Annotated in this window: 43 protein-coding genes, 1 tRNA gene, 1 pseudogene and 1 riboswitch (1 of these 46 only partly in view); of the genes and pseudogenes, 25 read left to right on the plus strand and 20 right to left on the minus strand. The window is 47.5% G+C overall.

Going from position 1 to position 57,671, the window contains the following annotated elements; genetic code table 11:
* Positions 1-268: 268 nt before the first annotated feature.
* Positions 269-4,855: a glutamate synthase large subunit gene (gene gltB, locus QUA88_RS14430; protein ID WP_333055106.1), complete on the minus strand. Its 4,587-nt coding sequence runs from the start codon at positions 4,853-4,855 to the stop codon at positions 269-271.
* 202 nt (positions 4,856-5,057) lie between these two features.
* On the opposite strand from gltB, the gene QUA88_RS14435 reads away from it, so the two are divergent.
* The 7 genes from QUA88_RS14435 to QUA88_RS14465 all read left to right on the plus strand — a co-directional run bounded on the left by QUA88_RS14435 (position 5,058) and on the right by QUA88_RS14465 (position 9,297).
* Positions 5,058-5,270: a DUF433 domain-containing protein gene (locus tag QUA88_RS14435; RefSeq protein WP_333246930.1), complete on the plus strand. Its 213-nt coding sequence runs from the start codon at positions 5,058-5,060 to the stop codon at positions 5,268-5,270.
* A gap of 100 nt (positions 5,271-5,370) precedes the next feature.
* A complete protein-coding gene (locus tag QUA88_RS14440) occupies positions 5,371-5,697 on the plus strand; it encodes a DUF433 domain-containing protein (RefSeq protein ID WP_333146890.1) in 327 nt (108 codons plus the stop codon).
* Between the two features lie 3 nt (positions 5,698-5,700).
* Positions 5,701-6,042 carry a DUF5615 family PIN-like protein gene (locus tag QUA88_RS14445; protein WP_333263056.1) on the plus strand — a complete coding sequence of 114 codons (342 nt, stop codon included), beginning with the start codon at positions 5,701-5,703 and terminating at the stop codon, positions 6,040-6,042.
* A gap of 117 nt (positions 6,043-6,159) precedes the next feature.
* A complete protein-coding gene (locus QUA88_RS14450; RefSeq protein ID WP_333263053.1) occupies positions 6,160-7,128 on the plus strand; it encodes a Fic family protein in 969 nt (322 codons plus the stop codon).
* A 383-nt stretch (positions 7,129-7,511) separates the two neighbouring features.
* Entirely contained in the window at positions 7,512-7,931 is a 420-nt protein-coding gene (locus QUA88_RS14455; RefSeq protein WP_333263050.1) for a phosphomannose isomerase type II C-terminal cupin domain, read from the plus strand.
* A gap of 145 nt (positions 7,932-8,076) precedes the next feature.
* The gene (locus QUA88_RS14460; protein ID WP_333263047.1) at positions 8,077-8,406 is read left to right on the plus strand and encodes an iron-sulfur cluster assembly accessory protein; all 330 of its coding nucleotides are present in this window, start codon (positions 8,077-8,079) and stop codon (positions 8,404-8,406) included.
* A gap of 318 nt (positions 8,407-8,724) precedes the next feature.
* Entirely contained in the window at positions 8,725-9,297 is a 573-nt protein-coding gene (locus QUA88_RS14465) for a Uma2 family endonuclease (protein WP_333272373.1), read from the plus strand.
* 136 nt (positions 9,298-9,433) lie between these two features.
* Here QUA88_RS14465 and QUA88_RS14470 read toward each other — a convergent pair whose 3' ends face one another.
* The 7 genes from QUA88_RS14470 to QUA88_RS14500 all read right to left on the minus strand — a co-directional run bounded on the left by QUA88_RS14470 (position 9,434) and on the right by QUA88_RS14500 (position 16,481).
* Positions 9,434-10,432: a glycosyltransferase gene (locus QUA88_RS14470; RefSeq protein ID WP_333055109.1), complete on the minus strand. Its 999-nt coding sequence runs from the start codon at positions 10,430-10,432 to the stop codon at positions 9,434-9,436.
* Between the two features lie 105 nt (positions 10,433-10,537).
* Positions 10,538-11,752: a response regulator gene (locus QUA88_RS14475; protein WP_333272307.1), complete on the minus strand. Its 1,215-nt coding sequence runs from the start codon at positions 11,750-11,752 to the stop codon at positions 10,538-10,540.
* A 216-nt stretch (positions 11,753-11,968) separates the two neighbouring features.
* Positions 11,969-12,199: a membrane protein insertion efficiency factor YidD gene (gene yidD / locus QUA88_RS14480; RefSeq protein ID WP_333272310.1), complete on the minus strand. Its 231-nt coding sequence runs from the start codon at positions 12,197-12,199 to the stop codon at positions 11,969-11,971.
* Positions 12,200-12,348: 149 nt separating this feature from the next.
* Positions 12,349-13,275 (minus strand): tRNA pseudouridine(55) synthase TruB, encoded by a 927-nt coding sequence (truB, locus tag QUA88_RS14485; RefSeq protein WP_333272313.1) that lies wholly within the window; start codon positions 13,273-13,275, stop codon positions 12,349-12,351.
* A 258-nt stretch (positions 13,276-13,533) separates the two neighbouring features.
* Positions 13,534-14,280 carry a calcium-binding protein gene (locus tag QUA88_RS14490; RefSeq protein ID WP_333272316.1) on the minus strand — a complete coding sequence of 249 codons (747 nt, stop codon included), beginning with the start codon at positions 14,278-14,280 and terminating at the stop codon, positions 13,534-13,536.
* A 40-nt stretch (positions 14,281-14,320) separates the two neighbouring features.
* Positions 14,321-16,135: an allophanate hydrolase gene (gene atzF / locus QUA88_RS14495; RefSeq protein ID WP_333272319.1), complete on the minus strand. Its 1,815-nt coding sequence runs from the start codon at positions 16,133-16,135 to the stop codon at positions 14,321-14,323.
* 208 nt (positions 16,136-16,343) lie between these two features.
* Positions 16,344-16,481: a hypothetical protein gene (locus QUA88_RS14500; protein ID WP_333055115.1), complete on the minus strand. Its 138-nt coding sequence runs from the start codon at positions 16,479-16,481 to the stop codon at positions 16,344-16,346.
* A gap of 432 nt (positions 16,482-16,913) precedes the next feature.
* Positions 16,914-17,065: riboswitch (guanidine-I (ykkC/yxkD leader) on the plus strand.
* A 144-nt stretch (positions 17,066-17,209) separates the two neighbouring features.
* Here QUA88_RS14500 and QUA88_RS14505 point away from each other — a divergent pair.
* The 9 genes and pseudogenes from QUA88_RS14505 (at position 17,210) to QUA88_RS14545 (ending at position 28,206) form a co-directional block, all read left to right on the plus strand.
* Entirely contained in the window at positions 17,210-18,277 is a 1,068-nt protein-coding gene (locus tag QUA88_RS14505; protein ID WP_333234023.1) for an ABC transporter substrate-binding protein, read from the plus strand.
* A gap of 102 nt (positions 18,278-18,379) precedes the next feature.
* Positions 18,380-19,231, plus strand: coding sequence for an ABC transporter permease (locus tag QUA88_RS14510; protein WP_333055117.1), 852 nt, complete (start codon positions 18,380-18,382; stop codon positions 19,229-19,231).
* Positions 19,232-19,407: 176 nt separating this feature from the next.
* Positions 19,408-20,184, plus strand: coding sequence for an ABC transporter ATP-binding protein (locus QUA88_RS14515; protein ID WP_333055118.1), 777 nt, complete (start codon positions 19,408-19,410; stop codon positions 20,182-20,184).
* 215 nt (positions 20,185-20,399) lie between these two features.
* Entirely contained in the window at positions 20,400-21,131 is a 732-nt protein-coding gene (locus QUA88_RS14520) for an urea amidolyase associated protein UAAP1 (protein ID WP_333210675.1), read from the plus strand.
* A 77-nt stretch (positions 21,132-21,208) separates the two neighbouring features.
* Positions 21,209-21,850 (plus strand): urea amidolyase associated protein UAAP2, encoded by a 642-nt coding sequence (locus tag QUA88_RS14525; protein ID WP_333055120.1) that lies wholly within the window; start codon positions 21,209-21,211, stop codon positions 21,848-21,850.
* A 313-nt stretch (positions 21,851-22,163) separates the two neighbouring features.
* Entirely contained in the window at positions 22,164-25,781 is a 3,618-nt protein-coding gene (gene uca / locus QUA88_RS14530; RefSeq protein ID WP_333263034.1) for an urea carboxylase, read from the plus strand.
* A 335-nt stretch (positions 25,782-26,116) separates the two neighbouring features.
* Positions 26,117-26,342, plus strand: a pseudogene (locus QUA88_RS14535) (IS66 family transposase); the annotation flags it as partial.
* A gap of 476 nt (positions 26,343-26,818) precedes the next feature.
* Entirely contained in the window at positions 26,819-27,550 is a 732-nt protein-coding gene (radC, locus tag QUA88_RS14540) for a RadC family protein (RefSeq protein WP_333055122.1), read from the plus strand.
* Between the two features lie 317 nt (positions 27,551-27,867).
* The gene (locus QUA88_RS14545) at positions 27,868-28,206 is read left to right on the plus strand and encodes a DUF1815 family protein (RefSeq protein ID WP_015176985.1); all 339 of its coding nucleotides are present in this window, start codon (positions 27,868-27,870) and stop codon (positions 28,204-28,206) included.
* A gap of 96 nt (positions 28,207-28,302) precedes the next feature.
* Here the strand turns inward: QUA88_RS14545 and QUA88_RS14550 are convergent, their stop codons facing one another.
* Positions 28,303-28,536, minus strand: coding sequence for a hypothetical protein (locus QUA88_RS14550; protein ID WP_333055123.1), 234 nt, complete (start codon positions 28,534-28,536; stop codon positions 28,303-28,305).
* A 373-nt stretch (positions 28,537-28,909) separates the two neighbouring features.
* On the opposite strand from QUA88_RS14550, the gene QUA88_RS14555 reads away from it, so the two are divergent.
* The 4 genes from QUA88_RS14555 to QUA88_RS14570 all read left to right on the plus strand — a co-directional run bounded on the left by QUA88_RS14555 (position 28,910) and on the right by QUA88_RS14570 (position 34,295).
* Positions 28,910-29,389 (plus strand): DUF4079 domain-containing protein, encoded by a 480-nt coding sequence (locus tag QUA88_RS14555; protein WP_333055125.1) that lies wholly within the window; start codon positions 28,910-28,912, stop codon positions 29,387-29,389.
* Positions 29,390-29,627: 238 nt separating this feature from the next.
* Positions 29,628-32,258: a ComEC/Rec2 family competence protein gene (locus QUA88_RS14560; protein WP_333055126.1), complete on the plus strand. Its 2,631-nt coding sequence runs from the start codon at positions 29,628-29,630 to the stop codon at positions 32,256-32,258.
* 60 nt (positions 32,259-32,318) lie between these two features.
* Positions 32,319-32,405 (plus strand) — tRNA-Ser (locus QUA88_RS14565).
* Positions 32,406-32,861: 456 nt separating this feature from the next.
* Positions 32,862-34,295 carry a transposase gene (locus tag QUA88_RS14570; RefSeq protein ID WP_333055127.1) on the plus strand — a complete coding sequence of 478 codons (1,434 nt, stop codon included), beginning with the start codon at positions 32,862-32,864 and terminating at the stop codon, positions 34,293-34,295.
* A 355-nt stretch (positions 34,296-34,650) separates the two neighbouring features.
* On the opposite strand, the gene QUA88_RS14575 is transcribed toward QUA88_RS14570, so the two are convergent.
* Positions 34,651-40,119 (minus strand): AAA family ATPase, encoded by a 5,469-nt coding sequence (locus QUA88_RS14575; protein WP_333263031.1) that lies wholly within the window; start codon positions 40,117-40,119, stop codon positions 34,651-34,653.
* 428 nt (positions 40,120-40,547) lie between these two features.
* Here QUA88_RS14575 and QUA88_RS14580 point away from each other — a divergent pair, with 428 nt between their 5' ends.
* Complete coding sequence (locus QUA88_RS14580; protein WP_333055130.1) at positions 40,548-40,676, plus strand: hypothetical protein; 129 nt, start codon at positions 40,548-40,550, stop codon at positions 40,674-40,676.
* Positions 40,677-41,043: 367 nt separating this feature from the next.
* Complete coding sequence (locus tag QUA88_RS14585; RefSeq protein WP_445243055.1) at positions 41,044-42,309, plus strand: FAD/NAD(P)-binding protein; 1,266 nt, start codon at positions 41,044-41,046, stop codon at positions 42,307-42,309.
* A gap of 218 nt (positions 42,310-42,527) precedes the next feature.
* Here QUA88_RS14585 and QUA88_RS14590 read toward each other — a convergent pair whose 3' ends face one another.
* The 7 genes from QUA88_RS14590 to pilM form a co-directional block, all read right to left on the minus strand.
* Positions 42,528-44,021: an NAD(P)/FAD-dependent oxidoreductase gene (locus QUA88_RS14590; protein WP_333272328.1), complete on the minus strand. Its 1,494-nt coding sequence runs from the start codon at positions 44,019-44,021 to the stop codon at positions 42,528-42,530.
* A gap of 341 nt (positions 44,022-44,362) precedes the next feature.
* A complete protein-coding gene (locus tag QUA88_RS14595; protein ID WP_333272330.1) occupies positions 44,363-45,631 on the minus strand; it encodes an aminotransferase class I/II-fold pyridoxal phosphate-dependent enzyme in 1,269 nt (422 codons plus the stop codon).
* Between the two features lie 15 nt (positions 45,632-45,646).
* Positions 45,647-45,937 carry an HU family DNA-binding protein gene (locus QUA88_RS14600; RefSeq protein ID WP_006634837.1) on the minus strand — a complete coding sequence of 97 codons (291 nt, stop codon included), beginning with the start codon at positions 45,935-45,937 and terminating at the stop codon, positions 45,647-45,649.
* Between the two features lie 944 nt (positions 45,938-46,881).
* A complete protein-coding gene (locus tag QUA88_RS14605; RefSeq protein ID WP_333272333.1) occupies positions 46,882-49,281 on the minus strand; it encodes an AMIN domain-containing protein in 2,400 nt (799 codons plus the stop codon).
* A gap of 475 nt (positions 49,282-49,756) precedes the next feature.
* Positions 49,757-50,551 (minus strand): pilus assembly protein PilO, encoded by a 795-nt coding sequence (locus QUA88_RS14610; protein ID WP_333055137.1) that lies wholly within the window; start codon positions 50,549-50,551, stop codon positions 49,757-49,759.
* Positions 50,548-51,447, minus strand: a complete 900-nt coding sequence (locus QUA88_RS14615) for a PilN domain-containing protein (protein ID WP_333055138.1) — start codon at positions 51,445-51,447, stop codon at positions 50,548-50,550. The genes QUA88_RS14610 and QUA88_RS14615 overlap by 4 nt, the downstream gene beginning before the upstream one ends.
* 469 nt (positions 51,448-51,916) lie before the next feature.
* Positions 51,917-53,011 (minus strand): type IV pilus assembly protein PilM, encoded by a 1,095-nt coding sequence (gene pilM, locus QUA88_RS14620; RefSeq protein ID WP_333055140.1) that lies wholly within the window; start codon positions 53,009-53,011, stop codon positions 51,917-51,919.
* A 174-nt stretch (positions 53,012-53,185) separates the two neighbouring features.
* Between pilM and QUA88_RS14625 the strand changes: the two genes are divergently transcribed.
* A complete protein-coding gene (locus QUA88_RS14625) occupies positions 53,186-53,422 on the plus strand; it encodes a hypothetical protein (RefSeq protein ID WP_333055142.1) in 237 nt (78 codons plus the stop codon).
* Between the two features lie 145 nt (positions 53,423-53,567).
* Entirely contained in the window at positions 53,568-54,851 is a 1,284-nt protein-coding gene (locus tag QUA88_RS14630; RefSeq protein WP_333055143.1) for a sugar ABC transporter substrate-binding protein, read from the plus strand.
* A gap of 209 nt (positions 54,852-55,060) precedes the next feature.
* Here QUA88_RS14630 and QUA88_RS14635 read toward each other — a convergent pair whose 3' ends face one another.
* Complete coding sequence (locus QUA88_RS14635; protein ID WP_333055147.1) at positions 55,061-55,492, minus strand: type II toxin-antitoxin system VapC family toxin; 432 nt, start codon at positions 55,490-55,492, stop codon at positions 55,061-55,063.
* On the minus strand, positions 55,489-56,214 hold the full coding sequence (locus QUA88_RS14640; protein WP_333055150.1) for a hypothetical protein: 726 nt from the start codon (positions 56,212-56,214) through the stop codon (positions 55,489-55,491). The genes QUA88_RS14635 and QUA88_RS14640 overlap by 4 nt, the downstream gene beginning before the upstream one ends.
* Positions 56,215-56,663: 449 nt before the next feature.
* On the opposite strand from QUA88_RS14640, the gene QUA88_RS14645 reads away from it, so the two are divergent.
* Entirely contained in the window at positions 56,664-57,239 is a 576-nt protein-coding gene (locus QUA88_RS14645; protein WP_333055154.1) for a Uma2 family endonuclease, read from the plus strand.
* Between the two features lie 5 nt (positions 57,240-57,244).
* Here the strand turns inward: QUA88_RS14645 and QUA88_RS14650 are convergent, their stop codons facing one another.
* A protein-coding gene (locus QUA88_RS14650) for a folylpolyglutamate synthase/dihydrofolate synthase family protein (RefSeq protein WP_333272338.1) crosses the window boundary here: on the minus strand, positions 57,245-57,671 show its end. It continues 839 nt past the right edge of the window; the window shows 427 of its 1,266 coding nt (coding positions 840-1,266); its start codon lies off the right edge, out of view; its stop codon occupies positions 57,245-57,247.

Here is a 57,671-nt window from a genome sequence, read left to right on the forward strand (position 1 = left end):
TGCGCGGGAGTCAGAAACCGGGTTTCTTCCTAAAATCTCGGCGATGATGCAGAAATTATCGCAAAAACCCGGTTTCTGGGATTTGGGCTCTGTGCGCGGGAGTCAGAAACCGGGTTTCTTCCTAAATCGGGCGTGAGATACCAAAATTATCGCAAAAACCCGGTTTCTGGGATTTGGGCTCTGTGCGCGGGAGTCAGAAACCGGGTTTCTTCCTAAAATCTCGGCGATGATGCAGAAATTATCGCAAAAACCCGGTTTCTTGGATTTACTAGCTGCCGCCAATCCGGGCGACATCGCGAGCATTTTCTTCAAACGCAGCCGTCAGCGCATCATCACCGCTTAAACCCGATGCGATCGCCCTTTCAATAGCCTGCAACACCCGCTTGTAATCCCTCGGCATCACCTTCACAAACACCGGCACCATCGAATCCCAATTTGCCAAAACCTTCGATGCTTTCGCACTTCCAGTTAAATCAAAGTGAGTCTGAATTAACTGCCGCAAATCGCTAATTTCCTCAACATCCTCCAATTTTTCCAAATCCACCATCGACATATTGCAGCGAGTAGCAAAATCCCCCGCTTCATCCAAAATGTAAGCGACGCCGCCACTCATACCCGCTGCAAAATTGCGCCCGGTTTCGCCCAAAACTACAACTTTGCCACCAGTCATGTACTCGCAACCGTGATCGCCCACACCTTCAACTACTGCGTTAACGCCGGAGTTACGCACCGCAAAACGTTCGCCCGCCATCCCTCGGATGAAAACCTCACCAGCAGTCGCGCCGTAAAGCACTACGTTACCGACAATCACGTTTTCTTCCGCGACAAAGGTAGAAGCTGGCGACGGATACAAGATGATTTTGCCGCCGCTGAGCCCTTTGCCCAAATAGTCGTTAGCTTCGCCTTCGAGCTCCAGGGTGACTCCCTTGGGCACGAATGCGCCAAAGCTTTGCCCAGCGCTGCCTTGGAAGTGCAGGTGCACCGTGTCATCCGGCAAACCTTCCCAGTTGCGTTTGGTGATTTCGTTGCCGAGAATTGTGCCGACAACGCGGTTGACATTGGTAATCGGTAGTTTGGCGTGGACTTTTTCGCCATTTTCGATCGCACCTTTGCACAAATCCAACAACACAGTCATGTCGAGGGACTTTTCCAAACCGTGATCCTGCGCCATCTGACAATAGCGCCCGACATCCGCGCCAACTTCCGGCTGATAAAGGATTTTCGAGAAATCCAAACCCTTAGCCTTCCAGTGTTCCACCGCTTGCTGAGGTTCTAAAACATCAGTCCGCCCAACCATTTCATTCAGCGTGCGGAAGCCCAACTGTGCCATAATTTCCCGGACTTCCTGCGCGATGAAAGTCATAAAGTTTACCGTGTGATCGGGGTCGCCGGTAAAGTTTTTCCGCAGCAGCGGGTCTTGCGTCGCCACGCCCACCGGGCAAGTGTTCAGGTGGCAAACGCGCATCATGATGCAGCCCAATGTCACCAGCGGCGCGGTCGCAAAACCGAATTCCTCAGCGCCCAGCAAGGCAGCAATTACTACATCGCGGCCGGTTTTCATTTGACCGTCAGTTTCCACGACAATCCGGCTGCGGAGATTGTTGAGTACCAAAGTTTGGTGAGTTTCCGCCAATCCCAATTCCCAAGGTAATCCCGCGTGTTTGATCGAAGTTTGTGGCGAAGCGCCGGTACCGCCGTCGTAGCCGGAAATCAACACGACATCGGCGTGGGCTTTCGCAACACCCGCCGCGATCGTCCCGACTCCCACTTCCGACACGAGTTTCACGCTAATCCGCGCTTCCCGGTTGGAATTTTTCAAGTCGTGAATCAATTCGGCCAAATCTTCGATCGAATAAATGTCGTGGTGAGGAGGAGGCGAAATCAAACCCACACCCGGAGTCGAGTTTCGCACCTTCGCAATCCACGGGTATACTTTTTTACCGGGCAACTGTCCGCCTTCACCGGGTTTCGCACCTTGCGCCATCTTGATTTGCAGTTCCCGCGCTTGGGAAAGGTACAAGCTGGTAACGCCGAAACGCCCGGAAGCAACTTGTTTGATCGCGCTGTTTTTCGAGTCGCCGCGATCGTTCGTCCAAGTGTAGCGATCGGGATCTTCGCCGCCTTCACCGGTGTTCGATTTGCCACCAATGCGGTTCATCGCTACTGCTAGCGATTCGTGGGCTTCTTTAGAAATCGAACCATAACTCATCGCCCCAGTTTTAAAGCGTTTGAGAATAGATTCGATCGGCTCAACTTCCTCAATGGGTATCGATTCCCGCTGTTTGAATTGCAACAAACCGCGCAAGGTAAAATGCTGCTGGTTTTGTTCGTTTACCAGCCCAGAATACTGTTTGAAAAGCGTATAACTGCCCTCGCGCACCGACTTTTGCAGCGCGTGAATTGTCTGCGGACTAAACAAGTGCGCCTCGCCTTCTTTCCGCCACTGATATTCGCCGCCGACATCGAGAGTATGTCCGCTGGCTGGGCGGTCTGGGAATGCGTGGGTATGGCGCAAAATAGCTTCTTGGGCGATGACTTCGAGGTCTACGCCTTCAATCCGGGAGGCTGTCCAAGCAAAGTATTTATCGACTACGGATTTGTTTAAGCCGATCGCCTCAAAAATCTGCGCGCCGCGATAACTTTGAATTGTAGAAATCCCAATTTTCGAGGCAACTTTCGTCACACCTTTTGTTGCCGCTTTGATGTAGTTTTTGCAAGCTGTTTTGTACTCGACATTTAGCAGCAATCCTTCGCGGATCGAATCGGCGATCGTCTCAAAGGCCAAATACGGATTAATCGCGCCGCAACCATATCCAATAAGTGTCGCAAAGTGGTGCACTTCGCGCGGTTCGCCGGATTCGAGCACGAGTCCCGCCCGCGTGCGCGTACCTTTACGGATCAAGTGGTGGTGCAGGCCCGCAACTGCCAGCAGCGCCGGAATTGGGGCTTTGTCTGGACTGATACCCCGATCGCTCAAAATGAGGATATTCACCCCGGAGGCGATCGCGCTGTCTGCTGCTGCAAAAACCTCTTCTAAGGCTTGTTCTAGACCTTTTACGCCGCTTTTGGGGTCAAACAAAATCGGCACGGTGACGGACTTGAAATTGCCCTCATTTACGTGTTGGAGCTTAGCTAATTCTTCATTGCTGAGAATTGGCGTTTTCAGTTCAATTAAATGACAGCTTTCCGGTTCTGGTTTGAGCAAGTTGCGTTCAGCGCCGATCGTAGTTTCGGCAGAAGTTACAATTTCTTCGCGGATAGAATCGATCGGCGGATTGGTAACTTGAGCAAACAACTGCTGGAAGTATTCGTAAAGCAATTTTGGCCGATTGGAAAGCACCGCCAGCGGCGTATCCGCACCCATCGCGCCGACAGCTTCCACGCCATCTTTTGCCATCGGTGCTAACAGCAACCGCAGTTCTTCAAAGGTGTAGCCAAAGGCCATTTGGCGCTGCAATAATGTTTCGGGATGAGATTCTGCCAATGCCGGCGCATCTTTCAGTTTGGCGATTTCGACCATGTGCTGGTCGATCCACTGGCGGTACGGGTGTTCTGTGGCGATTTTGGTTTTAATTTCCTCGTCAGAGACGATGCGGCCTTCCTCGGTATTTACCAGGAACATCCGCCCCGGTTGCAAGCGACCTTTTGATACAATTCGTTCAGGGGCGATCGGCAAAACTCCGGCTTCCGATGCCATAATTACCAAGTCGTCTTTGGTAACGCAGTAGCGGGAAGGGCGCAAACCGTTGCGATCGAGCACGGCCCCGATCGATGTACCATCGGTAAATGCGATCGAAGCTGGGCCGTCCCAAGGTTCCATCAAGCAAGAATGGTATTCGTAGAAAGCTTTTTTCTCGTCACTCATGGACTCGTGGGCTGTCCAAGGTTCGGGAATCATCATCATGACAGCGTGCGGCAAAGAACGCCCGGCCAAAGTCAGCAATTCCAAAGCATTGTCAAAAATCGTCGAGTCGCTGCCTTCGATATTGATTAAATTGGGGATTTTCTTTAAGTCATCGCCGAATAGTTCCGACTCGAACAGCGATTGCCGCGCGTGCATCCAGTTAATGTTGCCGCGCATTGTGTTAATTTCGCCGTTGTGGGCGATGTAGCGGTAAGGGTGCGATCGTTCCCAACTCGGAAAAGTATTGGTGCTGAAGCGCGAGTGAACTAGGGCTAGAGCGCTTTCCATGTCTGGGTCGTGCAGTTCGGGATAGTAATCGCCGACTTGCACCGGCATTAACATACCCTTGTAGACGATCGTCCGGCACGAGAGAGTGGAATTGTACCAGTAGGGGTCTGTGTTAGTTCTGCGGATGGCGTTGTGAGCCCGTTTGCGGATGACGTACAGTTTCCGCTCGAAAGCCGCCTCGTCAATACCTGCGGCGCGCCGGAGGAACACTTGCTGCATGAAGGGTTCGCTAGATTTGGCGGTGTCGCCGAGGGACGAGTTGTCCGTGGGCACATCGCGCCAGCCCAGCACTTCCTGGCCTTCTTCTGCGGCGATTTCCTCAAAAATGCGTTTGCCGTTTTCCCGTTCAGTTCGATTTGGCGACGAGTAAATCGCGCCAACGCCGTACTCGCCGGCTTCGGGAAGTTCGATGTTTAGGGCCGCCGTTACTTTCTTGAGAAACTTGTGGGGCACCTGCATCAAAATCCCCGCCCCGTCTCCGGTGTTGGGTTCGCAGCCGCACGCGCCTCGGTGGTCGAGGTTCAGCAGGATTGTTAGTGCCTGCTCGACTATTTCGTGGGATTTGTTACCCTTCATGTGTACGATGAATCCGACTCCGCAAGCGTCGTGCTCGAACTGCGGATCGTACAAGCCTTGTTTTTGTGGCAGTCCGTTGCTGTTCATTTTGATGTGTCTCTCAAAGTGGTGAAAAGATGTTGATCTAGAGTAGATGGTGGGATGCCGATCGATCTAGTATCATTTATTATAGGTGGATCTACTGCATTGGGTAGATGCACGAAAAAATCAAAGCTGAGGCGATCGAGCTAGCGTGAAAAAATAGTTACAGCCGATGAGTTAACTATGGAACCCGAAAATCTAAATATTTATGCTTAAACACTCTTCAATTATTAGCGCGTCTCCTGAGATTATGGGCGGCACCCCAGTCTTTGCTTTTACTAGAGTTCCAGTACAAACACTTCTGGATTATCTGAAAGCAGGAGAATCAATTGATGATTTTTTGGATGGATTTCCAACTGTGACTAAAGGGCAAGCTATTGGGTTGCTGGAAGAGGCTGAAAGACAGTTTGTTGGTAATTAGATGATAAATTGATATTGGCATTTTTTTTTACCGCAGAGAGCGCAGAGAGCGCAGAGGAAGAGAAGAGAGAGATGAGTAATAATGATTGAGATTGTAAAAAATGACACTGAAAGAATTAGAAAAACAACTCTTAGCCTTAACTCCCAGTGAAAAAACTCAGGCCATACAGCTATTAGCTCAAAGTTTAAGCAATACCTGGCAAGGAATTGAAAAAACTCCCGGCGTGTGTGGGGGCGATGCTAGAATTGCGAAGACTCGCATACCTATTTGGTCGATGGTAAATTATCGCCTTCTGGGTGCAAGTGATGTGCGAATTTTGCAAGACTTTCCTCATTTGAGTGCAGCAGATTTGGCAAATGCTTGGGCTTATGCTGAGGCACACCCAGAGGAAATTGAAGCAGCCATCGCTAGAAATGAGGAAGATTAACAAATGGTGCGTCTTTATGCAGATGAAAATTTTCCACTGGTAATCGTGGAATTACTGCGAATTTGTGGTCACGATGTTTTGACAGTGCAGGAAACTGGAAATGCTGGACTGGGGATTCCTGATGAAGATGTGTTAGCTTTTGCTATTAACCACAATCGAGCTGTTTTGACGCGCAATTGGGATGATTTTAGACACCTACACCGTTTGCAACCCGATCGTAAAGGTATCATTATTTGCAAAGAAGATTTGAATATTGAGAGACAAGCTACACTGATTAATGAAGCTATTTCTACTGTCGAAAATCTCACAGGTAAATTGATTCGGGTAATTCGTCCGCCACAGTGAAAACAAGCTGATTGCTCAACAACTACCCCAGCAGATTATAATCGACCTTAGAGAAGTATTAGCATTAGCCACAAAAGTCGAGTCGCCATAATCTCCCGACAAATATACCGATTCCCTATGCAATTTTTCTCAACCGCTCAATCCTCGATCGCCCATCAACCCTATAATAACTTTATGGCGTTGTTAGTGCGAGTTTATCCTCAGCGCTTGGGTGACATTCTCCACCAGCATTTTGCCTTCTCATCCACGATGAACCTTTCTGAAAAATTGCAAAAAGTCGATCGACTCAAAGCCTGGTTGGATAGCTTTCGTCCGCTTTCTCCCACTGTGGTTGCAGAATTGAAAAAACTCTACGACGTTCGGTTCACTTATCATTCTAATGCGATTGAGGGAAACACCTTAACGCAACGCGAAACCGAATTAGTCCTAGAAACCGGCATCACTGTCGGTGGCAAAACTTTGCGAGAACACCTAGAAGTCATCGGACATCGAGATGCGATCGACTATATTGAAATGCTAACGCGATCGGACACGGAGATCGGTGAATGGGAGATTAAACAAATTCACAACTTAATTATAAGGGCGATCACCCCGGAGGAAGCTGGACGCTATCGGCAGTTAGATGTCAAAGCCGCCGGTACCGAATACCTCTATCCGCCTCATTATTTGCTTTCGGGTTTGATGCCGGAATTTATCGAATGGCTCAACAGTGATAAAATCAAATCGTTACATCCGTTAGAGTATGCAGCCGAAGCACATCTTCGCTTTGTGTCGATTCATCCATTTCGGGATGGTAACGGACGGACGGGACGGCTATTGATGAATCTGCTGCTGTTGCGGGCTGGATATCCCATTGTCATTATCTCTAACCAGGTGCGTGCTGCCTACATCGATGCGATCGCAGAAGCACAGCAGCAGGGTTCTGGGATTGAGCCCCTCCTCGATCTTATTGTAGATGCGGCCCGATACTCGCTGATCGAAACCTTGCAAATCCTAGCAACCGCTAGCGATAGCCTGGGTCAAGGGCTGCCTTTCTATCAAGAGATGCTAGCCGTTTTGCAACAGCAGTCTCAAAAGCTGGATTAGAATTCACCAAAAATCCGCTGCTATCAAAATTATTCATCTCTCTCTTCTCTTTCTCTGCGCCCTCTGCGGCCTCTGCGGTTAAATCATTCCGAAACCACCGTAAATCGTGCAAGATGTCCCATTAAATAAAGAACCAGCCGCCACAGATAAAGATTTGATGTAGATTGGGGCGATCGAACCCATAACAGGTGACAACAGCTATGTTGGTTTTGCTATGGTTGTTAAGGCAGGTCGATCGGGCTGAGCGCAACTCTTGCAAAACTCTACAGTCGGCTAACCAGTGCCCGCAGGTGGGCTTCGGTTTTAACTATAGATTAGTTAATCTCAAAAAACAACGTCGTTTACCAAAGGATTCAGCAAGCAATCCTCAAGGAGTGAAAATCATGGTTCAGATTCAAGAAATTTCTCAAGTATCTACCCTGCACGCACCTGCAGCACCCAACGGAGTAGCCGCTACAGAATTGCGGCCTTGGGGCTCATTTACGACTCTAGAAGAAGGCCCAGGATATAAAATTAAGCGGATCGAAGTTAAGTCTGGACACCGCCTCAGCCTGCAAATGCACCACCACCGCAGCGAACACTGGATTGTGGTTTCAGGTACTGCAAAAGTTACTTGTGGCGAAACTGAACAAGTTCTGTTTACCAATCAGTCTACCTACGTTCCTCAGTGCATTTCTCACCGCCTGGAAAATCCGGGAGTTATCCCTCTGGTTTTAATTGAGGTGCAGAATGGCGAATATCTCGGAGAAGATGATATTGTACGCTTTCAAGACGATTATGCCCGTACAGAAAAGGCTAAGTAACTCAAGTTGCTAAAAATATAGGGGTAAGGTGCGCTGCGGCGCACTTTACATTCTCTGGGTAAGGTGCAAGGCTAGGCGCACTCTACATTTTCAAAACTCAACATTACTTCCCAAATTACCAATTACAAATTACCAATTACTCATAATGATTCATCTGAGCAAAACAGCAGCAACAGAAGTAACGCGCCTCAAGTCGAAGCATCCGAACCCCAATGCTTTATTTCGTCTGGGCGTGGAATCGAGCGGCTGCTCCGGTTTGTCTTATACAATGGCATTTGACGATGGGCCAGCCCCAGAAGACGCTGTATGCGAGTCGGAGGGGATTGAAGTTGCGATCGACCCCCAGCACTTAAAATATCTCAATGAGCTCACCTTGGATTATTCAGAAGACTTGATGGGCGGAGGTTTCCGATTTCACAATCCCAATGCCGCCCAAAGCTGTAGCTGCGGCAACTCCTTTTCTGCCAAGGAATAACCAACCTGTAGGGTGCGTCAATCGATTTTAGATTTTAGATTTTAGATTTTAGATTGACTTGCGCGAGATAAATGCGGGGGCTTGAGGATTTGCGATTTGCGATTTGGGATTGATTCCACGGATAAATCACGTGGCGGGTACCATCAAGAAATTCTTGGTCAGTTGCAGAGAATCCTTCAATTCTAAAATCTAAAATAGATTGACGCACCTGACCAAATAAGCAATAACCAATATGATTTAGAGTGCGTCAGTTGCAGATAATTATAAAATCTAAAATCTAAAATCTAAAATCTAAAATCTAAAATCTAAAATCGTATGATGACACTCAAAGACTTAGAAAAAGTCCAAAAAACCTTCAAAGAAGCCGGTCAAGACTACCAAGTTGAACTAGAAAGCGGGAGGATTATCATTGTGGGCCCGTCAGACATTGTATCTAGCGAAATAGGTGTAATTTTCAGTTGGCTGCTCGCCAATTGGGTTTATCCCCGCCGTTTGGGTCGAGTTTTTGACTCCGCAGGGGGCTTTATTTTACCTGATGCTAACCTTACAGCACCTGATGTTTCTTTTGTCCGAGCCGCACGTCTCAGGCAAAGTCCCCGTTATTTCGGAGAATTAGTCCCAGATTTAGTAGTAGAAATTAAATCACAGAGCGATCGCATTAAACCGCTAGAAAAAAAGATTCATAATCTCCTAGAACTCGGAGCGCAAGTAGGAATTTTGATCGATCCAGATGAAGAAACTGTAACAGTTTATCGTCAGGAAGGTGAACCAATTGTGTTAGGAAATCAAGATATTTTGACTGTTACCGAACTTTTTCCGGGTTGGGAATTGCCAATTGCTGAACTGTGGCCGCCAATTTTTACTGAAGCAGAAACTCAAACTGAAGCCTAATAAAGTTTATGCAGATTTTACATAGCCAGAAATGCGAAAAACCTCTCTTCTCTTCCTCTGTGTCCTCTGCGCTCTCTGCGGTTAAATAATTCCTATGCAACCGTAAACGATATCAGTGCAATGGAAAAGCTTTCAATCAAGCTGGCGTACCGAGAATAATCCACTGCATTAACTGCTCCCACTCTGGAGATTGAGCTAACAAATCTGCATCGAATTCATTTCCCGCATCCTGCGAAAACTCGGCGAAAGCTTCCGCCCAATTAATTACCGTTTCCACAGGCAAATAAGGCGTATAATTCCAAGAACGCTGCAAAAACTCTACCATCTCAACAGAATGACCGGTGCGGTACAAATACCAAGCAATCCAAACTAAGGTACTGTACTTGATTTGCTTTTCCAACAAACGTATTTTATCCGGCAATTCGGGGCGGGCAAAAAAATTGTCCATGACTGCGGCGAGGGATTTAGCCTGCGGTAAACCTTTGTACATGGCGCTTTGTTCGTGCTGGCGGTAGCAAACAGTTACTTGCTGCAACCACTCTGCTTCGCATCCCATTAAGGCTAAACGCAGCACTAAATCTGTATCTTCCGCCGGGGGAAATCGAGGATCAAATCCGCCGGCGCGCTCTAACCAGTGACGGCGAAATACCATCGCGCTGGGTAATACTGGTTTCCACCGCAGCCACATTTCTAAGTCTAATTTAGGGACATTTTGCCAGGGTTTGACATCTTTTAGCGGTTCGCCTATACTATTAACTAGACGCCAGCCGCTGTGAACTATTCCTAGATGTGGTTTCGCTGCAAATACAGCCATTTGTGCTGCTAATTTGTCGGGAAAAAAGTAGTCGTCAGCATCGAGAAAGGCGATAAATTCTCCTCGCGCTAGCTCGATGCCGTGATTTCTGGCAATCGAAACTCCTCGATTTTGTTGGTAAATGTAGCGAATTCGATCGCCATATTTCTCTAAAACTAATCTAGTGTCATCTTTGGAACCGTCGTCTATGACAATAATTTCCCAGTTAGTATAGGTTTGGTGCAGAACGCTATCTACGGCTTGGCCGACGTAAGCAGCACAGTTGTAAGCCGGAATTACTACGCTTACCTGCGGGGTGCGATCGATCGTAACATTACTCATAATTAATTATCTTAAATTCGATTGCGTCTTTATTTTACAATGAGTGTAGGGTGCGTCAGTTCCTGACGCACCCAGCAAGGGGTTATTGTGTTCATTAATTTTGGTTCAAGAATTTGCCAAGGTAAGTTGGTGCGAGTTCAGTAAATCATGGGGGCGAATAGCTGAATGGTAGCGATCGCCTTTTACCTTCAAATACTTGTCAACTATTTGCAAAACCTGTTCGGGATTGGCTGGCTTCCTCAAAAAATCGGAAGCACCTGTCAATTTCGCTCGCGTGCGGTCAATTATACTGTCTTGACTGGTCAAAAACACGATCGGAGTTTCCCGAAAAGCGGGTGTCTTTCGCAAAAAATTGCACAAAGCAAAGCCACTTGTCTTCGGCATCACCACGTCCATAAAAATTAAAGCAGGCTTTTGTTTGGCGAGGAGGCCCACTCCCTGCATGGGATCTTGAATTTTTAGGACTCGATACCCTTCCGGCAATAAAATTTGCTCTAAAAATTCGCATACTGTCGGACTGTCATCGATACAGGCAATCAAAGGGCGACCCGGCCCTGCGATCGCCGCCGCCAGGCGCCACTGTTCTATAGGCGACGGCAAGTCTGGTACTGTTCGGAAATTTACTAAACCCTGCTTGATGTAATTAACTAAAGCGCGAGTTGCCACTGTCACGCACTGCTTTTTCTTAAATGCAATATCCCAAAGAGTATTCTCGCCGTTGAATACGTTACCCAAAGCGATCAAAGAATTAGAACTAAATCGATTTTGCTGCAACTGGGCCGACGGTTTTAAAAGCGGTGCTTGTTCTGGATCTACAAGCCACAAACCCATTGCTTTCCACTTTTGCCAAATTTCTTCTGTACAACACAGAATTTTTTCTACTTCTGTTAAAGACAGCAGCAAAGAAGAGGTAATGGTAGAAAAATATTTCTGGGACGGACGCCACTCCCGGCGCAAACCCGATTGACCTATCAGAGCAAATAACACTTCGGAAAGGCTGGTGTGGACGATCGCCCTAGCTTGTTCCAGACTCATTTCGCTGGCTGCTATCCCTCGCTGAAGCAGTTGATATTCCCATAGTTCTCCAGCATCGAGGTTTCTGAGATCCACTTGAAAGTTTCGACAGTGTTGCCCGATAGCCCTGTACCAGCGTCTCGCTCTGTGCGCTCCTCCTGTGGCATAAACCAAACTACCCTGAAAAAAGTAAAGTTGCCACTGTTGCTCCCCTTGCTCTAACAGCAGTTTCCCCGTTGCTTGTTTCTGGCTGAGTACAGCCAGAGTATGGGACAACATTTTGTATCCGATTGCGGTAGCAGACATATCAACTCGCATCCCCTGTACTCTGTTTGTACCATTATAGAGCTGCTGAGTTTTGAAAGATAACAGTAATATTACTGAAGTTGGGTTAAGAAATACCACTAATTGTGAGAATTTAACCCTCTTAGGGAGTGATTCCCCTCGGTAGTTTTAGCCATGAGGATGCAACGCCTATTTGCACTATTAACTAATAACTAAACTACTGTTTGTGACTAATAACTAATTGCCATCGCTATCTTTGGGAGGTACTGGATCGTAACCCCCTGGATGAAAAGGATGACAGCGTAAAATTCGCTTAACTGCCATTGAACTGCCGCGGGCCGGCCCAAATCTTTCTATTGCTTCGATCGCGTATTGCGAACAAGTTGGCTGAAATCTACAGGCGTTAGGCAGATAAGGAGAAATCCCCATTTTGTAGCCTCGGATTAATCCGATCAGCAATATTTTCACAATTTTTACCTCAGCGATTGATTAGATTAATAGGCCAATCTTGTCCAACACCGCTGTAAGCTAGGTGCATCGAGAGCATTCACAGCGGTTAGAGTTCGGCCAACTTTTCTCGTACCAATTATACCTATTTTCATTTTTATTTTAGATACTTAAAGCACAATTTGAGGAGATAATATGGTACTTGTTTCTGAGTTCGCTACTTGACCGATACCTAAAAAATTACCGTCTCGATCGTAAACCTGCAAGGGATAGGGAGGTTCGGGTATTGGGTTGCTACTTTCCTCCTCTGGCCCGATCGGCGTTTCGGGAATCGGGAGGCGCTGTCCTTGAAACCAGCGTTTGGTATATTCAGGGGAAAGGACGATCGCACCTAAATGTCCCAAAACCGCCGATGGCAAAATCGGGCAGAATTTATTCTCCTGCAATTGCAGTTCCAATTCTTCAAAACTGAGACTTTCCTCGATCAAAAAACCGCTACTTTCGGTGCGAGTCAAACAAGCCAAAGTACCGCCTGCATTCAACAGTGCGCCCAAATCCCGCGCGATCGCCCGAATGTAAGTACCCGCCCCGCAGGCGATCGACAAATCCAATTCAGGAAAATCCCCCGGCCGCCAATCCAATATTTCCAGCCGAAAAACTTCAACATTTCTAGCAGCAACTTCCACTATTTCGCCTTTTCTAGCTAACTCATAAAGCCGTTTTCCTCCCACCTGAACCGCACTAAAACTTGGCGGAAATTGCTCGATTTTTCCTAGAAATTTTGGCAGTGCAGCTTGCACTTTTTCTAAACTCAACTCCGGCACCGGTCGAGAATGGAGAATTTCTCCTTCTAAATCGTCAGTAGCAGTAGTTAAGCCAAATCGAATCGTGCCTCGGTAAGCTTTATTGTGTTGGAGATATTGCAGCAGTCTGGTTGCTTTGCCCAGGGCGATCGGCAAAACGCCAGTCACCGCAGGATCGAGGGTTCCTCCGTGTCCGACTCGCTTGAGTTTCAATAGTCGACGCACTCGCCCCACGCAGTCGTGAGAGGTCATGCCCGCAGGTTTGTTGAGATTGAGAAAACCGTCAGTAGTCATTAGTCAGTAGTCAGTAGTCAGTAGTCAGTAGTCAGTAGTCAGTAGTTATTTATTATTTGTTATTTGTCATACCAAATCCTGCTTAAATAACTTTCTCTATCTTAGTCTGCGAAGGCAGACTTTGTTTGTGTAGTTTGAGGTCAAAAGCGGTTTCAAGCACCGAGTCTCATAAAATGGTTAGCCAACCCGGATTTTGTATCAGTCAACAGTCAACAGTCAACAGTCAACTGTCCACAGTCAACTGTCCACAATTCCCAATTAAAGAATAAAGTCTGCCTGACTGATAGAAGCGCGGGCAACTCCGAATAAAGTAGCCAGAGTTTCCTTGGTACTTGTAAGCTGAATAATTGTACTGGGCGAAGTTCCTGCCCCAGCGGCAATGGTGAGTTCGCCAAAAGTAAGGCCGGCAGCCAAGCGAATTTGATCCGTACCATCAGTAAAATCTGTAATCACATCCCCGTCTGCTAAACGCCCGATCGCAAAAGTATCATTTCCGGCGCCGCCAGTTAAACTATCTCGGCCGCGATCGCCCGATAAACAGTCATTGCCGATGCCACCAAACAGCGAGTCATCGCCGGCACCCCCAAAAAGCGTGTCATCGCCCGCGCCTCCCAACAAAGTATCGGTGTCTTGGTTGCCAAACAGCAAATCATTGCCAACGTCGCCCAGCATAGAGTCAGAACCTTTGCCGCCGTAGAAAGTATCGTCGCCGGCGCCGCCCAAAACGCTGTCACGGCCAGCACCGCCGAACAGTCTGTCATCGCCAACGTCGCCCAGCAGTGAGTCGTCGCCGTCGCCACCGTAGAGGGAATCGTCTCCGCCTAAGCCGAAAATGCTGTCAGGGCCACCCAAACCAAATATCAAGTTAGCGCCCGCACTACCTCTGAGGGAGTCGGGGCCGCTGGTGCCGCGAGTGCCGCCAGCGGCCCCTCCGGGACGGGTACCGCCGCCGGTGGGGGTTGGGGTTGTGATGGGAATTGGTACAAGTGGCACTGCTGATGGCATGATTCTGAAGATGGGTAGAAATTTGCAATTCTAACTTAACTTAAAAGCGGAAGTTATAAGCACGCCAACCGCCCAGATCAGAAATATCGATCGCATCCGCCACAGCATAAGGTTCGCACAAAAAGCCCTGCACTGTCGAGCCGTCCTCCAACACCAGCGTACCAATTCCCAAGGGCGAGGGAATTTTAGCGACAAATTCGCCGAAAGCTGCGATCGACAACTCCCAAACTTCCACCTCGATCGCGCTACCGCCCTCTATCTGACGCACCAATCCCGGCTTGCCCAGAGCAGTACCCGTCAAAGCGTACAGCTTGTAAATCGGGCTGGTACGGCAGGCGCGAACCAAAATTCCTCCGAGTTCGATTAGTTGATAATTCAGCGGTTCACCGCTCAAATGAGCGCCAACTACGGCTATTTTGACTCGTCCTTCTGAGTCAGGTTTGGCTGCGATGGCGGGATCTGGGAGGGTTGGCAGCGGCCGACCGGTTGCGCCCAAAGTTCCCCCCAAGCTAGCGTGGAAAGCAGATCCCAGGCGGCAGAGCGATAAATCGTGCCACGCAGGAGCCATCAGTGTCAATCCTGCGGGCAATCCGCTGCTTTGAAACCCGCTGGGAACTGCGATCGCGCACAAATCGAGCAAATTCGCAAAGTTCGTGTAGCGCCCGAGATTGGTGTTGAGCGCGATCGGCTCGGCTGCAACTTCTGCCACAGTATAAATCGTACCTGTTGTGGGAACCGCCAACACATCCATTGACTGCCACTGAATTTCTGCCTGCTTGCGGAGCTCGGCCAACCGGTACGACGCGCGGTAGGCTGCGACGGCATCGTAGCGTTTGCCGCCGCTGATAATTTGGTAGACGATCGGATCGATCGCATCTGGGTGCGCGTCGAGGAAATCGCCGATCGCGGCCAACCTTTCTGCTACCCAAGGCCCGCCGTAGAGCAGTTCGGCAGCATCCGCAAAGGGTTTGAAGTCTATAGGTGCGATCGTGCAGCCCAATGATTGCAAGCGCGCGATCGACTCTCGGTAGCGCTGTTCGGCTTCTGCATTCCCGAAAAATTCGAGTTCGCCGTCTGCGGGAATTCCCACCCGCAAGCGGGATAAATCCGGCAAAACTTTCGTTTCAGGGTGGCGAGAAAACGCATCCTCAGCGTCAAAACCGCTGGCTGCTTGCAGCACGGAGGCCGCATCCGCACAGGTGAGAGCGAACACAGAAACGCAATCGAGCGATCGCACTGCCGGTAGCAAGCCGCGAGTGCCGATCGATCCGCAACTTGGCTTCAGCCCGACAATGTTGGTAAAAGCAGCGGGAACCCGCCCCGATCCTGCGGTATCGGTACCCAGAGCAAAACTCACCAATCCGGCGGAGACTGCTGCTGCGGAACCGGAACTCGATCCGCCCGGAATGTAGCGCCGATCGAAGGGATTGCGACAAACTCCATAAGGTGTGCGGGTTCCGACTAATCCTGTGGCAAATTGATCCATGTTTGTTTTGCCGATCGCGATCGCACCTGCCGCGCACAGGCGCTCTACGACTGCGGACGATCGCGCTGGAGTGCGAGCAAACGCAGGACATCCCGCCGTAGTCGGAACGCCCGCCCAATCGAGATTATCTTTGATCGCAAAAGGTATTCCGTAGAGCGGCAACTGCTGCGGGTCTAGGTTTTCCAAGGCTTTGGCGCGTTCGAGGGTTTCCGCCTCCGGTGCTAAATAAATCCATACTGCCGGATCTGCATAGCGTTCGATCCGATCGTACACGCTGGCGATCGCATCTGCAGGCGCGATCGAGCCGGTGCGGTAGCGATCGAGCAGCGAATGAATGTCGAGACTGTTGCTGTAGTTAAATTTTTCCATAGTGCACGGTCAGTCGATTTTAGATTTTAGATTTTAGATTTTAGATTGAAGATTTGACTTCATATCATTTCTGGTTATATGAGGATGATTTAACCGCAGAGAACGCAGAGAACGCAGAGGGAGATCCCAGAGAGATGAATAATTCCAATGCTAACGGATTTGACTTCACAGGCTGTGTTAGGCGATCGTTATTACAACAAATAGAATGTTAGTTTACCGCATTGTCGATCGTACTCGCATCCAGTCTAGGACTCGAAGTATTTCTCAAGAAATCTTCAACCATGACCTTGCTGGTTTCGTCTTTTTGTGCAGATAAACTTCGCGATCGACAATCGCCCCATCTCATTGCCCGGTTTAATCTTCCAAAAATTTTAATTTTACTTCGAGAAAAACGGTTTTTTGTAACATTTTACACATTTTCGCATCAAGTTTGCTGTTAGGGTTTGAAACGTAGCAATCTAGTAAGATTGCACGCTACAGTATGCTTATCTTTAAAAAAAGTAAGTGAATTGCAGCAATCAACAGTCTAGGATAAATCCCTGAGTCCGCCAGGGAATGAATTCCCTGTCTAATAGTTAAAGTCCTCTGAAGAGGACTAATGAGTTTAAAATTTTTATTAGTCCTCTTCAGAGGACTTTAGCTTTGAGACAGGGGTTTCAACCCCTGTCGGACTAGGGGTTTAACGTGGAAAGTTGAAATCAATTGGCTTTTGGAGTGTCCCTACAAGGGCTAGGTACCTTACCTGAAAAGTGCTGTATACAGACAAAAACCGAAAAAATTTAACCGCTTCTAGGGTTCCGATTTGAATCAGTTTCTAACTCTGTTTAGAAAGTTCAAGTGCTGGTCCGAGAGAAGCAGACTGGTTGCCCCAATATTTTAATTTTAGGGAAACACTAGCCAGTTACACGGCGGGATAAAAGCCCGGGAGAAACGCGATCGGTCAGCAAGACTCGGTTCGTTAGCTCTCGGGCTTTATCCTTGTATATCAGGGGGGTTTGCGGCAGCTAAGGAAGCCAAAGAAGGTGCAAAAGCTCGATCGACATATTCACCTCTAACCAGCAACCAGAATATGCTATGAATATCCGATATTGCTCCCCAAAAATAACGCGATCGCCCTTGTCCTACTGCGCCCTATTTTTCATCACCTTGTTTTTTGCTGTCGGCTGCGTCAACCCGGCAATTTATATCAAAACAACCACAGAAAGCGAAGCAGCTTCTTCAGTAAGTGCTAACGCAGTTCGCCTCGGATTCAGCGCGTGGCCCGGCTGGTTTCCTTGGCAAATTGCCAAAGAACAAAAGATATTTGAAGCTAACAATGTTGCTGTAGACTTAAAATGGTTTGACGGCTACTTAGAATCGATCAGCACCCTCACAGCAGGACAGATAGATGCTAACAGCCAAACCCTCGGCGATACAGTAAACTCTATATCAGGCGGCGCCGACCAAGTAATTGTTTTAGTCAACGACAACTCGACAGGAAATGACAAAGTGATTGTCGCCGAAGGCATCAATTCCGTTGCCGATTTAAAAGGCAAAAAAGTTGCCGCAGAGGAGGGTACTGTCGATCACTTTCTATTGCTGTTAGGGCTGAGAAAAGCAGGTTTATCAGTGCAAGATATTCAATTTGTACCGCTGGAAACCGGCAAAGCTGCGGCGGCTTTCGTCGGAGGACAAGTCGATGCGGTGGCAGTATTTGCGCCGTTTACCACGCAAGCCTTAAAGCGAAAAAACAGCAAGGAACTGTTTAGTTCCAAAGATTTTCCGGGGGCGATTTCTGACCACTTGGTATTCACGCGAAAGTTTATCGGCGAACACCCCGATCGAGTGCAAGCCCTGGTCAATTCATGGTTTGCAACATTGGAATACATGAAAGCCAATCAAGAGAAATCTTACGAGATTCTCGCCAACCGCGCCGGAGTTAGCGTTGAGGAATATAAAGAATATGAAAACGGCACTCAGATATTTACGATAGAGGAAAACTTGAAAGCCTTTCAACCGGGAAATGACATGACATCATTGCAGTTTGCGGCGGCCGAAATGACTAAATTTCTTGTAGATGTAAATTTAGCAAAAACCCAACCAGATATCAGTACATTATTTGACGATCGCTTTATCAAAGCTTATGCCGAAGGTAAAAGCTAGGAGGCAAAATTTACGATTTTGCAGACACAACAAAGTTTCCACCTTATTATTTATACCAAAAAGCTACTAAAATTACTCGCTCAATCATTCCGCAATTAAATCATGCCACCAAATCCCGATCCTCGATCGATCCAATCCCACCTCAAGCAAAAAAGCCTAAATCCCACCGTTTTCTGGCGGATTGCGGAAGAGATACCACAACCCCTCAATATTGGGTTAACGGTGACATCGATCGCACTGCCGCTGCTGCTGTGGTGGCTAGTAACAACCTTCGCCGATGTAGACCCCAAATTTTTGCCTTCCCCCGGCAAAGTTTTAGAGGCATTTGGTAGGCTGTGGAACACTCGCGAACTTTTGAAAGACACGGTAGCGAGTTTGTGGCGGGTGGGAGTGGGCTTTCTGTTCGCCTTGGTTTTTTCCATACCAATTGGTGTGCTGATGGGCAGTTTTGCCAGTATTCGCGCCTTGCTAGAACCCATGTTCGGCTTGATGCGATATATGCCCGCACCAGCGTTCATTCCCCTGCTAATTCTCTACTTGGGAATCGGCGAAGAACCCAAAATAATGCTGATATTTATCGGCGTATTTTTCTTCAATTCGCTGATGGTGATGGATACAGTCAAGTTTGTTCCCAAAGACTTGATAGAATCTACTTATATGTTGGGCGGGAATCGCTGGGAAATCCTCACTCAAGTTATTTTTCCCCACGTTTTGCCGGGAATTCTTGATGCTAGCCGCATCAACTTGGCTGCGGCTTGGCAATTGGTAATCGTCTCGGAATTGATTGCGGCAACCGAAGGCTTGGGCCGCCGGATCAGCGTCGCAGGTCGATTTCTCCGAACCGATGAAATTTTTGTGGGGCTGATTGTCATTGGGGCGATCGGACTGACTTTTGACTTGCTTTTTCAATATCTGCTGCGGGTTTCTTGTAAATGGTCAAGTCAGAAACAGTAAGCAGATCGGGACTTACGCATGGGGCTCAGAAACCGGGTTTTTTTTACGAAAATACACAGCTTGCAGCCCGCATATTAGGTAAAAAACCCGGTTTCTTTGTCGGAGTGCGTAAGTCCTGCAGAGGTTAAAAAGCAGAATGGTGTCATTTTTTTACTTACAATACAGAGGATAAACTCATGTTTCTACAAATCAACAACCTGCACAAAAACTTTGAAACAAAAAAGGGTAAATTAGTTGTCCTCAAGGACATCAATATGACCATCAAGCAAGGCGAATTTATCTGCGCGGTAGGCGCATCCGGTTCTGGCAAATCTACTCTGTTGAGGCAGATTGCGGGATTGGACAAGCCGACAACAGGGGAAGTGAAAATTGATGGGAAAGAAGTTGTTTCGCCTGGGCCCGATCGAGGTATGGTATTTCAGCATTACACTCTTTATCCTTGGATGAACGTGCAGGAAAATGCTGAGTTTGGCCTTAAACTTCAAGGCGTTTCCAAGAAAAAGCGGCGCGAACAAGCTAGCTATTATTTGAATGTGGTAGGATTGACGCAGTTTGCTTCGTCGCTGCCGAAGGAATTGTCGGGGGGGATGAAACAGCGGGTGGCGATCGCCCGCGCCCTCGCTTCTGAACCTAAAGTGTTATTAATGGATGAACCTTTCGGCGCATTGGATATCCACACTAAAGAATCGATGCACGAATTCATGCTGGATTTGTGGCGCCGCACTCAGATTACAATCTTTATGATTACCCACGATGTCGAAGAAGCGGTGTTTCTTTCCAATCGGATTTATGCTTTGGGCGCTCGTCCCGGTACAGTGAGAAAGGAAATGTCGATTAATTTGCCCGATCGCACTCCCAGCGTTAAACGCCACGCCAAATTCCACGATTACCGCGACGAACTCATGGATTTGATGCGGAAACACGGACAGGAAGCAGTTGCAATGGCTGCTTAAATAGAAATAGGTTTGCAGTTGCACTTTTAGGAACAGGCAAGATGCCTGTTCCACAAAGACTAAATTTTCTTGTGGAACAGGCATCTTGCCTGTTCTTAAAAATAGTGCAAGATATCAGTGGAGATAAATATTACTTTGGGAGAAAGTGAGTTTTGCCACTACAAAATACTATTATTTTGTTTCGCTGACCTACCCAAATACATCAAGAGGAACTTATGGTGCAACTATCATCGATCGACAAAAACTCACAAATTGATTCAAGCCTCGTATTAATCGAAGAAACCGTACCGGGCGGCGCGTACTGGTCGGGAGTCATCAAGCGGGGAAACACCCTGCGAATCACCGATTTAGAAGGCTCTCGCGGCGTTTCCATGCTGTGCTACAACGCCGACAATGCGATCGAACGTTTCAACGCAGCAGACACCGCCAAAATTCAATTCAACGCCTTTCTCAAACAAGGCATGGTCATCTACACAGACATGGGGCGCGTCCTATTTTCCATCACCCAAGATACCTCCGGCTGTCACGATTTGCTAGGAGGATGCAGCAACGCCATTAGCAATGCCAAAAAATACGGCGAAGGAGACTGGAAAAACTCCCGCGACAACTTCCTCAAAGCCCTAAGTCGGTGGGGATTGGGCAAAAAAGATATCATGCCCAACCTCAACTTATTTACTCGCATTGCCGTCAAACCAGACGGCACGATGGAGTATCGCGAAGGCTGCGAGAAACCCGGTAGTTTTATCGATTTGCGAGCCGAAATGAACGTATTGACAATTATCTCTAACTGTCCCCACATCCTGCATCCGGGTTCAATTTACGATCCAAAACCCATCCAAATTCAGATTGTGAAATCCCCCGCACCCGCACCAGACGACTTGTGCCGCACCGCCAACCCGGAAGCAGTGCGCGGCTTCATCAACACCGATGCTTTGTTCGTGCAATAAACCCGATTCCAGCACTCAATCTTGTCCGCACCAATCGGCGGTAAAAAATTCTGCTATTCCATCACAAAAAGTGAACCATGACTGCAACTACCCAACAACTTCTCGATCCAAAAACTGCAATTTATAACGAAGTTTTACCCGCCAGACATCCCTGGTCTCGTGTCATCAAAAAAGGACAGATTCTTCGTATTGTAGATTTAGGCGGAAATCAAGCAGTAGATTTTTTAGTTTACAATGCCGATGACCCTTCCGAACGCTACAGCGCCCCCGATACGATCGTCAATCAAGGCAACATCTTTGTCACTACAAACAGCCAACTCATTTCCAACGAAGGGCGAGCCATGATGACCATAATTGCTGACTCCTGCGGGCGCCACGATACCTCCGGCGGCGCCTGTAGCTGCGAGAGCAATTCGGTGCGGTTTGGACTAGATAAAAAATACCAGCACGCCTGTGTTGAAAATTTCCTTGCCGCAATTCTTCCCTACGGTTTGGGTAAGCGAGATTTAGTCAGCAATATCAACTTTTTTATGAATGTTCCGGTTAGCGAAGATGGCACGCTTGAAATTGTTGACGGCATCTCCGATCCGGGAAGTACAGTTGATTTGCGAGCCGAAATGAACGCGCTTGTTGCTATTTCTAACTGCCCGCAAATGAACAATCCTTGCAATGCTTACAATCCTACGCCGATTCAGTTGATTGTTTGGGATTCTGTGTAATCTGAAAATATCTAATTTCTGAACCCCCGCCCCAAGTCCAAGAAACCGGGTTTCTGCGATGATTTTTGTATCCTCACCCAGATTTAGGAAGAAACCCGGTTTCTGAACCCCTGCCCCAAGTCCAAAAAACCGGGTTTCTGCGATGATTTTTGTATCCTCACCCAGATTTAGGAAGAAACCCGGTTTCTGAACCCCTGCCCCAAGTCCAAAAAACCGGGTTTCTGCGATGATTTTTGTATCCTCACCAAGATTTAGGAAAAAACCCGGTTTCTGAACCCCTGCCATTAGCAATTCCCAATTCCCAATTCCCTAAATGTTTAACAAAGTTTTGATTGCAAATCGCGGTGAAATTGCCTGCCGAATTATCCGCACACTCGATCGCCTCGGAATTGCTTCGGTAGCAGTATATTCTGAAGCCGACGCCCATGCCAAGCACGTTTTCGCCGCCAGCGAAGCTGTTTGTATCGGTGCAGCCGCCGCAGCCGAGAGTTATTTGCGGTTCGATCGCATTCTCGAAGTTGCGCGCCAAACAAAAGCTCAAGCTATCCATCCGGGTTACGGCTTTTTGAGCGAAAATGCTGAATTTGCCGAAGCTTGTGCAAGCGAAAATATTGCATTTATCGGCCCGACTCCGACTCAGTTGCGCTGCTTTGGATTGAAGCACACCGCGCGGGAAATAGCCGCTGCAAATCAAGTGCCGCTAACTCCCGGAAGCGAACTTTTAGCCTGTTTGGAGGATGCCCAAAAAGCGGCTGGGGCGATCGGCTATCCGGTGATGCTCAAAAGTACCGCAGGCGGCGGTGGTATCGGTTTGCAGGCTTGTTTTGGCGATCGAGATTTGGCAGAAGCCTTTGAAAAAGTACAGCGTTTGAGTCAAAGCAATTTTAAACAAAGCGGCGTTTTTTTAGAGAAATACATTCAAACAGCCAGACACATTGAAGTCCAAATCTTTGGAGATGGCAAAGGAAACGTCATAGCCTTGGGCGAACGAGATTGTTCGGTGCAGCGGCGCAATCAAAAAGTAATTGAAGAAACCCCCGCCCCTGCTATTAGCGACGAACAGCGAAATCTGTTGTACAGTGCAGCAGTGCGGCTGGGAAAAGCGGTAAATTACCAGTCAGCCGGTACTGTTGAATTTGTATTTGATGTCGATGCGAAACAGTTTTATTTTTTGGAAGTCAACACGCGCCTGCAAGTTGAACACGGCGTTACTGAAGCTGTCAACAACATCGACCTCGTTGAGTGGATGGTAAAACAGGCTTCGGGAGATTTGTTCCCCCTGGAAGAGTACCGCTATCAACCGCAGGGCCACTCAATTGAGGTGCGAATTTATGCGGAAGATGCCGGCAAGAATTTTCAGCCGAGTTCCGGGTTGCTGAATCAAGTTGCGTTTCCCGAAAACGTCCGCTGCGACAGTTGGATAGAAACCGGCACGGAGGTAACTCCTTTTTACGATCCGCTGCTAGCCAAAGTAATCGTTTGCGGGGATAATCGATCGCAGGCGATCGTAAAACTAAAAGCTGCTTTAGATGCCAGTGAAATAGCGGGAATTGAAACTAATTTAGATTACCTCCGCCAGATTTTGGACGATTCCCGATTCAGCCGGGGCGAACTGAGCACGCGCTTTTTAAACTCTTTTGAATACGCACCTTTAACGATCGATGTATTGGATGGGGGAACCTACAGCAGCATTCAGGATTATCCGGGGCGGATTGGCTATTGGGATGTTGGCGTGCCGCCTTCCGGGCCGATGGATCATCTGGCATTTCGATCGGCAAATCGTTTAGTAGGAAATCCCGAATCGACAGCAGGATTGGAATTCACAGCTACAGGCCCAACTCTGCGCTTTAATGCCGATACAGTTATTAGTTTGACTGGGGCAACTATGAAGGGAACGCTAAACGGCGAATCGGTGCCGTTTTGGACAGCTATTCCCGTAAAAGCTGGCAGCATTCTCAAGTTAAAAGCCATTCAAGGCGGCGGCTACCGCACTTATTTAGCAGTCAAACACGGCTTTAATGTCCCCGATTATTTGGGCAGCAAATCAACTTTTGTACTGGGCAAATTTGGCGGACACGCGGGCCGCACGCTGCGTCCGGGAGATGTGTTAAAACTCAACCAAACTGCAACTCTGGAAGCGGAAATATCTTTGCCTCCAGAATTAATTCCCACCTACAGCAATAATTGGGAAATCGGCGTTTTGTACGGGCCTCACGGCGCGCCGGATTTCTTTACTGAGTCAGACATCGAAATGTTTTTCTCCACAGAATGGCAGGTGCATTATAACTCGACGCGGACGGGCATTCGGCTGATCGGCCCGAAGCCCACCTGGGCGCGTCAAGACGGGGGAGAAGCGGGTTTGCACCCGTCTAACATTCACGATAATGCTTACGCGATCGGCACGATCGATTTTACGGGCGATATGCCTGTAATTCTGGGTCTGGACGGCCCGAGTTTGGGAGGTTTTGTCTGTCCTGCTACTATTGTGCAGTCGGAATTGTGGAAAATCGGGCAACTGAAACCGGGGGATAGCATTCGCTTTCACTGTTTGAGTTTTGCTGAAGCTTTGCAGCGGGAATTAGCACAAAATAGGCAAATTGCTACTTTTTGTTTGCCTGTTTTTGGGGAAACTTCGGCGGAATTGCCCGCAGTTCCCGCTTCTCCAATTTTGCACGAAATTCCAGAATCTCCGGGACAGGTTGCTGTTACTTACCGTCAAGCTGGGGATAAATATATTCTAGTTGAATACGGCCCGTTGGTGCTGGATTTAAATTTGCGTTTTCGGGCGCACGCATTGATGGAACAGTTGAAAGCAAATCCGTTGCCGGGTGTTATCGAATTAGTGCCGGGAATGCGATCGCTCCAAATTCACTTTGAGGGCAGCCAGATTTCGCAACAGCAGCTAATGCAGGCGCTGATTGCGGCGGAGGCGGAACTTCCGGCGATCGAGGATTTGGAAGTGCCGGCGCGAATTGTGCACTTGCCTTTATCTTGGGAAGATGAATCGACGCTGTTGGCTATTGAAAAATATATGCAGTCTGTGCGATCGGATGCACCTTGGTGTCCCAGCAATATTGAGTTTATTCGCCGCATAAACGGGCTTGAGGGCATCGAACAAGTCAGAGAAATTGTATTTAATGCTAGCTATTTAGTGATGGGTTTGGGAGACGTTTATTTAGGCGCGCCCGTCGCAACTCCCCTCGATCCGCGCCACCGTTTGGTTACTACTAAATACAATCCCGCCCGCACTTGGACTCCTGAAAATGCAGTTGGCATTGGCGGCGCGTATTTGTGCGTTTACGGGATGGAAGGGCCGGGAGGTTATCAATTTGTCGGCCGCACGGTGCAAATGTGGAATCGGTTCAAACAAACGGCGGATTTCCAGTCTGGTAAACCTTGGCTTTTGCGCTTTTTTGACCAAATCCGATTTTATCCGGTTTCTCATGAGGAATTGCACCGCTGTCGGGAAGAATTTATTGAAGGTAAGTTTAAATTAAAGGTTGAGGAAATCACTTTTAATTTGAGAGAATACAATGAGTTTTTGCATTCTATTGCTAACAGTGCGGCTGAGTTTAAAGCGCAGCAGCAGACCGCATTTAATGCAGAGCGCGATCGCTGGGCCGCCTCCGGGGAATTTGACGCTGAAGCTGCCGCAGAATCCTCGGCGGATGGGGCTTCTGACACGGCGGCGGAGGTTACTTTGCCGATCGACTGTGAGGCAGTTGTCGCTCACGTTTCGGCTAATGTTTGGCAGGTGCTGGTTAATGTGGGAGATGTGGTTGCTGAGGGCGATCGTCTGTTAATTTTGGAAGCGATGAAAATGGAAATTGCTATTACTGCTGATGTTGCTGGCACTGTGGCTCAATTGTTTTGTGAAAAGGGGCAAACGGTGACAGCAGGGCAAATTCTAGCGGCTATTCAACCGAATTAATCCCTCTGGTGTCAGGAGTGAACACTTACGCGCTTATGCGGGAAACACTTCTGTAATGAGGCACACTACTATCGTCTTTTAAATGCCGAACAGCTTATCGCCCATGAGTCCTGGCGCAAAACAAAGGATATACTTAGGAATGAGAATTAAATAATTTCCACTCTTGAAAGTGGGATGGGCGTCCCGCCCGTCCACTCATGACGGGCGGGACGCCCATCCCACAATAACAATTAAAATTGTAAGTTATTTAATTCGCGATCCTTACCTACAACTCGTGGGATCAAGATTTCAAAATAAGATTGAATCAAGCTTTGGTGACTTGGTTGATCCTTGTGGGTTATGCCGCAGGTTTGTTGCTCAAATACTTACCAGATAAAGCAAAACAGTGGTGGTATTTTCTGGATGAGTCCTCGATGTCTCCGGATAATAATTTAGCAGAACTTTCTCTATGGCTAGCTGTAACTAAACGGAAAGTTTTTGGCGGATCTCGTTCGATGAAACGATTTGAGGAAACTGCTAATCTCCGCTCGTGTGATTCAAACCTGTCGTTTTCAAGCTCGTTGAGTAATGGCTTTTTTCCGTGAGGCTATTTCTGCACATTCTTGTGCCTTGCCTATGCCGCTCGTTTATTCCCATTTTTCAGACCTGAATCCTTACACTGCAATAATAGCTTCAATTAAATTCATGGAGCTATGCACAGAGTTTGGATAGAACGGGCGATCGTCCCCTAGCCTCGCGCCGGTTCTATTATATAATCATCCGGTCAGAATAAATCCGCCCGGCCTGGCTTCTAGCCGTGGGGAGTGTCAATTTGCGACTCAAGCCCAAGCGCAGCGAGTGTTAGAGGCATATCCGGGCGATCGGTTTAAGGTCGATCGACATCGAGACTCGATCGCTTGCGAAACCCTGGGTTAGATTTTATCTGCCAACAGCCTCGGTTAATGATGAAGGCTTTTTTCGGTGATTGTACGAATTGAAGAACACAAATCGATCGGCTAAAATTGTCTAATTGTTGAGCTTGCGGTGCGGGTGCAGCTATGACTTACAGCTTGAGAATTGCCGATTTGCCAACGAGTGAACGGCCACGGGAACGGTTGATGGCGGGTGGCCCGAAAAGTTTGGCAACTGCAGAATTGATTGCGATTCTCCTGGGTACTGGTCAGGGCCCCGGCAAACTTTCCGCCGTAGGGCTTGGACAGTATATTTTAAATCAGTTGAGTTTGCATTCCCGCGATCCTCTGGCTGTGCTACGCAGTATTAGCGTTCAGGAGTTGACGCAGATTCACGGGATTGGCCCGGCTAAGGCGACTTCGATTTTGGCTGCGGTGGAGTTGGGGAAGCGGGTTTTTCAGTCGCGGCCGCCGGAAATGGCTGTGGTTGACTCTCCCCAAGCGGCGGCTGATGCCCTGAGTCAGGATTTGATGTGGCAGTCTCAGGAACGTTTTGCTGTGGTGTTGCTGGATGTGAAAAATCGGCTGCTGGGTACTCAGGTAATTACGATCGGCACAGCCACGGAAACTTTGGCTCACCCACGGGATATTTTTCGCGAGGTGATCCGCCAGGGGGCGACGCGGGCGATTATCTCGCACAATCACCCATCGGGGATTGTGGAACCGAGCCCGGAGGATATTGCTTTGACGCGACAGTTGCTGGCGGGAGCGCAGTTTTTGTCGATTCCGCTACTGGATCACTTGATTTTGGGGAATGGCGATTTTCGGAGCTTGCGGCAGACGACGACGCTTTGGGACGAGTATCCCCAGGGTGATTGAACTCTTCTACTTAACTAATTTCATTACTATCATTAGTTATTTGTATCTTTGGGCTCTCGAACGGCTGAATCAGCCCTGACAGCAGGCAAATTTTCCGGCTGGAGTCCCCCGCGAGAGCCTGTTTTGGGTGAATGTTGCTGCTGATACTTCGTTTCGATCGCAACTCGGTTAATCTAGTATACGTAGGCTGAAGAGGTCGCTAATCCGATTTTTTTTGAGCATACTAAACGTATACTGAACCAGCACCTAAAGACCCACTTATTAAGAAATTATTAAATGGGATGTAAAATACACGGTGTGGTGATAGGAGGAGAACTGTGTTTCTGAGACTTGCAGAACAACACCGTAAATTCGTTCAAGATTTGGTAATGAACCTCCAAGCTTTAGCGATCGTGCTAGAGCATCGGGGTTATCTGGCATCCTGCTACACTTGCGGGGGTCAGATGAACAGTGCCTCATTTATGGTCAGTTTGACGGACAACCATCTGATTCGATTTTTAGTGTCAGATTACGGTATCACTTGGACTGAGATGCGGGACGACCGCGAACTCATGAAACTAGAAGGTGCAGAAGCGATTAATCAGTTACAAGAACTGGCAAATCTCGTAAAGTATCAAATCCAACCTTCGGAAGCTACTTTAGCGACGGCCCAGTGAGTGTAGCGATTGCACGGTTCCGAGGAAGGCGACGCAAGAAAGTGGCTGCTTGTCTGCTAAAACCGAATCCCCAGCGAGTTAGTTGGGAGGATTCATTTAGGTGCACAGCGATGGCTGCTCAACAGCCAAGAGTGCTATCAGGGTGCCTTGAGACTGTTTAGCGATCGGTCGATCGAAGTGAGCCTGGGCAGACGGCATACTTGATGCCAGAAGTCTCAAACTTGGAACCTCTAGTTTTTTTTCAGCAGTTGATTCTCCCTTGAGAACGATTAGCAAAATGTAGAAGTGTGACGGCTCGTCGGCTGCGATGTTAAATTTCCCCTTGGGCATTCAAAAGTCAAGGAATTGAAATTAACTTTGAGCAGGCAGGTATAATTTAACATCCAGAGTGAGGATGAGGCTGTGAAGATTGGGCAAAAGGCAGCCCACGGGGTGTGATGTGCGGGCGAATGGCGTTTATTTTTGCTCTTAGATTTAGCCGATCGGGCTAATAATTAACTTGAAGCAGCATCACTGCTGTAAAACATCTCACAGCCGGCCCAAGCCGGCTAAGTTTTGCGTATATCTAGGCTTTTGGCCAATGTTGGGCTGTTAGGTTAAACGGCTCTTTGAAGTGCACGATCGCACTTGCTACACTAATATTTTATAATATTTTAATGATTAGTCCGAAAATATTTATCGCCAAGTTTGGAGTCAGTATCAAATGGTAAATTTAAGCGAACTACTAGAACCCATCGCCAGTCAATTTCGCAGTCTAGGAATTCCCGAACCAATTACCCATTGGGGACACCCTGTAATGATGGGGATCGTGGTAGTGGCGATGGGCAGTTTTGTCGGGTATACGGGATGGCAGGGACGTTTGGCCACCGATAAAGATGTCGCACTCAAAAGTCGCTCGGATCACCGCAAGCTTGCACCGTGGATGTTTCTGTTTCTAGCTTTGGGCTATACAGGCGGCTTGCTGTCGCTGGTGATGCAGCACCAGCCAGTCATGGAAAGTCCGCATTTTTGGACGGGTTCGGCAGTGCTGGTTTTGCTGGCTATTGGCAGCTTGATTTCGCTAACGGGTTTTGGGGGCAATAAGCTAGCACTGCGCGCGGTTCACGCTTATTTAGGCACGACGGCCCTTGCACTTATGGTGCTGCACGCGGCTTTCGGTTTAAAATTGGGGCTGTCTATTTAGAAGAAGACTTATCAGGCAGTGGTAGTATATGTAGGGTCGCAATGTGTACCCTACATACAGAGGTTATATGAAATCCTCTCTTCATCGGCATTATTCGTCTCTCTCTCTTCTCTTCCTCTGCGTTCTCTGCGTTCTCTGTGGTTAAATCATTCCGATATAACCGGAATTGATATTATGTGTTCTGGACTGAAACCAACTCTACTTTGGACAGTAAAAATTGCTAATTACTTGCTAATTAATGAATCAAGCAACGGGTGTCATTTTCTGTCTTGCCTACATTTTGGGATTGATTTCTACAGCGGTTTCTTGGGGTAGATACGGGATACTTGCTTTGGGAATAACGGTAGCGATCGCCCTGCCGAAATTGTTGCGAAAATATACTAAAAATTCTGTCAAAGTTACTAAGAAAAGACGCAGCAGACAAAAAGAAAATGCTCTTGAAGCACCCTTAGATGCGAGGGAAGAGTTGAGTTTGTTGGAGATGCTGCCGAGAGCGAAATGGGTGTGGGCGGTTGCTGGTTTGCTGGCATTTCTAGCTAGCGTTTATTTTGCAGTTCGATCGCCCCAACCGGCAATAGATGACATCAGCAAACTGATTCCGGCGGTTGGAAACACTCAAGAAGTGGCAGTGACAGTTCGCGGTAGAGTTGTCAGTACGCCTCGATTGACTCGATCGGGTCGATCGCAATTTTGGCTAGAAACAGATTTAGTTAGCGAAATCAACGGCGGCGAGGGAGGAGCAGTCGTAAACCGCCCAGTATCCGGCAAACTCTACGTTACAGTGCCCCTGCTGCAAGCAACGGGTTTGTACGCCGACAATACGATCGCAGTTGTGGGTTCCTTGTACAAACCGCAGCCGCCGTCGAATCCGGGGGCTTTTAATTTTCAAGCATATTTAGCCAGAGAAGGAGCTTTTGTAGGGCTCAAAGGGCGTCAAATTGACTGGAAGAGAGAAAAGGCGATCGCGGATGTAAATCGAGTTAACAGCCAAACGGCTGCTTTCTTGGAACCAAGCGGGATGCAGCCATCGAAAATTCAAGCGATGCGGCAGCGGATCGTGCGATCGCAACTATCGCAGTTAAATGTTCCCGAAGGCCCGCTAATCAGTGCGATCGCCCTCGGCAAACAAGCAGTAGATTTACCTTACAACATCCGCGACTATTTTGTGCAGGCTGGATTAGCCCACGCGATCGCAGCTTCCGGCACTCAAGTTTCGATGGTTTTGGCTTTAGTTCTAGCTTTAACCAGGCGTTTTTCCAAACAATTGCAATTTAGTTTTGGCGTCGGTGCTTTATTTTTGCTAGTGGCATTAACTGGCTTTGAACCATCAGTATGCCGCGCTGCTTTGATGGGATTTGGAACACTATTTGCTTTGGTGCTCAGCCGCCAAGTTAAGCCGCTGGGATTGCTGTTAATCGCTGCTACTATTTTACTGCTGGTTAACCCTTTGTGGATTTGGGATTTAGGTTTTCAACTAAGTTTTTTGGCAACTTTGGGGTTAATCGTGACAACGCCACCACTGATGGCAAAATTGGACTGGATGCCTCCTGCGATCGCTTCGATTGTTGTGGTTCCGATCGCCGCTTCAGTTTGGGTGCTGCCGCTGCTACTTTACGTTTTTAGCGTGGTATCACCTTACAGCATTTTAGTTAATATTATTGCGGCTCCTTTGCTGTGGATTTTGAGTATTGGGGGGATGGTTAGCGCTTTAGCTGGATTGATTTTTCCGCCCGCTGGCAGTGTTTTAGCACAACTGCTGGACTATCCGGCAAAGGGGTTAATTGCGATCGCCCAATATTTCTCGCAATTACCCGGTAATTCGGTAGCTGTCGGTCAAGTATCGGTGTTTCAGCTAATCGCGCTTTACAGTTTAATTTGCTGGGTTTGGATCGGGGGAAGAAAGAAGAAGGAAGAAGGAAGTTCGGCAACGGATTCTGTAACGGATGTAACGGATAGAAGGAGGAAGGAAGAAAAAAGACGGAAGCCGGAAGCAGTCCGAGGAAAAAATCAGGAAAAGGGGAAAGGGAAGAAGGGGAAAAGCAGAGTTATTGCGCTGCCGAGTTTTTCATCTGCTTGGATTTTACCGCTGGCGCTGGTAGCGGGAATAAGTATCATAGTTTTGCCAGCTTGGCACGTTCAATCATCTTTATTTCAAGTTACTTTGCTGGCGACATCTGGCGAACCTGTTTTAGTAATTCAAGATAGGGGAAAAGTGGCGCTAATTAATAGCGGTGATGAAAATACCGTAAGGTTTACAGTGTTGCCTTTTTTGCAGCAGCAAGGAGTTAATTCTGTGAATTTTGCGATCGCCACTCACGGTCATTTAGGATTGAGCAGTGGTTGGGGAAAATTACTAGCACGCTTGCCAATAAAAACCTTTTATGATAATAACGCTCCCAAACAAATTTACCGTAGCAACAATCAGGAATTTATGACGGCTGTGCAATCTCGCCAAGGCGTTTACTTTCCTTTAGAAACTAACAGTACAGTTGATATGGGTGCGACGCGGTTGCAGTTGGTGAATGCGGAGATTCCGGTGGTAGAATTCCTGGTGGGAAATCGAACTTGGTTGCTCGTCGGTGAAATGACACCGGAAGCGCAAAAAAAATTGGCAGCAACGGGAACCTTGAAGCCGGCTCAAGTGCTGTGGTGGTCAGGAAAAGCCCTGACGGCTGAGTTGTTAAGCGCAGTTGGGCCACAAGTGGCGATCGCCTCTGCTGACGAAATCGACCCAGAAACCGCAGCCCAACTGCGCCAAAGCAAAACCCAGATTTTCTGGACAGGGCGCGACGGAGCCCTCCAGTGGACTCCAGCAGGGGGATTTAAGACCACTTTGGAATCTGAAGAAAATCAAACTTCTTTTTTATAAAGATTTACAATCTGGCACACTGTGCGGTAAAATACTTTTAGCTCACATCTCAAATCAATTGGAGAGGTGGCAGAGCGGTTGAATGCGGTAGACTCGAAATCTACTTTAGGGGTAACTCTAACGTGGGTTCAAATCCCACCCTCTCCGTACATCCCTTACTCCACAAGGCTTTGAGGCTATCCGCTTTTTTAGCCATCTGTGCAATTTATCGGCAGTGGTATACAAAAGTGGTATATAAACCACTCTTGTATACCACTTTTTGCTTTCACTCCACACCGCATCAGGGCGATCGGTCAAGACAAAAGTATTTCTAAAATTGCCTCGAAATCTATTTTAACTACCAGCCGGGAAGTCCCGGGCGTATATTCAGAGGGGATGAATCTGAGCGCTAAGCGAAGTACCCCGAATGAATTACGCCCGCGTGATGAAAGGCTCGTCGGATGGAGGAACGGAAGCCGACAATTAGACTTGCCTACTATGAATCAATCTTCGGGAGCATCTTGATTTTCGATGTTCTTCCCAGTGCTAAAATAGTAATTTGGTGTTGCATTTTAGACGTACATAAACTATACTATGCAAAGGTCGAAAATAGGAAGTTTAGAAATGCAACTAACTTACAAATACCGCCTCAAACCAACCATTGCCCAACTAACGACGATTGTGGCTCACTTAGAACTTTGTCGCCGGCAGTACAACTACCGACTCAGCGAAAGATTTAGGTGGTGGTCAGCCACGAGAACGCCCATAAACGCTTGCCCATTGATTGTTTCGATAGTCCCTGTTGAGGAGATTTATCGAAATATTCCTTTGACGAGAGTGCAAACTAGAGATGGCAGAAAGAAGGATGAATCAGGCAATCCTTTGACCAGGAAAGGTGACGTTTTCTCGAACATTGAAGGCGGATATGTACAGTGGCAGACGATACAACTTGCTGACATAAAAAACACTAAAAAGCTGTTTCCTAATTATAAAGTGTTGGATTCTCAGGTTTTGCAAGATGTCGTCAACAGAGTAGAAACTTCCTTTTCAAACTTTACTACGCCCGACAAAAATGGCCATCGTAGAGGCAAGCCTAAATTCAAGGGGCGACCCTACTACAAATCCTTCACTTATCCTCAATTAGACAACCTAAATATTGTCAAGGATGAGCAAAATAGGATTTGTATTAGCCTTGCCAAAATAGGTCAAGTACCTATGGTTTTTCACCGCCCAATACCAACAGGGTTCAAAGTTAAGACGGGTAGTGTTATCTCAGAAGCGGATGGGTGGTATATTTCCTTGACGCTAGAAGATAAGACGGTTCCCGTAACGGTTGCAGAAATTCAACCGACTGATGAAAATACTGTGGGTATCGACTTGGGAATTACTAATTACGCTTACCTTTCCAATGGTGAAAGAGTTGAGAATCCTAGATTTTTGAGGAAATCGGCTCAGAAATTAGCAAGGCTTCAAGCGAAGTTAGCTAATAGAGTCAAGGGTTCTCAACCTTGGAAAATAATCAAGGACAAGGTTTCCCAACTCCATCAGTTCGTGGCTAGATCCCGATTAGATTTTCAGTTCAAAACTGCACATGAGTTATTCGGTAAATGTGATGTTTTAGTTGTTGAAGACTTGAGTGTCAAAAATCTGACTAGACGTGCCAAGCCCAAGACCGATATTGAGAATGGTAATTTGGTTTATTTGCCTAACGGTCAGTCAGCTAAGAGTGGTTTGAATAAATCCATGCTTGATGCTGCTCACGGGCAATTCGCCAACGTTCTGAAATATGTCGCCTGGAAACTAGGTAAAAGTGTTTTATTTGTTGATCCAAAGGGAACTTCCCAGCACTGTTGGAACTGCCTCAATAAAGTCCCGAAAGAATTATCGGAACGGTGGCATTCTTGCCAGTGTGGGGAATCTTTAGATCGAGACGAAAATTCAGCTAAACTCGTCAGAAAGATTGGTCTGAGTTATGAAAGTGGCGGGGGAACTCCGTCACTCAAAAAAGCCTTTGAAAAAAAGGAAAAAGAAGCCTGCGGTCTAACTGTACCCAGTTGACCGTCAGGTTAGTTCACCTCCACAATCTGAGTAGCATGATAGCTGCTTTCATTTCGGCAAGGTAGAGGCTTAAAATCTCCAGGGAACTCTTGACTCAAAACGGGCACAAAAAAAGGGGAGAGTGTTGGTAAAGCGGGCGGTTGGAAACCGCTGTCTCAATCACGAATAAGGTGCGGGCTGATGATGGGAAAATTAGCCTCGATTCTTTGTTTTCCAAGTCCGTAGTCGCCAGTTTCTAGCACGACAACCCCTAGCCTGTTGCTCGTTCCCCGTGCCCAGTTTCCTGTTTATTCTAACAACGTGGCTTGTCATTTCGAGGGTCTGCTAATTGCCCTCAAGCCTTACTACAAAAGGCTCACACCGGAATAGAAATCACAAACTCCGAACCCTGGTCTAAAGAAGAATTCACCACTAATGTACCTCCATGTTTTTCCACAACAATTTGGTGGGCGATCGACAATCCTAATCCGGTTCCTTGACCCACAGGCTTGGTTGTAAATAAGTGGTTAAAGATGTTTTCCTTGACTTCGGGCGACATCCCCACTCCATTATCCTTAATCCGAATCACAACCTGATTGTTGTCTTCGCTCAGAGCAGTTTGAACCGTGATTTGATTAGGTAGGGCTTTAATTTCACTAAAACAGCGCCCCTTATTTGACTCCTCCAGAGCGTCAATGGCATTAGCCAGCACATTCATAAATACCTGGTTTAACTGTCCAGGAAAGCATTTCACTAGGGGCAAGTTACCATACTCTTTCACAATTTCAATGGCAGGGCGGAACTCGCTGGCTTTTAAACGGTGCTTGAGAATTAGCAGAGTGCTCTCTAGTCCATCGTGAATATTGAAAGCAACTGGTCGATCGCTATCTGCCCTGGAAAACGTTCTCAAACTTGTACTGATATTGCGGATGCGATCGACTCCCTCTTTCATTGAACCAATCAATTTGGGCAAATCTTCTCGCAAATACTCCAAGTCCATATCTTCAATTTCTGCTTCAATTTCTCCTCCCGGATTAGGAAATTTTTCTTGATACAAATCAATCAAATTGAATAAATCCCCCACATATTCTATAGCCGGTTGCAAATTTCCCGCGATAAAGCCTACGGGATTGTTAATTTCGTGGGCTACCCCTGCGACTAAATTTCCCAAAGCAGACATTTTTTCACCCTGCACCAATTGCAACTGCATCTGTTTGAGATCGTGGATAGATTGTTCTAGTTTTTGGGCATATTCCTGGGATTGTTGATACAGTCTGGCGTTTTGTAAGGAAATTGCTGCTTGGGAGCACAGGATGTTGAGGATGGCGACGCGATCGCCCGTGAATACCCCGGTTGCTAAATTATTTTCCAAATACAAAATCCCCATCATTTTCCCTCGCTCGCTGATCGGAGTGCACAGCAGGCTTTGAGGTTGGTGGTGGATTATGTAGGGGTCAGATGCAAATCTTGGTTGATTGCTAGCATCATCAAAAATCAGGGTTTCTTTTGTACGTTTGACGTAGTTGATCAGGGTGAGAGGAATTACTTCACTCTCCTCAACCGGCATTGATTGCAGAAGGCACTCTTGGCGGTTTGTGCAGTGGACGTTTATCCTCCAGTTTCCCTCTTCATTCAAAATTAATGCTCCGGTTTGTGCTCCGGCATTCTTTACCACCACTTGCATGAGGGTAGTGAGCAATTGATCGAGTTTAATTTCGCTCGATAGAGCTTGAGAAGCTTTGATTACTGTCGGCAAATCTACTAAGCCCCAACTGCTAGTGCTACCGATAATTGTTCTATTCGTGTTAGATACGGATGATTCACTGCTGGATGTGTGAGTTGTTTCGGTCGGATTCTGGCGAGTTCGCTCCTGTTGCAGGATCACAGCCAGCAATTGGGGATAACGCTGTTCTAAATGGTCAATCTTTACTTTTGCTCCCCAACGAGCGTAAGCATAGTAAGCATCAATTAAATAAGGTTTTGCCAGTTTTTCTTTACCCCATTCTAAATAGAATTTAGCAGCGAGTTCGTGAGCTAGAGCTTCCTCGTTGAGGTATTCGTTTTCTTTGGCGAGGGCGATCGCCTTGTCGTACATCTCAAGCGCTTCTATTTTTTGGTTTAAAACCCGATGCCGCTCTGCCTCTACTAGATAGAATTTATGCAGATGATTCACGGGGGCATGATGCGCCCATTTCTGGATTTTTTCTTGATTAGCTTGTACTCTGTCAAGAAGTTCCTGTTGTTCGGACTGTGGAGTATCGGCATACACTGCCAGCCGCACTAGAGAATCGTAGAAATAGAAGAGGACAACAGTTATCTGCCCTGAAGCTGCGCTCAAATAACTTTCTATTTGAGCGATATTTTTTAAGGCTTCCGGGTAATTTTCAAACAGATAAGAAAGCACAAGTTTGTGCAAGTATAAGTAATGAATTCCCAGGTAGTTATTGGTTCGCTCATACAGTTGCAACATTGTCTCTTCGTCGTAGGCTTCTCCCTTTAAATGGCATGGGTCTTGCGCTCTTCCTATCAAGTTCAAAACGGCTTGCCAACAAATTTTCTGATAAGAAAGTGCTGCTTCCTGATGAATTTTAGTGACGGCATCTGCGTAGCTTGCTATCTCTCGTTCGAGTTGCGTTAGTTGCTTGCCAATAAAATACGAGTAATAACTGTATTGAAAGATAGCATAGCCAGCAAATTCTAACTCTCCGGTTTCCAGCCCACAAAAATAATCTGACAGCAAAGGTTCTAAGCTCTTTCTGAAGTGTTCTTTCCAAGGTTGAATACTAGAATGTACCATTGCGGATGTCTTGGCTTGGATTTCTTTGGCATCCAACTTTGACAAGAGACGTAAAGCCATTTGACCGAACTCATAGCCCCGCTCAATATCTCCCATGCCACAGAGAAGATAACTATATATGGCAAAAGCATAGGGTGACAAAGAAGCATTGCCATATTGGACAGATAAATTGACTTGTTTGCAAACTACCAAAGGCGCGAGTGGCGGCAGCGCTATGTAGGCAGGAGTAAATAGGCTTGACAGAATGGTTATAGTTGCTATTTGTTGAGGATCTGTCATTAGAGGGAGATCGATTAAGTCCTCAGTTCCCTTTCCGCTCAAAATTGACGCGGTTTCTCCTAGTGCCTGTCCAATATCAGAGAAATTTGGCTCGGAGGGAAACTCTACCCCCAACTGCTGTAAGACTGGCAACCCTGTATTCAGAGCTTCCTGTAGCTTATTTTGCGCCATATAAGCTTCTATCTGTACTTCATATACCTTCACTTTGTCCAGTAGCGTTTTGGCGCAGCTTTCCACGAGTGATGCTAATGTCTCCATCCGGTCAAAGTCACCGCTTAGATATGCCGCTTCTGCTGCTTCGGTATGCAGCGCTAATGTTAGTTCGTATTGATTCTCCCAACTATTTACTGCCAGTAATTCTGTGCCAATATTTAAATATTCAACCGCAGCAGAATAGGCAGTAGCAGCTTTAGCTTTCTTTCCGGCAACCAGATTTAACCGTGCTAATTGCTCCCTATCTAGCTCGTGGGTAATTAGATTTACTCCCATATTCAAGTGGTTGACAATATCAAACATTTTTTCTTCTCGATCGGCTTCGGGCGTATTCTTTAACAGCAGTTGACCGATTTTTAAGTGAGTAGAGCGCTTTTGGTCTTCAGGAATGAGGGAATAGGCTGCTTGTTGGACGCGATCGTGGAAAAATTTGTATTTAACTAATTGGTCATTGTTAACTGGTAATTGCTCAGATTCTTCTCCAGTGATTGATTTTGATAAACTGTTACCACATTCTTGATAAAATTTATAAACATCGCTAACTGGTAAAATCAACCCTTCTTGCAATGCTTTCCACAAAGCTGTTGCTGTTTCTGTTGGTGAATTCTCATCAACAATTGCTAATGTAGCCAAATCGAACTGATTGCCAATACAAGCAGCTAACTTTAAAACTTCCTGTGTCCGGGCTGGCAGCTTTCGCAACTGAAGTGCCATGAATTCTAGTACATCATCCGTTAGAGCCAAGGTTCGGACTCTAGCAATATCGCACTGCCAATACCGAGCTGCAAAATTAAATTCAATTATCCCATCTTCATGCAAAGATTTGAGGAATTGTGTGCTAAAAAATGGATTGCCTTTGGTTTTCTGATAAACGAGTTCTGTCAAAGGCTGAGCCAACGCTGTAGAACAAGCTAATGTATCGGCAATCAGACAATTCAAATGGAAGCGCTCAAGCGGATCTAGAGTAATGGTGTTTACCGTAGCTCCGGTTGTTTGAATGTCGGCTAATGTCACCATCAAAGGGTGTGCGGGAAAAACTTCGTTATCTCGATACGCTCCAATTAAAAAGAGATAGCGCCGATCGCGATCGCTCGTCAGGAGTTGAATCAACTTCAATGAGGCTGAGTCTACCCATTGCAAGTCGTCTAAGAAAATAACGAGGGGATGTTCTTTAGTGGCGAAGATAGAGATGAAGTTCTCGAATAACCGATTGAAGCGATTTTGGGCAGCACTGGCGACGAGTTCTGGTGCCGGGGGTGGCGAGCCAATAATCCGCTCTAGTTCGGGAATTACCTCAACGATTACCTGAGCATTTTCGCCCAATGCTGCCAGGATTTGAGTCTTCCACTCCTCAACTTTAGCATCGCTTTCCGAGAGCAATTGTCCCATTAAATCGCGAAAAGCTTGTACAAAAGCTGAGAAGGGCTGGCTGCGCGCAAATTGGTCGAATTTGCCTTTGATGAAGTAGCCACGCTGTCTCACAATTGGTTTGTGAACTTCGTTGACAACAGCGGTTTTACCAATGCCGGAGAAACCGGCAACGAGCATCATTTCGGTGCTGCCGCCACTCACGCGCTCGAAGGCCGATAGCAGGGAGAATACTTCGGTTTCTCTACCGTATAATTTTTCTGGGATGATGAAGCGATCGCACAAATCTCGCTCCCCTATTTTAAAGTTAGTTAACCTCCCTGTCTCTTTCCACTGGAATAAACAAATTTCCAAATCAAACTTGAGTCCTAGGGCGCTTTGATAGCGAGCTTCAGCATTCTTCGCCATCAGTTTGCTGACAATCTCCGACAGCACCAATGGAACGCTCTGGTTTAAACTTGAGGCTGGGAGGGGCTGTTTGGCGAGGTGGCAGTGTACCAAATCCATTGGATCGTCTGTTTGGAATGGTAACTTTCCTGTTAATAATTCGTAGAATGTGACTCCCAGCGAGTAAAAATCTGTGCGGTAATCAATGCCTCGGTTCATCCGCCCAGTTTGTTCGGGAGAAATGTAAGGTAAAGTGCCCTCAAGCACGTTGGGATTTTGAATTTCTTGGGTTTCGCGCGGTAGTAGGGAAGCGATGCTGAAGTCAATCAGCTTGACTTGTTTGCTGGTGGGGTTAATGAGAATGTTGGCAGGTTTGAGGTCTTTATGGATGACGTGGTGGCGATAAAGTCCGTCGAGGGAGTTGGCAATTTGAATCGCAATAGGCAGAAACTCGCTCACGGGCAAGCCTTCTAGGGGTTCGTTGCTCTCAGATGCTAGATTAGCCAGGTAGCTACATAAGGAAATTCCGCCAAAGTCTTCCATCACCAGAGCATAGTGGTTGTGGTAAGTCTCTAGGCTGTATGCCTTGACACTGCCAGGGATATCTAAGTTTTTAGCAATGACGTACTGGTTGCGGAAGTGAACCAGTTCGTTGAAGCGGGGAAAGTCATTTCGCAGCAGCTTGATCGCTACGGGCAGCCGATCTGAAGACCGACAACCGCGATAAACTAGAGTTCGATTGCCTGCGTATATTTGCTCGTTAATGTGATATCCTAGAACAAGATTTTTTATGCTAGCCATTTCTACGTATTCCTACTTCTTTCAAGTCGGAAGCTTCTTAGAGTTACTTTCTACTATTTTCCCTCTATCTGCCTTGCTATTCATTAATTACATTTTTCTTAACATATTTTGGAAATTCCAATTATGAAAGAGGGATTTTAAAAACTCGACTTAATATTTTATGTAAGAGCTGTTGATACTTGAGTTGAGACTAAGTAGAAAATGACTTAGCTAAGGCTTATGGAACAACCGCAGTTCATGGAAGAGGAACTTAAGACGCTAATCAGGTACTTAAGAGTGTTTTTGAAACCGATGCTTGAAGGCGATCGCCTAGAAAATCTAATGTCTAGTTTACATCATAATTTAATGTCATCATTACAATTCGGGCGGCTCAGGGTTTAAAGCCGGAAGCAGAGGAAATCGAGTTTCTGCGTCAGATTGCGGAGCACTTGGGAGTCGCCCGTGAGCAAGCTGAATTATTTGCCCAGATGCCACAACAAGCTGCCCAACTCTCAGAAGTAAATCAGGTATTAAATGCCAAAGTTCAGAAGCGGAAAATGACATCGGCAGTCGGCTAAGTTGTTTTACTTAGGAATGAGAATTAAATAACTTCCACTCTTGAAAGTGGGATGGGCTCTTATAGCCCGTCATGAGTGGACGGGCGGGACGCCCATCCCACAATAACAATTAAAATTGTAAGTTATTTAATTCGCGACCCTTATATCGCTACGCCAACGGACGATGCCGACGCTTTCCGATCGCGGTTTTCATTTCGGTGAGCTAAAAAACCCGGTTTCTGAGCGTCGCAGTGCGTCCCTGTCGGGGCAGAAACCTCTCATCAAGAGGGTTTCTGAGCTTTTGCGTATCATCCTGTCTCTTTTTGCGGAACAGAAATCCTGCTGGTTCTCGAAAGACGTAAACTTGAGGCTCGATCGACCTATAATAATGAGAATTGTTATCATTCGCAAATCAGCAATTCTCATGCAAGCGAACTCAGAAGCCACGCCGCCCCAAATTGATTTAGCTTTAATCGGCGCTGGGCCCCACGCCCTGACTCTTACTGCACACATATTAAAAAAACGCAAGAGCCTCCGGGATAAATTTTTAGCATTCGATCCGAGCGGCGAATGGCTGACTCAGTGGCGGAGGCAATTTGCAGCTTTAGAAATTGGGCATTTACGATCGCCCGCAGTGCACCACCCCGATCCCAACCCTTACGAATTGCGGAGGTTTGCCGAAAATCGCTCCTCGGAATTGTTTCCCCCCTACGATTTGCCCGGAAGTCGGTTATTTGAGGAATTTTGCGGCGACACAATTAAACGGTGGCAATTGGGCGATCGAGTTATCAAAGCAAAAGTAACCCGCATTCAGCCGAAATCCGGCCGTTTCCACCTGTGGTTTGAAGACGGAAAAAGTGCGATCGCCCGCCGAGTAATCGTCGCCGCCGGCAGTGGAAAACCGCATTTACCAGCCTGGGCAAATCAAATTCAAACACAGCATCCCCCCGAAAGAATTCGCCACTCCCATCAAGTAGATTTGCGAAATTTGCAATTGCACGGAGAACAAATATTAATTGTCGGCGGCGGACTAACCAGCGGACATTTAGCAGTAGGAGCAATTGCCAGAGGAGCCAAAGTCCTGTTAATGACTAGGCGCTATTTCCAAGAAAAACTATTTGATGCCGAACCCGGTTGGTTGGGGCCAAAATACCTCAAAGGATTCGCCGCCGAACCAGATTGCCATTCGCGTTGGGAAACCATTCAACAAGCCCGCAACGGTGGCTCGATGACACCGGAAATTATGACACAGTTGCGGAGGCTCTCCCACAGCGAACAACTGACATTTCACGAACAGTGCGAAGTTGTTGGCGTTCGGTGGGAAAATAACAGATGGACTGTTGATTGCAGCGGTGGGGAGACGTTATTTGTCGATCGAATTTGGCTAGCAACCGGCACCAAACTAGACATTGCAGCCGAACCAATGTTCAAAGAAATGCTAGAAACGCATCCCATTGAAATAGTTAAAGGTTTGCCAGTCTTAGACAAACACCTGCGTTGGCCCGGATGCGAATTATTTTTGACTGGTGGTTTAGCGGCGCTGCAAGTGGGGCCAGTCGCCAGAAACCTTTCTGGGGCGAGAATGGCGTGCGATCGCATTGTACCGGCGATCGTCAAATCCAGCATTGCACTCTCGCCCGCAATAATTAGTTAGCAGTCATTAGTTCTCAGTGAGTAGTCATCAGTTATTAGTTAAGTTGTGGTACATTTAAATTACATATTTCCCTCGACCTGGGAGCAACGGTCAACACCTTGTTATATTATTTATTGACACACAATTTTAGGGCCGAGTGAGTTGATTAGCAAATTACTTTTTAATTGTGCGCTAAGCATATAAAATTCAAAAAATCCTACTACAAACATTGGATTTCTTTACTGATTCCAATACCTGCGCCAGTGAAACAAATTCTCCCATAAATTCCGCGAAAAAGTATTTCTGCCCAAGCGCTGCGACTCCCAAACAGCAGCAGTTTGACCGCTAATTTCCGAAAAACTAGACCAAATATAAGGAAGTTGGGCGATCGCCTCAACCTTCATCCCGTGACGCACAGCCAAAGCGATCGCGTGAATCAACTCAGCAGCTTGCGGCCCCACAATGCTCGCTCCCAAAATCTCCCCGTTGCGACGCCCGACAATCTTACAAAAACCAGTTGTATCCCCGGACATTTGAGCTCTTTCAACATTCTTGAAATATTCCCGACAAACAATCAGATCGTCTCCAAAACGACGCCTTGCTTGCGCTTCAGTCAAGCCAACCCTCGCCAATTGCGGGTCAGAAAAAATCGCCCAAGGAATCCCGCGATAATCTATTTGAAACAGCGGCAAAAACAAAGCATTTTTCACAGCAACTGCAGCTTCGTAATTAGCGATGTGAGGGAACGGATAACCCCCAGCAACATCGCCGATCCCGTAAATTCGGTGATTAGTTGTTTGCAGCTTTTCATTTAAAATCACCCCCCGATCGCTGAATTTAACCTTAGCCGCTTCGAGATTTAACGAAGAAAAATTGTGTCCTCTACCCGCAGCCAGAAAAATCTCCTCAGCTTCGATCGCCCTTGGCCCAGCTTGAATCCACTTTTTACCATCAATCACCCTAGCTTGAGTCACCTCAGTAGCAGTCAGAATCCGCACTCCCTCAGCTTCCATTCCAGCTTGCACCAAACCAGCAGCCTCCCGGTCTTCTTTAGCCAAAATGTGCGAACTTTTCACCACCAAAGTGACAGCAACCCCCAAGCGAGCAAAAGTTTGAGCCACTTCGACACCGCTGGGATCTGCGCCGATTACAGCCAAACTTTTAGGCAACTGGGGAAGTTTTGCTAATTCCCCAACAGTTTCCGAAGTAAAAAAGCCAGCAGACGAAAGTCCTTCAATATTGGGAATCGCCGGCAGAGTTGGACAAGCTAGCAAATAACAGAGCGATCGCAATTTTCGCCCGCCCACAACAAAAGCCAAATCCGGTTTCGCAACAAACTCGCCGCTGCCAAAAATAACATCAACCCCGCGAGTAGCCAAAAGGCCGAGAGAATCAATTTCTGACAAATTAGAAACAACATCATCTGCCCACTTTAGAACCCCGTCAAAGCGCAATTTGAGTGGCATAGAGGAATTCGCGACTTCCCAGCGAACTCCCAACTGCTGGCGGCTGATCTGCTGAGCAAAACGAGCAGCCTCCCTCAAAGTTTGGCTGTATCTCAAACCAAGGTCGATCGACTCTTTCCCCCCACTCGGCAAATCTTGGGAATTACTTAGCGGTTCCACCAAAGCAACGCGGGCCGGGAAATTAGTTGCAGTCAAAGCAGCATAACGTCCGGCCGGAGTTCCACCAATAATCACTAAATCATAGTCAAGCATAAATAAAGAAGTCAATCGATTTTAGATTTTAGATTTTAGATTTTAGATTTTAGAATTGAAGCATTGACCACGGATAAATACGTTCGGCAAGTTTCATCTGATACAGGTTTTTTATTTCGGGACGGATGAATCACGTGGCGGGTATCCTGGATGCGGGAATTGTCAGTAGTCATTAGTCATTAGTCAGTAGTCATTAGTTAGTAGTTTAGGGCGATCGGCGCGCGGGGTCAGAAACCCGGTTTCTGCCTAGATACTTCGCTGCAAAATCCAAGATTTATCAGAGAAACCGGGTTTCTTGGGTAGGTGCGCTCGAACGACCAATAAAATCGGTTTATCAACGGACAACTGACAACTGACTACTGACTAATGACTTCTTTAAGTCCAGCAATCAACCGCAGATTGTCCGCCCTTGAGCGCACAGCCACCCGAAAAAAGCGATCGCCCAACTCAGGAAAACTCAAACAATCCCGAATCAAAATCCGGTGTCGTTCCAACAGACTTTTTTGAATCGAAGAAACCGACATCGACGACTCAACCAACAAGAAATTAGCCGCCCCGGCAATTGGCTGCAAACCCGGCAAATTAGCCAAACCCTCAAATAGCTCTCGGCGAGCAACAGGCAGCCAATCCCAAGTTTGCTGCTCAAAAGCCACATCTCGAACCACAGCAGCAGCAGCAGCAGCAGCCAAAGCATTCACAGGCCAAGGATCGCGCAGTAACTGCCAGCGGCGCAGAATATCGGGATGGGCGATCGCACAGCCCAACCGCAGTCCCGGCAGAGAATAGAATTTAGTGAGCGATCGTAAAATCACCAAATTCGGAAACTCCTCAACAGCATCGATCAAAGTTTCCTGCTCAGAAGGCGGTAGAAAGTCCATAAAGGCCTCATCCACCACCACCATACCTAACTGCTTCACATAAGGCAAAATCGCCTCCCTAGCAAACAGCAAACCCGTAGGATTGTGGGGGTTGTTCAGTAGCAAACCTCGTCGAGAGGGGGCATCGAGAGCCAGAGGAACTGGGATACGAAAAGAAGGGGAGACAAGGGAACCGTTAGAAACCGACAAATCATCCGTTACTAACCGGCTTCCTGCCCCAACGTCCAACGATTTCAGATCCAACTCAGATGTTGCACCATTTTCAATTACTTGTTTAGGAACAGGCAAGATGCCTGTTCCACCAGAAAATTCCTCTCTTGTGGAATGGGCAAGATGCCCATTCTTGACAATGGTGCAAGATTTAAGATCCAAAGGGCATTTGATCACCTGCGCGCCGAAAGCCGAAAGAGCCCGCGAGTAATCGCCAAAAGCCGGAGTCACCAAATAAGTCCCCTCCAGCTTCGACAAATCCCAAGCCGCCCAAGTCAACAATTCCGCCGAACCATTCCCCGGCAAAATCCAATCCCGGTCAACATTCAAAGCCTCCCCCAAAGCAGTCCTGAGCTCCCCATAATCTGGGTCTGGGTAAGCCGTCAGACTGCTCAAGTGTGATTGAATTGCAGCCAGTGCCGACTCAGGAGGGCCCAAAGGACTGATACTCGCAGAAAAATCGACAATAGCAGAGGCAGGGCAGCCTGCCAGTGCGGCTGCCCAAGCTAAATTCCCACCGTGTAAAGGTCTAATCAAGACTCAGTTTGCCAGCTATTCTGCGTTTTTCGGCGGTGCAACTCTGTCCTTAAACAACTTCCCTGCGGAAAATGCAGGAACTCTGGTTGCCGGGATTTCCATCTTGTCTCCAGTTTTGGGATTGCGACCCTCGCGGGCCTTGCGTTCCCGCGACTCAAACGAGCCAAAACCGACCAGCGTCACCTTGTCGCCATCGGAGACAGCTTCCATGATTGCTTCCAGGGCCGCACTCAAAACAGCATCTGCCTGTTTTTTCGTCACGCTAGCCTTTTCCGCCACTGCATCAACCAATTCACCTTTGTTCATTGCGAAGTCCTTCTCGATTTGCAAAATTACGTTAAACAGAGTTAGTTCAACTATTAGCTGTGAGTTATCAACTGGATTGAGGTGTGGATTGGGAGGTTTGGGTGGTTCCCGATTGCTCCCGTCCGCTTCCCCGAATCACAACTCCTGCTGAATACCAATTACCCTAGGGTAATTGGTCAGAAAAGGAATTTTTGTTTCTAACTGCTGAAAACCCCACAGCATCTAATTTTCACTGCATTATTCTAAAGTCTTGCCGACCGTTATGGATCGGTGGAACCTTTAATTTATATGGAACTGGCTAATTTTTGTAATTAATCCCAAAATTTAGGTAAAAAAATACCACCTTGGAGACAAGATTTCTCGCCTCGGTGGATTTGCAATCTCAAAAAAATAGAAATAGAAGGAATAAAATGTAATTTGTCAAGGGCTAAAGGAAAACTTTTTTCCTTCTTCCTTCTTTCTTTCCCCTTTCTTTTCCCCGTGGGCCAGGACTGTTTCATTCTCCCGAAACCCGCCAGGGGTTGAAACCCCTGGCTAATAGCGAAAGTCGTCTGAAGACGACTGAAAGAGTGATTGATAGTCCTTTTGCATGGGACTAATGAGTTCTTTAGTCCTCTTTGAGAGGACTTTCGCTTTGAGGCAGGGGTTTCAACCCCTGTCGGACTGTCGGACTGTCGGACTGTCGGACTGTCGGACTCAGGGGAAAAAGCGTGGAAAGTTGAGAGCAATGCCTTCTTCCACCGCCAGGGACTGAAGTCCCTGTCTCATAGCTGAAGTCGGTTAAAACCGACTCAAATACTAATTTTTAGTCCTCTTTTAGAGGACTTTCGCTTTGAGGCAGGGGTTTCAACCCCTGTCGGACTGTCGGACTGTCGGACTGTCGGACTGTCGGACTCAGGGGAAAGAGCATGGAAAGTTGACACCCATGTCTTCTTCCTTCGTTCCTACTGTCTCGGCTGGACGGGCTGACTGCGCTGCAACAGTTGGCGCGCGTCGGGACTGATGCTGTTTTGGTAGCCAAAGTTCGATCGATCGCTATCATCCAAAATCTGCGGCGTCAGCAATACAATCACTTCCGCCCGCTCGTTGGTCTTATCAGTGCTCCTGAACAGCGAACCGATAATCGGCAAATCTCCTAAAATCGGAATCTTCCTCGCTGTAACCCGGTCTTGGTCGCGGATAATCCCCGATAAAATCAAAGTCTGACCGTCCCGCAGGCGAATTAGCCCCGACTGCAAAGAGCGCTCAGTCAGCAGGGTGATACTGTTTTGTTCTCCTGCGCCTGTGCTCAGGGGTCTGTTCGGGCCGATCGCACTGACGATTGGGTTGACTCGCAGAGAGACAAAACCGTTATCGTCGATGCGATCGATCGCTACTCCCAACCGCAAACCTGCCTGGCCTTTTTCTGCCGTCACCGTTCTGGTAGTTTGACCTTCTGTTGTCTGCGATTCCGATCGAATGTTAGTAACCACTTCTTCGGTGATATTCACATTCGCCGTTTCCCCTTCTTGGACAACTAAAGTCGGGTCAGTCAGGATTTTGGCATTCTGGCTGGTAATACTTGCTTGCAAGTTAGACAGAAAACGTCTTGGATATTGGAACAAGGGGAACAAGCGGAAGTCTGCACTTCCTGAGCCGGTCGTCGATCCAGGAGTGTAATTCTCAATTCCAACTCGCGTGAGGTCATTAGTAATTGGGGCTGTCGGCTGGAGGAACACACCTTTGGCGGGGCCTTCGAGACCTTGACCTGTAAACGGCACTATACGCCGACCGTTCGCATCGTAGAAAGGAGTCCTGAATTCTTGGGGAATGTCTCGGTTCGGAATAATCGGCCGATTAGCTATGCCAGTAGTTACGGCGTCGCCACTGGGCGGATTGATGCCGCCAAAATTGACGATCGCCGCCCCGCCGTCATTGACAAAGAAACTGTCATTAATCCCGAAAGAGAAGCTGGTGTTACTGACGTTGTTTCCCGACAAGTTGATATCGATCACCTTGACGTTGACAGCGACTTGACGGCGGCGCAAATCTAGCTGTGTCAAGAAAGCCACAGCCATGTCCACTTTGCGCGGGTCTCCCACCAAAGTGATGGAATTGAGCCGAGAATCCGCCAGCACCGACAGTCCCCTCAGCAACAGCGGCCCCGTGCCTTCCCTAGCGCCGATCGCCTTAATGTCGGGTTCCCGAATTTCCACATCCCGCGCAGCATTTCCCTGGCCCACGCTTTGAATAGTCACGCGAGTAATCGGCAGTTGAGTTTCCGCGCCTTGAGCGCTCAAAAAGTTAGCTGCATCTGTAGAGCGAACTTGATTGAGCCGCAGAGTCCGAATGATAATATTGCGTGAATCGATCGGCAAGTTAGTCCCTACAAAAATCGTCCGCCCCTGGCGGTTAGCTTGCAGCCCGCTGAGCCGCAGCACGTAATTAAAGACATCTTGGACCGACTCATTTTCGATGTCCAAAGAAATCTTCGGCCCTTCATCTGACCCCGATACTCCTGGCTGACCAGGCACTGCGGGCTGCCCCGGTTGAGCAGGGGCCCCGCCACCTGTAAAAGCAATGTTCAAGCCAGCAGCGCGGGCCAGCAGAGCCAAAACGTCCCGGACTGGGGCATCCCGCAGCACCAAGCGGGGGATGCGTTCTCCCGAACTCAGTTCAATATTTCCCACGCCGGGGGCGATGTTAGACACCGCGATATCTCCCAAGGGCGGAGCCACTGCCCGCGGCTGGAAAGGCGCAGCCTGATTGCTTTGGGATTGTATTTCGCTGGGGAGGGGCGGGCGATCGTTTCTGGTAACAGTAACTTGGGGATTTGGCAGCAGCACGCCTGGGTTTTGCGAGGTGCGGACTTGGGGAGCCGGCGGGGGAGCTGTTTGGCTCAGCGGCAGTCCCGGAGGGGGCGGGGGTGGAGTTTGGGCAGACTGTGCTGTGCCACCCTGTCCGGCAACGCTGAGGACGATGCTTTGGCCTTGTCCCGGAACAATTTGTCCGTTGGGAACTCCGTTGGTGCCGGCTACCACAACGCGGATGCTGTTAGCCTCTACCTGGCTGATTTCTACTGAAGAAATTCCCGGAGCTGGGTTATCTTGACGGAAGCTGTTGCCTTGTGGTAAGCGGAGCTGGGTGTTGATAATTGTGGCTTGGTAAGTATTGCCGTTATTGATGGCGAAAACTTGCGGGCGATCGCCCTTTTCTGTAGCCAGAACAATATTTACGCCATTATTACCTTGACTTACTTGCACTCCTGTTACCTGAGTCGGCAATGCCAAGACTGGGGCTTGGGCGATCAGAACTCCTGCAACGCTGCATAAGAGTCCTCCACTTAACCGTAGATGCTGTTTCACGTTCTCTCCTCCACTACAATTTGTTATTTGTTGTTCGCAGTCTTTTGTCGCTAGCTGCTAAACTGACTAAAATATTCTCGCTTCGAGCCTTTTTAAAGGAAGAAGTTATGCCCTTTTCGATGTTTAATTTTCGATTGGGAATAACAGATGACATAAGGGTTAGAAGCTATCCTACAGCAATCCTCGCATCATTTGTGGATTTCTTACTTCCTCCCCTTACAAATGGGAGGTTTGGGGTAGGGTAAAAAAAATACGACTCCTGCAAGGATTGCTATACAGTTCCATTACTTTTTGAAACTGGTATTAGAAGAAATTAGATTTTAGAGCCAATTTTTGATTGCCATCTAAAAAATATTTTTCTGACCTTCATACTTTTTTGACTTCTACCTTCAATCTTTCCATTTCAAACTTCTGCCTTCTGACTTCTTGTGAAATAGCGAGTTGGGAACAATAGCTAATATCTGCCAAATAATAGCTACTTAGCACCAGGACTCGGAGCCGGAGTTGGCGGTTTTTCTTCTTGCTTTAGCGGCAGCAGCGCGTGCAAGTCAAAAGCAGTTTTAATTTTAGTTGGCGGTTGCTCCACAGGAACTATTTTCCCTTTCAAAAAATCAACTTCAATTGGCTGATTTGATGCTAGCAATTCAGATTTCAAATTCCTAACTACCAACAGCGACTGCATCAACTCCAAGTTACGCATAAAATTGCGGGTTTGATCAAAAGTGCCTTCAAACTCTACCTTAAATTTTTTGCGTCTGAGCTTGCCAGCCAGGGACGCCCCGAAGGAGCTATCGGCCAGAATATCAGGGTCTGGAGCTCCCGGCGTGGCGGTTGCTGTTGCTGGCGGCATATCCGGCTCAAATTTGGTAATTTTAGCCTTGAGGTCATCTCCTTGCACGCCGGCGTTGATTCTATTAACGAGTTGGGTCATGTCAAGCAAAAGCGTGTTGGCGCTGGCGTCGCTGGCAAACATGGCCGTGACGTTGGCCCGGCGCTGTTTTGCTTCTTCTTGCTTGGCTTCTGCTTCTGCCTTTTTTTGAATTTGAGTTTGCAATTGCACTTGCGTTTGCTTGCTTTCGCTAAGTTTTTGCTTGAATTCGCCGCTTTTTTGGAATTCGGGAAGTACGAACTGGTAGCCGAGGCCGCCAGCAATCAGGAGCCCGAGAACCGCGATGCCGATTGCTTGGACTTGGGGTGTCAGCTTAATGCCGAATATTTCCTTAGCCCCTGTATCTTCTGCTTGTCCGCTAGAAATAAACTCTGCTGTCATGGTTTTTTCACTTCTCCTTTTTGTGGTTCTAGCACTCCTTTTTCTTGAAGTGTTTCTATCCGTATTGCGAGCCCGTCTGCTTGCTTGCTTCGCAGCTCGGGGAGCAACTCGGAGGCACCCGTCGGGCTGAGCGTCGTTTCAATTTTATATTCCACCACTGGTCGCAGTTTGGGAAGTTCTGCTGGTGCTGCGTTTTGGTTACGCACTTGTAATTGTGCGGGGTTGTTTTTTAATGTGGCCGCTATCAGTTTGGTATCGGTGTTAAGGAAGAAGGGAGAGCGCTGGACTAGCAACATAAAGTCGTTAACTTGAGCAAAGGTACTGGCTATCCCTGAAATTTGCACTTTTGATGCCTGCTGCGGGACGACGGGGACGGGAGGTGCTGCCGGGGCGGGGCTGGCTGCTGGAGACGGACTCGCCCCCGGAGAAGCAGCGGGTGTTGGTGGGGGGGGAGGAGGAGGTGCTGCAACGGGGGAGGGACTTGGGTCGATTTGCTCGATTTTGCCAATTTGCACTCCGGCCGGAGTACGGGCACTGAGGTCTTGCAGCATCGCCGACCAAGGTTTAATTTGGTCGAATACTCCAGCTAATGCTTTGTATTCGGCGGTAACTTGGTCGGTTTCGGCGTTGATGGCTTTGATGGTGTTGGCTTGAGTGTTTAACAGGGCCAGTTCTGTGTCGATGGTTGCTTGTTGTGCGGCCAAGTCGGTATTTTCCTTAGTCGCCCACCACCAGGCGCCCATGACTGCGGCGTTGATGCCAAAGGCAAACAGCACTGCCCCATATATGGGCAGTTGGTCTTTGGCTCCACCGGAACTTTTTTTAGCTGGGCTTTTGGTTGCAACGGGTTTGTAGTCGGGACGGTCGTTGAGAAAATTAATATCTAGGCTGTACATGGCTTCACTCGGTTTTATAGCAGAAGGAAGAAGGCAGAAGGCACAATGTAGAAGGTAGAAGGCACAATGTAGAAGGCACAGTGTAGAAGGTAGAAGGTAGAAGGCAGAAGGCAGAAGGTAGAAGGTAGAAGGAAAAAGTGATCTACCGCTAATGTTTCAGCAATTAAGAAGGTACTAACAGTCTTGGCTGTTGCTATAGATTTAAATTAGAAATTTTAGATTTTAGACAGAACCCAAGATTGCTGGTACAAGTGAAGGATTTATTTAGGGAAGAAAGAAACAACTTTCTGCCTTTTACTGAAGGAAGGGGCTGCTTCTACCTCAGATATATTCTACCTTTTACCTTCTACCTTCTACCTTCTATCTTCTACCTCCAATATTCTACCTTCTGCTTTCTGCCTTCTTCTTTTGGAAGGGGTTTTTACCTCAAATTCTCAAATCGGTTTTTCTCTCATCTAAAACTGTTAGGTCACATAACCTCCCTTAGTCCTAAACCTAGGGCGACTCCTAAACCTGCTCGCTGTTCTGGGGTAATTTCTTGGCTGATTTCGACTCCTAGGGTTTCGATGGGATCGACTTGAGATGCGGGCAAGCTTAATCTTTGCATAAAAAATTCGTCGAGTTTGCCGATCGCAGCTCCCGGACCCGCTAGCAGTAGTTGCGCTACTTCGAGTTCTTCGCTCTGGTTGAGGTAAAAGTCTACTGAGCGGCGCAGTTCGTCTGCTAGTTCTCCCAATACTTTAATCATCGCATTTGTTCCCGGATTGGCGTCTCCCGATGCGCCCATTGTATCTGTGACTGGCAGGGTCATGCCTTGCAGTTCGCTGGTGTCTCTGGTTGGTGGCAGGTTCATGGCTTGGTTGAGGGCGGTCTGGATTTGGTAGGTGCCGATCGGGATGGTACGGTTGAACTGAGGTATGCCGTCCACTACTATAGCTAACTCGGTGCTGTCAAATTCTATGGCGGTGAGAACTGCTGCTTCTTGGGAGGAAAATTGTTGCAGTTGTTCTTTGAGGGTGCGGATTAGGGCAAAACTGGTTACTTCTAATACGTCTATAATCAATCCGGCTTCTTTGAATGTTTCGATGTATGTGTCGGTAACTTCTCTGCGGGTTGCTACTAAGACGACTTGCACTTTTTCTACTCCGTCGTCATCTACAAAAAGGCCTATTTTTTGATAGTCTACGTCGGCGTCTTCTCTAGGAAATGGCAAGTACAGTCCTGCTTCTGCGTTCATGTAATCCCGCAGTTCTTCTTCGTTGAGTTCTGCGGGAACTGGGATGAGGCGGATGACTGCTTCGCGGCCTGGAATGGCTGTGGCTACTCGCTTGGCTTTGATTTTGTTGTCCGTGAGGACGGTACGTATTAGTTCTGCCATTCCCGGCGGATCGACTATTTGTCCTTCTTGTACATAGTCTTCTGGAACTTCTATTGAGGCTAGGATGCCTAATTTTAATGCCTGAGCTTTCTTTTCAAGCTGAATGATGTTGATGCGGTCTGGGGCTATTTCGATCCCGATTCCTGGCTGGCGTTGGGAAAGTAGACCTTTGAAAAAGTTAACCATGTGATTGGGTCGCCGATAATTGCTATTTTTTTCTTTTGTAGTTGGCCAGCCTGATTCAGCGCGCAGGCGTGTTGGAGGGTTGGTTTCCAACTGCAGCCAGAGTGCTGTAATCTCGGTATCCCGCCTTCTTCTGCACAGCTCAGTCTGTGTTGCGCGATCGCTAGTTCCGATTTTATGCTATCCAATTTACTTGACAATAGCTATTCTGCGGAGAATGTCAATAAATTCCAGCTCGATCGACCGAAAACCCGCCGATTCTGCACAAAAACCGACTATCTCGCTCCTGAACCCAGGTACAAAACTCTGTTACTGACTCGTGAGCGCTTGATTCGGGCGATTCCCTACGGGATAGCTTCGCCGCGCGTGCCTTTGTCTGACAAGCGAATTTCAAAGGTGTTACCCGCCACGTGATTTATCTCGCGCAAGTCAATCGAAAGCATCTCAAATCTAAAATCCTTGCGTCCCCCGAATTTATCTCGCGCAAGTCAATCGAAAGCATCTCAAATCTAAAATCTAAAATCGAATGACGGTTCCCATAACTCTCAAATTTTATTCTATGAAACGTAAATCTTGGCAACTTTTTGCTGTTTTTGGGCTGGTGGGGCTGCTGCTGTCTGCGGTGGTGAGTTGCAGCAAGCCGGCTGTTAATTCCCAGGCAAATAATACGCAGGAAATCGAGTTCTGGACTATGCAGCTTCAACCTCAGTTTACTGAGTATTTCAACAAGACGATCGCCGGTTTTGAAGCGGAAAATCCGGGGGTGAAGGTGCGTTGGGTGGACGTTCCTTGGTCGGCGATGGAAAGCAAGATTTTGGGGGCTGTTTCGGCGAAAAATGCGCCGGATGTGGTGAACCTAAATCCCGATTTTGCTTCGCTGTTGGCGGGACGCAATGCTTGGCTGGATTTGGATTCTCGAATTCCGCAGCAAGTTCGCGAGCTCTATCTCCCAAATATCTGGAAAGCTAGTGTACTCGACGGCAAGACTTTTGGCATTCCTTGGTATCTCACGACTGGGGTGACAATTTACAATACGGAGTTGTTGAAGAAGGCTGGAATTGCTAAGCCTCCTGCTACTTATGCCGAGTTGGCAACTGTGGCGAAGCAGGTGAAGGAGAAGACTGGCAAGTTTGCTTTTTTTGTGACTTTTGTGCCGGAAGATTCGGCGGAAGTTTTGCAATCTTTTGTGCAAATGGGTGTACCTTTGGTGGATGCTAAAGGCAAGGCGGCTTTTAATACTGCTAAGGGCAAAGCTGTTTTTCAGTATTGGGTAGATTTGTACAATAACGGACTTTTGCCACAGGATGTTTTGGTGCAGGGACATCGCAGGGCGATCGAGCTTTATCAAGCTGGGGAAACTACTTTTTTAGCTTCGGGCCCTCAGTTTTTGAAGGCGATTGCTGAGAATGCTCCGAGTATTGGTGCTGTTTCGGCTGCTGCGCCTCAAATTACGGGGGAAACAGGTAAGAAGACTGTGGCGGTGATGAATTTGGTTGTGCCCCGCGACAGCAAGCGCCCTGATGATGCTGTCAAGTTTGCTCTGTACGTTACTAATTCTCAAAATCAGTTGGCTTTTGCTAAGGCTGCTAATGTTTTGCCTTCTACGGTTGAGGCTTTGCAGGACGATTATTTTAAGACTGTTTCTGCTGATGCTCCTGCTGCCGATCGAGCTCGGGTTGTTAGTGCTTCTGGGTTGACTTCCGCTGAGCTATTGATTCCGCCTTTGAAGGATGTTAAGAAGTTGCAAAAGGCGATTTATGACAATTTGCAGGCGGCAATGTTGGATGAGAAGTCGGTAGACCAAGCTGTTGCTGATGCTGCTAAGGCTTGGGATCAAAGGTAGTTTTTAAGTGAAGCTGGGGCGGGATTTTTTTTATTTCGCCCCTTGCTTTTTTAGGTCACTTGACGTATTATTAAATAATGGGAATCTGTGCCGCCATATATAAGCAGATATCAGCCTTTAAATGTAAGGTGCGTCGCCTCGCAGAGCTTCCAATCATCGCGAAAAATTCGATGGCGACGCACCTTACGATTAGCAATCGCCCCTTGTTTTTAAGGTTGAATTGTCCAGTCTTCCTGCACTAAATCAGGCACTTGCGAAAAATCTCGGTAGTTGCGCGTAACGAGGATAGCCTTATTAGCAAGTACAATAGCAGCAATCCGCAAATCTTGCGTGCCGATGCGTATTTTTTGACGGCGTAACTCAGTGTAAATAGTGAAAGCATTCGGGTCAAATTTCAGAATGTTGAGATTTTTGAAATCATCTAATGTATCCCATAACCTGGTGTAACCCCATACTAATTTGTCCGCTTGCGAAGATGTCGAAGCCTTTCTGATAAAATCGAACCAGCCGCGAATTACTTCCTCTACGGTTACGATAGTTACAGCAAGGTTTTCTGCGTTAACCTCGATTCGCTGCACCATCATTGGATCATTCTTTTGCCAATCGGAGAAACAATTCGTATCAAGTATGTATAGGCTCATTCTGTCTCAACCGCATCGTCAATTTGACTGTAATAAGCTTCGGTTTCTGCATCGAGTTCGCGGCGATATTCTTCTATGTGTGCCAATACCTCATCGTAATACGGATCGTTTTCATACTTACCAGCTAACCTCACCCAAGGATTGTTCGATCGACTATTCGTGAGTTTGACAGAGACGATTTCTGCTTCGGCTAGCTGGGCATTTACTAAATCGTGAAGGTTTTGCAGTGCTTGCGATCGCGTCTCGCCAAAAGCTTTGCATTCGGGCCATCCCAGCAACGCTGCACTGACTGTTGTGTCTGATTCGTTTTTAATGATTATGTGAGCAGTTGAGCTGTCGAGGTCGCCCCCAAAGTTAGTGCGATCGGCTGCGCGAATGTCGCAGGTAGCGTTACCTGTTAACAGTGTTTTTGTCTTGACTGTCTGCTTGGTGTTTTCCTGGCGCGGATTTTCTCTTTCTCCAATGATAAGCGGGTCTGCTTTGCGAAGCGCGTCAAGAAATTTGACCATGTTTACTCTCTCCTTGGTGTTTTCCTGGCCTAACTTTTCTATTACTGGCCCGATCGCCGAGGCAGGAGTTACCTTGACTGTAGAATCGATGTTTTCCTGACGCTGCTTGATTATGTTTCGCCTGAAAAGCTCGTCAAATAGTAAAGTTTGCTCTTGGGCTGGCAAAGCTTCTATATATTCAATTAGCCTTTGCACCGATATAAGGCTGCTCATAAACTTCTATCTCTAAATTTTTCTAAACTCACTTGTATTGTAACAAAAATTTGGCATTGGGCATTGGGCATTAGGCATTAATCTTTTTTGCTCTCGCCCCTTCCTTTTTTCGACCACTTGACGTATTATTAAATAATGGGAATCTGTGCCGCCATATATACGCAAATATCAGCTTTTAAGTTATTATCGAATGATGAAATTACCGCCTCTTCACAACGCGGAGTCGGAGGAGAACTCTGGATAAGTCAATCTCGACTATTTTAGAGGTAAATGTTTGTTGATAAAAACGATCGCTCATCCCAGAAACCGGGTTTCTTTATCCCGTGCGAGCCTCTTTCTCAATTCAGCTTAATTGATGATTTGTACGAATACAGCCTGAATTCCTCAAATATTCAGAAATTTGACTCGTGTTAAAATCAAAACTCAGCTCAGAATAGGATAAAATTCTTATGCCAGCGATGACACTCAAAGATTTAAACCAAGTTCAAACCCTTTTTTCCGAAGCGGGTTTAGATTACAAAATTGAACTAGAAGACGGGAGACTTTCAATTGTGGGGCCATCAGACATCGTATCCAGTGAAATCAGCAGTATTTTGATTCGTTTGCTGGGTAACTGGGTTTATCCCCGTCGCTTGGGGAGAGTCTTTGACTCCGCAGGCGGTTTCATCATGCCGGATACGAATGTGAAAGCGCCGGATGTTTCTTTTGTGCGCGCCGCCCGCTTGCGCCAAAGTCCGCGTTATTTTGGAGAACTTGTCCCCGATTTGGTGGTTGAGATTAAATCTCAGATCGATCGCATTAAGCTTATAGAAACCAAGGTTTTGAAGTTTATAGAGTTGGGTGCGATCGTCGGAATTCTGATCGATCCTGATGAAGAAACAGTGACTATTTATCGCTCTACAGGTGAACCGACTGTTTTAGGAAATGGCGATATATTAACAGTAGCAGAACTTTTTCCCGGTTGGGAATTGCCCATTTCGGAATTGTGGCCTCCTATCTTTACTGAGGAAGAAACACAATTCTGATGCGTTTAAGCTTGGGATTGTTGTTGTTGCAGAAAATAGCCGACGAGATAAAGCGAACCGCAAAGGATTGTTAGGTTGTCGCCTGTAACAGCAGCATCTAAAGCTGTTGTTAAGTCGGGGAAGGCTTGACAGAAAGTTAATTCGGGGCAGATAATTTGAGCTAGGGCGGCTAATTCTGCGGGGGATGATGAGTTTTGATCGGGTACGGGTACTAGGTAAAGTCGATCGCCCTTTTTGAGTAATGCTTTCAAAATATCGTCGCAGTCTTTAGTCGCAAGAATCCCGATTACCCAGTTAATCGGTGACGGGTGATTGTTCAGGCGATCGACATATTCACGCAGGGCGATCGCTGCGGCTGGATTGTGCGCGCCGTCAATTAAGAGGTTGCGGTTTTTCCAAGTTGTCTGCTGGAGTCTTCCGGGCCATTGGGTT

This window comes from Microcoleus sp. D3_18_C2, from assembly GCF_036702395.1.
In the GTDB taxonomy this organism is placed as follows: domain Bacteria; phylum Cyanobacteriota; class Cyanobacteriia; order Cyanobacteriales; family Microcoleaceae; genus Microcoleus.

Coding starts and splice junctions, on each gene's coding strand:
- gltB (WP_333055106.1), bottom strand. CDS start 4,855: ATGAACAGCAACGGACTGCCACAAAAACAAGGCTTGTACGATCCGCAG.
- QUA88_RS14435 (WP_333246930.1), top strand. CDS start 5,058: ATGCTTAAACACTCTTCAATTATTAGCGCGTCTCCTGAGATTATGGGC.
- QUA88_RS14440 (WP_333146890.1), top strand. CDS start 5,371: ATGACACTGAAAGAATTAGAAAAACAACTCTTAGCCTTAACTCCCAGT.
- QUA88_RS14445 (WP_333263056.1), top strand. CDS start 5,701: ATGGTGCGTCTTTATGCAGATGAAAATTTTCCACTGGTAATCGTGGAA.
- QUA88_RS14450 (WP_333263053.1), top strand. CDS start 6,160: ATGCAATTTTTCTCAACCGCTCAATCCTCGATCGCCCATCAACCCTAT.
- QUA88_RS14455 (WP_333263050.1), top strand. CDS start 7,512: ATGGTTCAGATTCAAGAAATTTCTCAAGTATCTACCCTGCACGCACCT.
- QUA88_RS14460 (WP_333263047.1), top strand. CDS start 8,077: ATGATTCATCTGAGCAAAACAGCAGCAACAGAAGTAACGCGCCTCAAG.
- QUA88_RS14465 (WP_333272373.1), top strand. CDS start 8,725: ATGACACTCAAAGACTTAGAAAAAGTCCAAAAAACCTTCAAAGAAGCC.
- QUA88_RS14470 (WP_333055109.1), bottom strand. CDS start 10,432: ATGAGTAATGTTACGATCGATCGCACCCCGCAGGTAAGCGTAGTAATT.
- QUA88_RS14475 (WP_333272307.1), bottom strand. CDS start 11,752: ATGTCTGCTACCGCAATCGGATACAAAATGTTGTCCCATACTCTGGCT.
- truB (WP_333272313.1), bottom strand. CDS start 13,275: ATGACTACTGACGGTTTTCTCAATCTCAACAAACCTGCGGGCATGACC.
- QUA88_RS14490 (WP_333272316.1), bottom strand. CDS start 14,280: ATGCCATCAGCAGTGCCACTTGTACCAATTCCCATCACAACCCCAACC.
- atzF (WP_333272319.1), bottom strand. CDS start 16,135: ATGGAAAAATTTAACTACAGCAACAGTCTCGACATTCATTCGCTGCTC.
- QUA88_RS14500 (WP_333055115.1), bottom strand. CDS start 16,481: ATGAGATGGGGCGATTGTCGATCGCGAAGTTTATCTGCACAAAAAGAC.
- QUA88_RS14505 (WP_333234023.1), top strand. CDS start 17,210: ATGAATATCCGATATTGCTCCCCAAAAATAACGCGATCGCCCTTGTCC.
- QUA88_RS14510 (WP_333055117.1), top strand. CDS start 18,380: ATGCCACCAAATCCCGATCCTCGATCGATCCAATCCCACCTCAAGCAA.
- QUA88_RS14515 (WP_333055118.1), top strand. CDS start 19,408: ATGTTTCTACAAATCAACAACCTGCACAAAAACTTTGAAACAAAAAAG.
- QUA88_RS14520 (WP_333210675.1), top strand. CDS start 20,400: ATGGTGCAACTATCATCGATCGACAAAAACTCACAAATTGATTCAAGC.
- QUA88_RS14525 (WP_333055120.1), top strand. CDS start 21,209: ATGACTGCAACTACCCAACAACTTCTCGATCCAAAAACTGCAATTTAT.
- uca (WP_333263034.1), top strand. CDS start 22,164: ATGTTTAACAAAGTTTTGATTGCAAATCGCGGTGAAATTGCCTGCCGA.
- radC (WP_333055122.1), top strand. CDS start 26,819: ATGACTTACAGCTTGAGAATTGCCGATTTGCCAACGAGTGAACGGCCA.
- QUA88_RS14550 (WP_333055123.1), bottom strand. CDS start 28,536: ATGCCCAAGGGGAAATTTAACATCGCAGCCGACGAGCCGTCACACTTC.
- QUA88_RS14555 (WP_333055125.1), top strand. CDS start 28,910: ATGGTAAATTTAAGCGAACTACTAGAACCCATCGCCAGTCAATTTCGC.
- QUA88_RS14560 (WP_333055126.1), top strand. CDS start 29,628: ATGAATCAAGCAACGGGTGTCATTTTCTGTCTTGCCTACATTTTGGGA.
- QUA88_RS14570 (WP_333055127.1), top strand. CDS start 32,862: ATGCAACTAACTTACAAATACCGCCTCAAACCAACCATTGCCCAACTA.
- QUA88_RS14575 (WP_333263031.1), bottom strand. CDS start 40,119: ATGGCTAGCATAAAAAATCTTGTTCTAGGATATCACATTAACGAGCAA.
- QUA88_RS14585 (WP_445243055.1), top strand. CDS start 41,044: ATGAGAATTGTTATCATTCGCAAATCAGCAATTCTCATGCAAGCGAAC.
- QUA88_RS14600 (WP_006634837.1), bottom strand. CDS start 45,937: ATGAACAAAGGTGAATTGGTTGATGCAGTGGCGGAAAAGGCTAGCGTG.
- QUA88_RS14610 (WP_333055137.1), bottom strand. CDS start 50,551: ATGACAGCAGAGTTTATTTCTAGCGGACAAGCAGAAGATACAGGGGCT.
- QUA88_RS14615 (WP_333055138.1), bottom strand. CDS start 51,447: ATGTACAGCCTAGATATTAATTTTCTCAACGACCGTCCCGACTACAAA.
- pilM (WP_333055140.1), bottom strand. CDS start 53,011: ATGGTTAACTTTTTCAAAGGTCTACTTTCCCAACGCCAGCCAGGAATC.
- QUA88_RS14625 (WP_333055142.1), top strand. CDS start 53,186: ATGCTATCCAATTTACTTGACAATAGCTATTCTGCGGAGAATGTCAAT.
- QUA88_RS14630 (WP_333055143.1), top strand. CDS start 53,568: ATGAAACGTAAATCTTGGCAACTTTTTGCTGTTTTTGGGCTGGTGGGG.
- QUA88_RS14635 (WP_333055147.1), bottom strand. CDS start 55,492: ATGAGCCTATACATACTTGATACGAATTGTTTCTCCGATTGGCAAAAG.
- QUA88_RS14640 (WP_333055150.1), bottom strand. CDS start 56,214: ATGAGCAGCCTTATATCGGTGCAAAGGCTAATTGAATATATAGAAGCT.
- QUA88_RS14645 (WP_333055154.1), top strand. CDS start 56,664: ATGCCAGCGATGACACTCAAAGATTTAAACCAAGTTCAAACCCTTTTT.